We start from the raw sequence: 57,671 nt of genomic DNA on the forward strand, positions 1-57,671 counted from the left end.
GCCGCCGAATCCTCCGAATCCTCCGCGGCCACCGCCGGGCCCGCCCATTCCACCTTCGACGCTCGGTCCGGCCGAAACTATGGAACCGGTATGCGGAGTGTTGATCGTGTCGATCGCGTACGCAGTCGGACCCGCCAGACCGGTGAAGATCGCCGCGAGAATCACTGCCACAGCCAATCGACCTCGCGTCGCTGCCGGAATCAGCACTGCCACGGCTGTGACGATGCCGACGACCAGAATCGCCCAGCGAAGCCACGGTACGAACGAAGGCGAGCGTCCGAGCAGTACCCACGCCATCGCGACGGTTGCGGCCAACGACACTGCCAGAACGAGGCGAACCCAGAGGACGTCACGATGACGCCAAGCGAATACGGATCCTGAACCGATCAGTGCGGCGATCGCCGGCGCCAGCGCAACGGTGTAGTAAGCGTGGAAGATTCCCGCCATGAAACTGAAGGTCAGTCCGGTCACCAACAGCCACAGTCCCCAGACGATGAATGACGCGCGCTGTGTGTCAGCGCGGGGAGCCCTGCCTCGCAGCACGATTCCAGCCACCAGAAGTATCAGTGCAGCAGGAATCAACCAGGCAATCTGTCCGCCCTGGGCAGATTCGAACAGTCGGGTAATGCCGGTACTCCCCCACATACCGCCACCGGCGCCACCACCTGGTGCCATGCCTCCCGCTGCCATACCGCCTGCGGCCTCGCCCATTCCGGGGAAGCCTCCCGCAGCAGCACCGGCCGCAGCATCACCAGCACCGCGCATTCCGCCGCCGCCGACGCTTCCGGTCTCGTTGCCGCTCAAGCGTCCGAGCCCGTTGTAGCCGAGCGTCAGTTCGAGAATCGAATTGTTCTGCGAACCACCGATCCACGGACGTGAGTCGGCTGGCCACAGTTCGACGATTGCCAACCACCATCCGGCGGAGACGATCAGTCCGCCCAGTGCCGCGAACAGTTGGAGTACGCGCTTACCCAGTTTCGGCGGTCCGGCGATCAGATAGGTGAGCGCCAGCGGTGGAACTACCAACATGACCTGTAATTGCTTTGTCAGGAAACCGAATCCGCAGAAGATACCGACCAACACCAGCCAGCGGGTGCGACCGTCCTGCACGGCGCGCATCATCGCCCACACTGCTGCGATCATCAGGAGCACCAGCAGGGCATCCGGGTTGTTGAACCGGAACATCAGCGCCGCTACGGGTGTGAGCGCAAGTACCAAGCCGGCGAGGAGGCCGGCGGCCGCACCGAAAGCCCGTCGAACCGTTCCCCACAACAGCGCAACCGATCCGACCCCGAGGAGTGCCTGCGGCACCAACATCGCCCAGGAATTGAGTCCGAAGATGCGAACCGACAGCGACATCAACCACAGGGACATCGGTGGCTTGTCGACGGTGATCGAGTTGGCAGCATCCGAGGAACCGAAGAAGAAGGCCTTCCACGACACCGAACCTGCCTGGACCGCAGCAGCATAGAACGAGTTGGCCCATCCGGACGCGCCCAGGCCCCAGATGTAGGCGACTCCGGTGCCCACCAACAACACTCCGAGCGCCCACGGTTCCCAGCGCACCTGACGCTGCGGTTCCGGCGCCGGCAGCGGCGCGGCGAGTGTCTCTGCAGTGGCGGTCATCGATTGGCTCCTACGGATTGTGCAGTGCGAAAAACCCAGCGCAGCGCGACGAATCGGCTCACTGTGGCAACAAGATTGGCAATGACGAGTACGGCAAGCTCCACGTGCTTGGACGCGTCGGGCGCCATGACGTCGAGAACGAACAACGATCCGCTGGTGAGCAGTAGACCGAACCCGAACACGAGCAGGCCCTGCATCTGGTGACGGGCGGATCCTTCCGACCCGCGGATCCCGAAGGTGAAGGCTCGATTGGCGGCGGTGTTGAATACCGCGGTCACCAGCAATGCGACGGCGTTGGCCCACTGCGCACCCATCACCGAGTGCAGTGCGAGGTAGAGCAGTGCGTACGCGAGCGTCGAAATGACTCCCACCACGGCAAAGCGCGAGAGCTGCCCGACCATTCCTCGAGGAACTCCGGGAACCAGTGGTTCACGTCCGAAACTCGCTCTGAGCTCAGCCAAGGGAAGGGAACCGGTCGACAGTGCTCGCCCGACGCGGACCACACCTTTGAGGTCGGCAACTGCGGTGGCAATGATGTCCACCCGACTGTCCGGATCGTCCACCCAGTCGACGGGGACCTCGTGAATCCGCATGCCCGCTCGCTCGGCCAGCACGAGCAATTCGGTATCGAAGAACCACCCGGTGTCCTCCACCAGCGGAAGTAGTTGCCGCGCAACATCGACTCGCATGGCTTTGAATCCGCACTGAGCGTCGGAGAAGCGAGCATGCAGTGCGCTTCGGAGGATGAGGTTGTAGCTACGTGAGATGAACTCACGCTTGGGGCCACGTACCACGCGCGACGAACGTGCCAACCGGGAACCGATGGCGATGTCCGAGTGGCCGGAGAGCAGCGGAGCAATCAACGGCATCAGGGCATTGAGATCGGTGGAGAGGTCGACGTCCATGTACGCGACCACGTCGGCGTCGGAGTCGCTCCACACCTGCCGCAGTGCTCGACCACGGCCCTTCGCATCCAGGTGGACGACCCGGACGTCGTCGAATTCTTCGGCGAGGGAACGTGCGAGTGCCAACGTGCCGTCGACACTGGCGTTGTCCGCGATGGTAATTCGTGCAGAGAATGGCACCTGTGTGCGTAAATGCCGGCGCAGGCGCCGCACGCACGTCTCCAGGCCTGCCTCTTCGTTGTATACCGGGACGACCACGTCCAGCACTACAGTCGTCGCGGAAAGCTCCCCTGCGTCCGTGCTGCCCGCGGTCTGTATGGCTTCTGTCGTCATGCGTCCTAGATTTGTCGGGCCGGCTCCGACGAACCTGCGTCCAGCCTGGGAGTTTCCTGGCAACCGGACGCGGGCTAATCTCGGGGTATGCCTTCAGTCTTCAGCGCCATCATCAACGGAGATCTACCAGGACGTTTCGTGTGGGAGGACGACGACGTTGTCGCGTTCCTGACCATCGCGCCGGTAACGCAGGGCCACGTACTCGTGGTACCGCGAGCCGAGGTCGATCAGTGGCAGGACGTGGATCCTGAACTCTTTGCCAAGGTCACCGCGGTTGCCCGCACCCTGGGTCAGGCTGCGCGGAAGGCGTTCGACGCGCCTCGGGCGGGCCTCCTCGTCGCAGGTCTGGAAGTTCCGCATCTTCACGTTCATGTCTTCCCCGCATACGACATGGGGAACTTCGACATCAGTGGCGCCGATACTTCGCCGTCACCCGAATCTCTCGACGAGGCACAGACCAAACTCAAGTCGGCGCTACGCGACCTCGGCTTCGAGACAACTGTCTCGACTCGTTGATCGCGTACCTTCGACCGAATTTCGCTGGCCGATAGCTGGACTCCCCGCCGCAGCCTCCAACGGAGGTTGCGGCGGTCGCATCTGTCGCTCCTACCGACCGTGACCTGCGATTGCACACCGAACAGTCCGTTTCGCGCTGTCGCGCGAGCACGAGATTCGCTGCTACCGTGGGGCGCTGGTCCGGGACCTAGGGCCCTAAAACTGGTTCACGTGTTAACAGTCGGAGGACAAGGGAGCAATGCAGGAACGTGCCAAGATCAGTCGCCGACAGATTCTTCAAGGCGCTGCTGATCGGTTCGAAGTCACGGGGTACGGCAGCACGAGCATGAATGACATCGTGTCCGCGGCGCAGATGACCAAGGGCGCGGTCTATTTCCACTTCTCGTCCAAAGACGAATTGGCTCAGGCGGTCATTGAAGAACAGCACCAGATGTCGATCACTGCCTTCACCGCAGTTGCAGCCACAGGCGCGCCGGCACTGGAACAGCTCGTCATGGTGTGCCACGAGATGGGCCGCCAACTCGTCGCGGACCCGATTGTTCGTGCGGGAGTCCGACTTACCCTCGAATTGGCCTCTGCCGACGGTTCGCAAGGCCCGTACGTCGTGTGGATCCGCGAGCTTCGAAAACTGGCCGAGGCCGCGAAGCTCGAAGGCGACATCCGCGACGACGTGGAGCCGGAATCGGTGGGTCGCGTGGCGATCTCGGCATTCACCGGCGTTCAACTGGTTTCGAACGTGCTCACCAGACGAAGCGATTTGAACGACCGTATCGACGAATTGTTCACCATCCTGTTGGCAGGCGTGGTCTCGGACAAGCGTCGGACCGACGTCGCCGAACTGGTCGGACGTCGCCTCGAAACTTATGCGTCCTGACCCCCGGAACACCCCTGCCCCCGGAACACCCTGACAATCGGTTGATTCGGCGTATCAGCACCGAACCGTGCGCCAACCTTCGTCGATTCGTACAAGACCCCCCGTCGTCGACTCACTATCGTCAGATCCACGAATAACCCAGATATACGGATACCGACGAAAGGGCTTCTCGAATGACCGAAACCGCCACGTACGTTGAGAGCGCACAGCAGGAGATCGCTGTTGTACTCGCCGAAGCGAAGACCGATGCGTTCGTCCACGCACGCGACATCGATTCCGGCGAAGAGTTCGGCTACGGCGCTGACGAAGGTGTCATCCTCGCCTCCGTTTTCAAGATTCCTGTTGTACTGCAGTACGCCCGTGAAGTTGCGGCCGGCACCCTTGATCCGACCGAGCACGCCACGGTGACCGCCGAGTTCCGCTCCGGCGGCATCGGTATCGGCGGCTGCGCCGACGACGTCACCGCAAGCTGGCGAGATCTCGCTCTGCTCATGATGAGCTTCAGCGACAACGCCGCCACGGATTTCTTGTACGAACGCCTCGGACTCGACAACATCGTCGCAACGCTGCGCGGGCTCGGTTTGGAGAAGACCAACTTGGTCCGTGACTGCCGTGGTCTGTTCAAATCGGTCTACGACGACCTCGGTGTCGACAAGGGCACCTTGCTGGAAATGCCGCCCATCGAAATTCTTCGGACAATTTCCGTCATGGATCCGGCCCGCTCCAACTCCAGCACTCCTCGTGAGATCACAATGTTGCTGGCTGCAATCTGGAGGGACGAAGCCGGCCCCGCATCAGCCTGTGAAGAAGTCCGAACCATCATGAGCAAGCAGGTCTGGCCGCATCGCCTTTCGTCCGGTTTCCCCGACGAGGTCACTGTCGCCGCCAAGACCGGAACGCTGGGATTGGTACGAAACGAAGCCGGCGTCGTGGCGTACCCGGACGGCAAGCGTTACGCCGTCGGTGTCTTCACCAAGTCCCACGAGCTCACCCACCGCGCCCCGAAGATCGACGCCTCCATCGGAACCGTCGGCCGCATCGCTGTCGAAGCACTTCGCAACAACAGCTGATCTGAACCCACTGACAAAGAATGCGGGTCGCGCTGAGAAATCAGTGCGACCCGCATTTTTCGGCTTTCGAGCTAGCGTGGACCGCGCAGACGAAGATGCACCATCAACCGGAAGCGGACGTTGGGATCGTCCAGATCCAACGCGGCCATACCCTTCAACTTGCTGAGACGATACCGAAAGGTGTTGGGGTGTACGTGCAATGACGCCGCGGCGTCACCGACGTCACCGAAGGCGTTGAGCCACGCATCGAGCGTGTCGACGAACGAGGTCGCGTGCGCTGCGTCGTGGCTGGCGATCGCCTCGATGGGTCCGAGGTCCGAGAACCCTTCGGCTGCAGCTTCCGACGCGATCTCCAACAGGATGGCATCGACGTGGACGCTACTGAAGGTGGCGACGCTGCCCGACGCTCGTCCGGCCAACAACACTTCGAGGGCATGTTCGGCGTCGCGCTTCGATCGGCTCAGCTGCGCCGGTCTGGTCACGACCCGGCCGATCCCGATGATCGTGTCGCCGGACGCTCCGGTTCGGTCCAGGAAGTCCGAGGCCACACGGAACGCCTGTAGCTCGGCTTCTGCCGGGGAATGCCCTCGCACCGACAGCACCGCGTAGCCGGTTCCGTTGACCAGAGCCGCAGCCGACTGCGAATGGACCGCGCCCAGGTGCATGGCCAGAGCGTCGGTCAGCCGCACCACGTGGGCTGCGTCGTCCGGCTTCGACGATCCTTCGAAAGACCTGCGGCCCAATGCCATCACGAGTGCGGGACCGGTCCCGAGGCCGAGGCGATTCATCGCATCGACCGCACCGGACCCACCGTCGAGAAGGGTTGCGATCAGGTCTGCGCGCAGTCGACGCTCGGCGTCGGCGCCGCCGCGCAACCGCAACATCTGCAGTGCAATCAACCCGGCCGAATCGCGCAGTGCACGCATCCGGTCCTCGGACATCGGCTCACCGGTTGCCACCCACATGGAGCCGAGGAACTCGTCGCCGGCTCTGATGGACACCGCGATACGACCCATTTTCGTACCGAGGGTCTCGGCCGAAACCCACACCGGATCATCGCTGCGATAGAGCCGGTCGAAGACTCCCGCTTCTTCGAGCACTCGAATGTACTGGTCAGGAACTTGGCGCTCCAGAACGGTCGCGATACGTGGACCGTCACCTTCTTCCTGACGTCCGGAGAAGGCGATGACCCGTGAGCTTCGGTCCTCGATCGTGATCGGCGCATCCAGAAGTGCGCTGACGGCGTTGGCGAAAGCGAACAGATCGCCGGCCGGTCCACCTCCGCGCGAGTGGATGTGCCCGACTTCGTTCCGTGCCGAGAGCACCGAATGAAGCAGGCTTGTGAGCTGAACCCACGAAACTCCACGCGCCAAGGTCAATACGACAACGCCGGAGGCGATGATGGATTCACGGTCGGCATCGCTGACCTCGGTGGTCACTCGCGCGACCACCACGCGTACTCCGCGCTCGGCCAGGCCGGCCACGGACTCCGCGATACGTTCGCCTCCGGTGATGCCGACGAGCAGCACCATGGAGTCCGGTGTCGAGGGTGAGTCGTCGTCGGGGTCGTGAATGACCACCGAGGCGATCTCCTGGACCGCCTCCGGGTCGCCGACAACCGGGTTCAGCACCGTAGTTCCCACGTCTTCGAGAAGCCGCACCAAACTGATGCGAGGTCGTACGGTGCCCACGTCTATCACTCCTTCGTCCTGTGAACGAAGTGTGTCATAGTGATTCGTCAAAGCCGATCCATGCCGATCCATTCGACCGACGTGGTGATTGCTTCGAGCAGGTCAGGGATCGGTTCGACGCCGATGCCCGGCCCTTCCGGAACCTTCACGTAACCGTTGTCGAGTACGAACGGCTCGGTGATGTCTTCGGCGAAGTACCGGTCGGAAGCCGACGTATCGCCTGGTAGTACAAATCCGGGGAGCGCGGCAAGGGCGACGTTGGCAGCCCTGCCGATTCCGGTCTCGAGCATTCCGCCGCACCACACGGCAATTCCGTTGGCCTTGCAGACGTCGTGGATACGACGCGATTCCAGATAACCGCCCACACGTCCCGGTTTGATGTTCACCACGCTGCACGCACCGATTGCCAGCGCGTCGGCGGTGACCTTCGCGGAGGTGATCGACTCGTCGAGGCAGACCGGCGTCCGCATCATCTCGGCCAGCCTGGCGTGGCCACGCAGTTCCTCTTCGGGAAGCGGCTGCTCGATCAGCAGGAGGTCGAAGTCGTCGAGCCGCTGGAGATGGCGCGCGTCAGCCAGGGTGTACGCCGTGTTCGCGTCGACCTGGAGGAGTACGTCGTCGCCGAACCTCTCGCGGACTGCGCGAACCGGCTCGATGTCCCAGCCCGGTTCGATCTTCAGTTTGATGCGCAGGTATCCGGCGTCGAGGAACCCGGCTACCTCTTCGAGCAGTTCGTCGATCGAATTCTTGATACCCACCGAAACACCCGCGGGTACGCGATCGACTACTGCACCCAGGTACGAAGACATGCTCGTCCCGGCGGCCCGTAACTCGGCGTCGAGAAATGCGGTTTCCAGTGCCGCTTTGGCCATGGGGTGTCCGGCGAACTGTTCCATCGTCGCGCTCAGTGCGTGCACGTCGGGATCGGTGAGTTCGCCCAGAGACGGAATCAGGAACTTACGAAGGACTTCGGCGGCGCCGTCCGTGTATTCGGAGCAGTAGCGAGGCTCGGACATCGCAACGCACTCGCCCCAGCCCGCCGACTCCGAGGTGACGACCTTGACGAACAACACGTCCTTGGTGGTCTCCGTGCCGAACGAGGTTCGGAACGGCGCCTTCAACGGCATTGCTGCCCGGCGTAATTCAACTCCGTCGATCTTCACGATGTAACCTCCGCTGTTGTCCTGCCTGCCTGTGTTCCCGGCGCACGGTCCAGTACATATTTTCCGGTCCTGGTGACTGCGAGAACCACTCCGTTCTCGGCGAGCACACCCCCGAGAGTCTCGCGGACTGCCAGGCGCCAGTCGTTCGCTGCCGCCGGGTCCGACTTACGCAGTGTGTACACGTCATTCGGTGTAGCCACCGTGACGAATCGATTCTTGGTCGACTTCAACACGGGCAGACCGGCTTCGGAGATCGACAACAGTTCGCTCGCTCCCAACGACTCGGGAGTCGGGACCTCTCCCGAACCGGCGACGACGTCGGAAACCTTGCTGCTACCGATTTCCCAGTCGATCAGCAATCGGTCGCTGTCTGCGCCGCCGTTGAGACTGTCGTTCATCGGCGCGTAGAAACGCGGCAGATACTGGATCGGGAACGCACCGAGTTTCGAGACGTTGAAGTAGGCATTGCGAGCGACGAGCGGGTCGAAAGTCCACCGCACGTGGAGAATTCCTCGTTCCAGTGCCCACGCTCGCTGGAACAGTTTCAACGCGAGGCCGATGTGCCCGTTCTGCACGTTCGGCAGGATCCCCGTGATGTGTGAATGCAACGAACGATGTTGCGGTTCCTCGAAGAATGCAACCGAGCCGCCGATCAGATCTCCGCCACGAAAAGCGCCGGCGACGTAGTTACCGGAGTGCGCGAGCGCTTTCATCATGTCCCGATGGACGGGAGGGTTACCGCTCTCCGGCTGCCATACCTTCTCGAACAGACCGAATACCTGTTCCAACTCGGCATGCCCGGTGACGGTTTCGATAGTCACACATGCAAGCAGGGCGGCTTGCTCGGCCTGGCTGATTGCTTGCCGCATCCGTGAAGGCGATACACCTCCGAATGGTTGAACGGTCTTGCGTTGGACATTGTTCGGCGACGTCATCGTCACAGTCCTCCCTCCAGGATTCGAGTCACCAGACCGGCCAACAAGGTGGCGCGCGGGATCATCTGATCTATCTCTACGTGTTCTGTCGCTGCGTGGGCACCACCGCCGACGGCACCGAGGCCGTCCAACGTGGGAGTTCCGACTGCGGCAGTGAAATTTCCGTCCGACGCACCGCCGACTGCGCAGTCGCGAAGCATTCCCAACCCGCTCTCACTGCTGACCTGGTGAGCGAGAAAGTACAGCTTCTCCGAAGACACTGATTCCAGTGGTCCGCGGTTGGGTCCTCCGGACACCGAGATTCGGCTTTCGGCCAGCGCCGGTGTCAGCGCACGGATCGAACGGTCGATGCGTTCCTGTTCCTTCGCGGACCACATGCGAACGTCACACCACAGTTGCGCTTGCGCTGCAACGGTATTGGTCGTGGTTCCGCCACTGATCACGGACGGCACCACCGACGTTCCCGCCGCCGGGTCCGCGAGCTCCACCACGGCCTGAATCTGATGTGCGAGCTCAACTACAGCGTTCACACCTCGCTCCGGTTCCAGTCCGGCGTGTGCAGCGCGTCCCTCGATGTCGACGCAGTACAGCGACATACCCTTGCGCGCGGTCTTCACCGCGCCGTCGGCGGCGGCCTCGAGTACCAGCACAGCGTCGACCTGACGGGCTTGCTCCTCGATCAGTGCGCGTGAGGTCGGGGAGCCGATTTCCTCGTCGGAATTGAGGAGCACGACCACCCCGTCGAGCGACGGAAGCGATGCGAGCGCATGGAAGAGCTGGACGATGCCGGCCTTCATGTCGAAGACTCCGGGTCCGGTGGCGATGTTGTCGGTGACCGACCAGGGCAACTCCGCGAGCGTTCCGAGCGGCCAGACGGTGTCGAAATGGCCCAGGAGCATCACCTTCGGCTCCGCGCCGAACGACCAACGCAAGTGCTGGCGTCCGTCGATACGGATACGTTCGGGGGCGCTTCCGAGATGGCGTTCGCCGATGTCGGCCACCACGTCCGCACATGCATCGACTGCGCCGAGGTCGGAACTGGGCGACTCGGCGGTTACCAGCGCCGCCAGGTCCGCCACCATTGATTTCTTGTCCACTCCGACGCTCTCCTGTCACCGACTTGCAACTTCGCAGTCAAGCTTGGCCGAAGCGACCCTGTCGGATCTTGTCCAAGACTCCTGTCCTTCGGGCTCGGATTCGTCGTGCGTCACGAACAGCTGGGTGTGACAAGCAACTGTGTGTCATCAAGCAGGTGTGTCAGGTACCGATCTCTGTTCGGGCGGCAAACAGCTCAGGGAAGAAGCTCAACTCCAGCGCACGTTGCAGGAACCCGGCACCACCACTCGAACCGCCGGTCCCCTTCTTCATGCCGATCACCCGCAGCACCGTCCGAAGGTGCCGGAACCGCCACAGCTGAAAGCTCTCCTCGAGGTCGACCAACTCCTCGAATGCCTCGTAGGCCGTCCAGTGCTGTTCGACGTTCTCGTAGATTGCCTTGACCAGCGGAATCAGCTCGTCGTTGCGCACGTAGGGCGCGCTGACGTCTCGTTCGAGAGCCGACGCCGGAACGTCGTAACCCTGCCGAGACAGGTACCGCCAGAACTCGTCGTACAGCGTCGGCTCTCCGAGCAGGGTCTCCAACAATCGATGGGCGGACGGATCCGATTCGAACACCTTCAGCATGCCGGCGTTCTTGTTCCCGAGCACGAATTCCACGGCGCGGTACTGGTACGACTGGAACCCCGACGAGTTGCCGAGAACGCCCCTGAACTCCGCATACTCCGCCGGCGTCAGTGTCGCCAACACGGACCACTGTTCGGTCAGAGTGGCCTGGATGTGTTTGACGCGTGCGATCCGCTTGAATGCGACCCGAATGTCGTCGGCAGCGATCGCTGCTCTGGCCGCCCGTATCTCGTGGAGAAACAGCTTGAGCCACAACTCGCTGGTCTGGTGCTGAATGATGAACAAGAGTTCGTCGTGGTGTTCCGGCTCGCTCACCGGATGCTGCGAATCCAGGAGGGTATCGAGTCCGAGGTAGGCCCCGTAACTCATCTTCTCGGAAAAATCGGTGACGACGTCGTCTTCGATCTTCCGTGTGCCGTCCGTTGCCGACATCTTCAGTCTCCTTCTCAGAATTTCGCCGGGGTCTGCGGAACGATCATGGCCACCAATGCGGCAGCGCTCGTCGCTCCGACCAGGACTCCGAATGCAGCCATGTACGAGAACTGGTCCACCATCCATCCCATCACGAGCGGGGTGATGAAACCGGCGAACTGACCACAACCGTTGATCAAACCCATTCCGGAACCGAGGAATTCGGAAGGAAGTGCCCGCAACGGCATCGCGAAGATCGACATCGAACACAGACCGCTGATGCCTAGAGCCAACGTCTCGTAGAACGTGAACATCGCGACGGTGTCAGCGGTGGTCATCAGGAACAACAGGACTGCCGACGTGGCCATACACGGAACCAGAAGAATCCGAGCCCGGTCGTGGAAGTACTTGTCCACCAACCGCCCGCCCACAATCGTGGCCAGCGCCGTGACGATGAAAGGGATCGCGGCAAAGATTCCCGTGTCGATCAGCGAGAGTCCCTTGTCGTTGAGCAGATAACTCGGCACCCAGGTCATCAGACCGTACGCGGACATGTTGGCCAGGCAGAACAGAATTGCGAACTTCCACACCGACGCGGACTTAAACACCGCGGCGCGAGAGTGCTCGCTCGCCAGAGGTTGCAGCGCAGCCTCAGGATCTTCCGAGATGTCCGTGTCCAACGGTGCCGGCAGCACCAACCACACCACCGTGCCGATCACAGCGCCGACGATGGCCACCAGCCAGAACGCGTCACGCCACCCCACGGCCATGAGGACCGGCGCGATGATCAGCGGTGCGACGCCGGGGCCGAGGTTGTTGGCGCCGAGCATGAAACCCATCGCGGTCGCTCTGGTTTTCGGACGCGTCCGCTCAGCCAAAGCCTTGAACGACGCCGCCGGAAAGAGCCCCTGGCTGATACCGAACATCGCACGCATGACCATCAGCGAGATGAGACCCCACGCGAACCCGGTCAACGCGGTGAACACCGACCACAGGATCAACGCCACGATCAACAGTGGCCTGGGTCCGAAGCGGTCGGCCAACATTCCGCCGGGGACCTGCCCGAGCATGTAGAAGATCGCGAAGACCGAAACCACACCACCCAACTGCGTACTGCTGAGCGAGAATTCGTCGCCGATCATCGGAAGCGCAAGCCCGATCATGACGCGATCCACCATGTCGATCAACCAGATAGTACTGAGCAGCCCCACCGTAACGGTGGTTGTGCGACGAATCGACCTGTTGTCCAACATGTTTCGAACCGAACCGCCGGTCCCCCGCGATGATTCTTCCACTGTGACGCGTTCCGCCTTCATCAAGCCTCCCGAATTGTCTTGTGCCGCATGGACTAGAACATTGAAAAGACTGATGAAGTGTGACAGCGAACACGTCTACCGCATTGGTCCGTTTCACCAATACCTGAAGCAACGTTTGGTCGGTCGGAACATGTTCTGCCCCAGTAGATGACAAATGCCGCCGACGCACACGGCGTCGGCGGCATTTCGCGATAGAGTCGCTACTTCATCACGTGCGATTGGCGACTGCCACGATCGTCGAGACGCCTGCGGCTGCAAGCCGAGCATTGACAGTGATCAGGCCGAGAATGTCGTCGACGCTGCCGAGTGTGTGCGAAATCGTACGATCCGAAATCCGTCGTGAGCCGGGAACAGCCTCGGCGAGTTCAGCTCCCGTAGTGGTGGGGTGAACGATCTCGAGGGTCCATTCGTCACGCAGCTCGACCGGCTTCAGTGTGTCGGCCTTGCGCACTGCGCGCTCGGCGCCTGCTCGGATCTGCTCGCACGCCAGCGACGGCGGCAGCGAATTGGTTGCCGACCATCCGTGTGCCTTCTTGACCTCGACGGTCTCGGTTGTCGGCGAGGCCGCGTCCACCAAGCCACAGATGATGTCGTCACCCGTCACGAGACCGACGGGAACGCCCTGGGTGGCAGCGTAGAGGGTGTTGACGTCGGTCTCGGAGACGGACTTGCCGTCGAGGCGGACGTCGGCGAACAAACTCGAGAACGTGTGCGCCAGGACGCCGGGTCCACCAGCTGGTGCGTGATAGCCGACAAACAGGGCGACGTCGTGATCCGACGTCATTCCCTCGGCCATGCACTGCATCTTGGGTGATCCGAAGATCAGGCGCGCCCGTGGATCCAGATCGGCGTGAAGCAGGTTGTCCATCGTTCCGTGGCTGTCGTTGACCAGGACACTCGTCGCACCGGCGTCGAACGCACCGGCGATCGCAGCATTGGTCTCGGCGGTCATGAGCATCTGCGCACGGTGGTAGCCGCCACCGCCGCGGATCGTCTGATCGAGCGTCGCGATACCCGCGATACCCTCCATGTCCACCGAAATATAGACGTGCATTCCTGTCCTCCATCGATCTCAATCGGCTGAATTGATAACTTCGCTTTCACCTTCACACTCGACTGCATTCGTTTCTTGTCCGGTCGAACGGTGAGTCGGCCTCCATTTGGGACGTTCACACCAGAATCCGATACCCGAGCCGTGAAACCATCGGGACATTCGCCGGGCCAGGCGGTTCGACCAACGACAGGAGTGCAGCGCTGATGCAGGTCCACGACATCGTGTTCACCGGCGGCCGCGTCGTCGATCCCGCATCGGGGACCGACGAGGTTCGGGGCATCGCGATCACCGACGGCAAGGTCTCGGCGTGGGGTCACGACGCGATCGAGGCTCGGCAGACGATCGACGTGACCGGTCAGGTGATCTGCCCCGGATTCATCGACCTGCACAGCCACGGACAGGAAATCGCCGAGCAGCGACTTCAAGCGTTGGACGGAGTGACGACGGCCCTCGAACTGGAGGCAGGCGTCATTCCTGTTGCGAAGGCATATGCGCGTGCCGGTGCCGAGGGGCGCCCGATCAACTACGGCTACGCGACGTCGTGGGCGCACGCCCGCATGATCGAACTCTCGGGCGCCGATCCCGATGGCGACATCAGGACTCTCCTGCACCATGTCGGTTCCCCGAGCTGGCAGGGAGAACCGACCGCCTCCCAGCGTGCACACATTCTCGAACTCCTCGAAAACGATCTGGCTGCAGGCGCTCTCGGCATCGGCGTGGTGGTCGGATACGCCCCGAAATCCGATCCGGCCGAGTACCTGCAGGTGGCGGATCTCGCGGCCCGAGCCGGTGTTCCCACCTACACCCATGCGCGCCCACTCATTTCGGCCGACCCGTCGAGCCCGGTGGACGGCGCCGTCGAAATCGCCCGTGCAGCAGCCGAAACCGGCGCGCACATGCACTACTGCCACGTCAACAGCACCTCGGGAATGCACGTCGACCATGCACTGTCCGTGGTGGCTCAGGTCCAGGCAGCCGGATCTCGCGTCACGACAGAGGCGTATCCGTACGGGTCAGGGTCCACGGCCGTCGGAGCTGCGTTTCTCGATCCAGACAAGCTGCATCTGATGAATCTGACACCCCGATCGCTGACTTTCGTGCCCACCGGTGAACGTATCGCGGACCGCAAGCAGCTGGAACATCTTCGGGCAACGGACCCCGGCGGACTGGTACTGGTGGAGTTCCTCGACGAGAACGACACCGTGCAGCGCGAATTCCTCGAACGAGCGATGACTTTCGACCGCGCCGCCATCGCGAGCGACGCGATGCCACTGACCTGGCCAGGTCGTACCGCAGCGGACGCGTTGCAGTGGCCACTGCCGGAGAAGGCGCTCGGCCATCCCCGCGGCGCCGGCACCTATGCGCGAGCGATTCGTACGCTCTACCGCGAGCGTCAACTGCTGTCGCTGTCGGAGATCATCGCGCGCTGCTCGTTGATCCCCGCGCAGATTCTGGAGGAGTCGGTTCCCTCGATGGCGACGAAAGGTCGGATCAGCCCCGGTAGCGACGCGGACATCCTCGTTTTCGACCCCGAGCGAATCACCGACAACGCCACCTACATCGACGGCACCCGTCCCTCCACCGGAATCAGCCGCGTGCTGGTCGGCGGCGTACCCGTCGTCGAAGGCGGTGCCGTGGTCCAGGACGCGTTGCCCGGTCGCCCGGTACGCCGCTCGTAGCCGGATCTCGTTCTGACCTGCATAGTTCTGACAGAAAGTCACCACACATGAACACATCGTCTGCAATCAACGGCACAATCGATGCCATGACGGATTTCGCGAACCCCCCGATCGGTTGGCAGCACAAGGCATTCGGCACCGACCTCGAAGGTCGCGACGGCTCCGACCTGGAGCCACTGGGGATCTCTGCGCTCGACGGCAACCTCCTGCTACCCGTGATGACACTCGATCGTGCAGCGATCGCGCACAATGTCGACCTCATGGCGCAGTTCTGCTCCGATCACGATGTGGATCTGGCGCCACACGCGAAGACCACGATGAGCCCCGAATTGGTTCGTCGGCAACTCGACGCCGGGGCTTGGGCGATGACGGCGGCAACCGTTGCGCAGGCACGCATTCTGCGTGAATTCGGTGTGGACACGATCATCATCGCCAGTCAGGTGCTCGATCCCGCCGGCATTCGGTGGATCTGCGACGCCCAGGCCACCGACCCCGATTTCTTCGTCACCACCCTCGTGGACTCGGTCGAGAGCGTCCGCCTGATGGAGCAGTTGATCGCGAAAGTCTCACCGGCCAGCCGTATCCGGGTTCTCGTCGAACTCGGCTACGACAGCGGACGCGCGGGCGCTCGCACTGTCGAGCAGGCACTCGACGTCGCACGCGCAGCATCGCAGGCACCTTCGTTGATTCTCACCGGAGTCGAGGGGTTCGAGGGCATGATGCCCGGAGCCTCGGTAGCAGCCCGCCGTATCTCCGTCGATTCGTATCTCAAATCCGCGCGGGTTTTCACGGAAATCTGTGTTGCCGAGAACCTCTTCGAGAACAATTCTCCGAAGGCTCCCCGGCCACTGGTCACTTTCGGCGGCAGTGCGTTTCACGATCTCGTTGTACGCGAACTGGCCGGACGGTGGGCACTCGACAACGGTGTACGCGTCGTGCTGCGCAGCGGTTGCTACATCACCCACGATCACGGTCTCTATGCCGAGACTTCGCCATGGGCAGACGGACCACGAACCCTGCAGGGAGCCGCAGAGGTCTGGGGCGTAGTGCTCTCCATTCCTGAACCCGGCCGCGCGATCCTGGGCTTCGGCCGCCGCGACGTCGGTTCCGACGCAGGCTTTCCCATAGTCCTGTGGCGCCGACGCGACGGATCCAACCGATCAGCGCGAGAACTGACCATCACCGCGCTCAACGACCAGCACGCGTACGTCGACGTTCCGGCTGACTTCGACGTGAAGGTCGGCGATCTGCTCGGTTGCGGAATCTCGCATCCCTGCACCACGTTCGACAAGTGGTCACTGATTCCCGAGGTCGATTCGGATTACCGCGTCGTCGGCACGGTGCACACCTACTTCTGAGGGGCCGGTTGCGGTAATCCGGCGTCAGTCGTCCTTCGGGTCACGCGGCAATTCGACGCGGAACGTCGTCCCCTGCCCGAGGGAGGTCTCGACGCTGACGGTTCCGTCGTGCGCTGCAACCAAAGCCGAAACGATGGACAGGCCGAGACCGGCGCCCCCGGTCTCACGGGTGCGAGAGGTGTCGGCGCGGTAGAAACGCTCGAAGATCCGCGCGGCATCCTCGTCACTCAAACCCTGACCGGTATCCGAAACCTCGACCACCGCGGAGTTCTCGGTCGTACCGACACGAACGGTGACCTGCGCATCCGGCGGAGTGTGTTTGATCGCGTTGCCCACCAGATTGGCGACTACCTGACGCAGCCTGGCCTCGTCACCCTGCACTTCGGGCAGGCCCGGGCCGCCGGTCATCTGAAGTTCGACAGTTCGATCCGGTGCGATCGCTCGTGCCGCCTGTACCGAATCCGCCGCAACTGCAAGCAGATCCACCGGCTTGTTCTCGAGTGGACGCTGTTCGTCGAGTCTTGCCAGCATGAGCAGATCTTCGACCAGAAGTCCCATCCTCGACGCCTCGCCCTCGATCCGGTTCATCAGCGTTTCCGTATCCGTCATGGCGCCTTGGCGATACAACTCGGCGAACCCACGAATAGTCGTCAAGGGTGTGCGCAACTCGTGGCTCGCGTCGCCGACAAACCTACGCATCTTCTCCTCGGAACGCCGTGCTGATTCCTCCGAAGCCTCGGTCGCGGCAAATGCGTGTTGAATCTGCGCGAGCATTCCGTTGAGCGCCACCGACAGTCGGCCGACCTCGGTGCGGTCGTCACGCTCCGGGACCCGTCGATGAAGGTCGCCGGCGGCAATGGCAGCGGCAGTTTCCTCAACCTCGACCAGCGGACGAAGGCTCCGACGAACCACGAAATACGCTGCGCAGCCGAGGATCAGCAGGACAACCAGGCCGATGCCGAGTTGCAGGCCGACCAAGTCGTCGACGGTCTGTTCGATATCCGTCAGTCGCACACCGATAGTCGTGGTCGTGCCGTCGCGAACCGTCGTGAGAACTCGCCAGTTCACGTCCGAACCGTCGCTCGATCCGACGGTGATCGGGCCGTTGGTGGAATCTTTCGACAGGTCGGGTTCGGTTGTCGTCGACTTGTCGTTGAGAGTGAACACCTTCCCGTCCGGGGTCACCGTCCGAACGAAGAAGGGACTGGGCGGACGAGTTTGCGGACCGACATCGCTGGGTGGCTGCAAATCTCTGGTGTGCGGCTTTGCCCAGCCGTCGACCGCCTCGTACAGCGTTTTGTCGGTTCGCTGGGTCAGTGAATTCTCGAGAGCAGAAGTGACCGCGACGCCAGACGCCAACAGACCCAGTGCCGCCAACACCAGCAAGGCCGCAACCAGGGTGAAGCGCAGCGGCAGTGAATGGAGACGGAAACGACCCCGCTTCGGAAGCTGATCGTTTTCCGCGGCGGCGATCATTGCCGCGGTTCACGCATCACGTAGCCGACCCCACGCAATGTGTGAATCAGCGGTGTCTCCCCCGTATCCACCTTGCGCCGCAGGTAGGACACGTAGGACTCGACAACTCCGACCTCCCCGCCGAAGTCGTAGTTCCAGACGTGGTCGAGAATTCGAGGCTTACTGAGAACCGTCCCGGCGTTGACCATGAAGTATCGGAGCAGTGTGAACTCGGTGGGCGAGAGTGCAACCAACTCACCCTTCTTCCAGACCTCGCGGGTGTCGTCGTCGAGTTCGATGTCGGCGAACTTCACCCGCGGCGACTGCTCCGGTGCGACACCGCGGCCGGCGCGGCGCAGGATGACCCGCAACCTCGTCACGACCTCTTCGAGGCTGAACGGCTTGGTCACGTAGTCGTCCGCGCCGAGGGTCAGGCCGCTGATCTTGTCGTCGAGCGAATCCTTCGCCGTCAGAAACAGGACCGGTGCGTCCACACCGTCGGCACGGAGGCGTCGAAGCAGACCGAAGCCGTCCATCCCGGGCATCATGACGTCGAGAACAATCGCGTCGGGACGGAATGTCCGCGCGACGTCCAGACCTTGGGCTCCGCTCGAAGCAGTCGCCACCTCGAAACCCTGGAATCGGAGGCTCACGGAGAGCAACTCCACGATGGTGGGTTCGTCGTCGACGACGAGGATGCGGGCTTCGGGGGTCTTGTCGGTCACGAGAACCATCTTCTCCCCTGCCACTGGATTCTCGCTGTATGTTCCCTGGGAGCTTCCTGTGAACGGCTGAGTGCAGGCGAAAAGCTGGGGTACAGGCCCACGAACCGGAAGGATGCGGCATGTCACTTCCTCCACTGTGGAACATGGAATGCTTGACCTGGCGTATTCCTCTGTTCACCAACAACTCCGATCCCGGCGAGGATCCCGGCTTGGCGCCACCGGAGTCTTGGGCACAAGCCCTCGCGGCTGTAGCCCAAGATCTGCGTTGCCTGCGATTCGGAGCTGAAGTTGTTGTCGATCGTCTGATCTGGGAATTTTCGATCAACAGCGACTACAACGTCACGATCGGCTGGCAAGGCGCACGTGACATCGGCGGATTCAGCCACTTCAACGCACTGTCGATGGATACTGCATTCGCGGACGCTTCGGTGTGGGTCGCCGATATCGTTCAGACCAAATTGGCCGGCTACGACTTCGTTCAGTGGCCGAGCCGAGGGCGCCATCTGCTTGTTCCTCGACTTCGAGACGGGGAACCGGTGTGGATGGATCCGCACGGCGATGCGACGATCAGTCGTATCGGCGAGTTGTGCAAAAATTCGACGAATTATGCAGCAACGTAGCCCAGTTCAAGTCGCTCAGCTCTACGGTCCTGTGGCGTCTGCGGTGGTCGGCGGTGTGGTAGCCGCGTACGCAGTGGCCGAGTCCCGAGTTGACGACTTCTCGTTCTCCGACGACGGCCTCACCTCGGTGGTGATCACGCCGCAGTGGGCGGGAGCAACTGCCGCTGTGGTTGCGGTGGTCGGTGTTGCGCTACTACATCGCTGGGGACGTGGCGGACTCGCGAGTGTCTTCGCCGCAGTTGGCGCCCTCGTCATCGCGTTACCAGCATTCGTCCCTGTCTCCGCCTCGATATCGGTGACCCTGAACGCAATGGGAGCCGGCACTTTCCTCGCGGCGGCGGCATATCCGACGAAGAGTCACCGCGCAGCACAAATTGCTCTCGCACTCGGGGTGACCGCGACGACCCTGTACTTCGGCGCCGCAGACTTGTGGCGCGATCGCATCGCAAGGTGGTCGCTCACACTTCCGGGCGATACCTACCCCGTGCCGTCCACGGTTCCCGTCTGGATACTGCTCGCTGCAACCCTTCTGGTAGCCGGAGTCGCCTTGGTCGCACGATCAGGTCAAGAGACGGACGACGTCGACACACGCCTGGCGACTTTGGGAGTTGTTCTGCCCCTGGCATTCACGGCCCTGTATGCGTGGTTGGGCTCGACGTCGACATCGCCTGGGTCCTGGGTGACGGCGGTGGTGATCGCAGTTGCCATTACCGTCGCACTGGCTTGGCGTTTGCCGCAACACGACGGCCGCTTCATACTCGCCGGACTCGCAATCGGCGCGGTTTCGATCAGCTCGATTTCCTTTTCATCCGACTGGACTTGGGCGGTGCCCGCGGTGGGTGCTGCGCTGGCGCTGGGCGTCGCCGTCGGCTGGAAAAGACCAATGCCCCAACTCGGGCTGGGACTGCTTGCCGTGACCGCACTCTCGGGATTGCTGGATGCCGCCCTGACCACGGTCGCCGATGTCTTCGTCCTCCCGCTTGCGCTGGGACTGGCCGTCGCGTCATGCATGCCTGTTGCCGTCGGAGCGGTCGCGAGCGGGTCGGTACTTCCCTTCACTCTTACCTTGTTCTCGGTTTCAGCGACCTTCCTGGACCCTGTCTCGCAGGAATTCGGGTGGTCGACCGCTCCGCTCGAGGAACACGGTCCGGCCGCCGTGCCCACGCCGATTCCATTGACTGTTCTCGCTGCGACGGCGACGATCGTGGTGGCCATGTCGACCATCCATCTGAAGAGAGTTCGAACGGCTGTGGTGACCTAAATCGCCAGCTGATCGGGTCGGAACGCAGAATTCTGTTGCTATGGTTGGGTGGTCAACGACGACATCCGGACGAGCGCACCGTACCCGGCCAGCGAAAAGACGGTGCCTTGGGAGTTGTTCACCATGGCATGGATCGTGCTCGTCATTTCCGGACTTTTCGAAGCTGTCTGGGCTACCGCGCTGGGTAAGTCCGACGGATTCAGCAAGATGTCACCCACCGTTGTCTTCATCCTCGGCCTGATCGTCAGTATGGCCGGCCTCGCGTATGCAATGCGCACCCTTCCCATCGGAACTGCGTACGCGGTCTGGGTCGGCATCGGCGCCGCCCTGACCGTCGGATACGCGATGATCACCGGCGCGGAGTCCACGTCAGTCGTCAAGATTCTGCTGATCCTCGGCATCGTCGGTTGTGTGGTCGGTCTGAAGGTCCTTCACTGACCGGCGATCCTGATGAGTGTTTGTGTGTTACCGGTTACAGTTAACGCATGAAACTGCTGGAGATGCTCACGCTTCCCCTACGCGCGGGCATTGCAGCCGCAGAGATCAGTTTGGGTATCGCCGAGCTGACGGTGACTACCGTCCGTATCGCCGTCGGTAATACCGGTGCCGTGACGGCGGGTGCTGCAGGCCTGGCCAGCCCTCGCGGACCCATGCAGATGATCCAGCAGTTGTCATCGCTTACTGCAGACGATCGGCCCATCGGGCAGGCCTTGGCCCCCGGTGGGCCGCTCGATCGCCTTCTCTCACCCGGCGGCCCGGTCGACAAACTGACTGCACCCGACGGCACTCTCGAACGACTTCTCGCTCCCGGCGGACCACTCGAAAGACTTCTTGCTCCCGGCGGACCGCTGGATCGGGTGCTCGCCGAGAACGGCGCCTTGGAACGGTTGCTCGCCCCGGACGGTCTCCTCGACCGAATGATGGCGGAGGACGGTCCGCTGGAACGACTGACCGCACAGGACGGTGCCGTCGAACGCCTGACTGCCAAGGACGGTGTCATCGATCGCGCACTGGCCGAGAACGGCATCCTCGAAACGCTCTTGGCGGAGAACGGCGCCTTCGAACGGCTCATCGCCGAAGGCGGCCCGCTTGACCAGATCGTTGCACTGTCCGATACGTTGACTTCGCTCGCTCCCAACCTCGAGAGAATGAGCGCCAGCATCGAGGTACTGCAGGAAACAGTCGGAATCCTCAGTGCTGCAGTCGGTCCACTCGGAGAACTGGCCGGCAAGCTTCCCAATCGCTGGCTCAAGAGCAAGGGCGAACGCCCAGGGCCGGACCTTCCGATCGAATCGGCATAACAAACGGTTACTCGCCGATTACGTGGTCAGTTGTTGATCACGATGTTGAGATTGATGATGATTCCGCCGAAAGTCAGAATCGTGTTGGCCAAGCCAACGGTCATTCCACTGTTCAGAGCCGCGATCAGTCCGTTCATCGTCGTATCCCCTTCACTGTCTGCGGGTTACGCGTACAAGATTGTGCGCTGGCGCTGACAATAGGCCAAGTTCGCGACCTGCGCGCCATTGCGGAGAAAACTTGTACCGCGGTCGCAGTTTCCGCGTTAACTGTTGCAGGACAACGCAATTCCATACTCGGCGCACTACCCGCAAATGACTGAACCAAACATCACGATTAGGCATACGTATCCCACCCGCATAACCGTCTGCCCCACCAGACACTTGTCCACCCAAACAGAGTGCACAACAGTTAGTCCGGTGCAACAATAAGACGAATCGGACATGCCTGCGACGTGATGGGGAAGGGTGGTTGAGACAATGACGGCGCCGCGCATTGCCAGAGAACACCGCGGCCCTACCGGGGGCCGAAATTCTGCGTCGCAGGACAGCCTGGACGCCGCCTCGGACGCCCTGCAATCGCTGTACGCGCACCTCGATCCACATGCCCAGGCCGAGCAATTTCTCGAACAGGTCTGCAAACACGCCGTCGATCTCATCGCCGACGCCGACATGGCCGGAATTACCATCGGCGGTTCGGATTCGACATTCCGAACCGTAGCCGCCACCCATCAACTCGTTCGCACCGTCGACTCGATCCAATTCCGACTGGACTACGGACCGAGTGTGACGTCGTCACGCACGGGCACGGTTGTACGTGCGCATGCCAGCGAAGCCCACAGCCGGTGGCCTCAATTCGCAAGCGCGGCAAAAGCAGTCGGCGCCGTCAGCTTTCTGTCGATGCCATTGCCCGGTAGAGATCGCCCACTGGGAACCCTCAATCTCTACAGCCATGACCTCCGAGGCTTCACCGGCGCCGACGTGGCATTGCTCCAACTGTTCGCCGTCACCTCGTCCTACGCACTGCACAGCTCGCAGCGCCTCGACATCGCCAGAAAGCACGCGATGGACCTCGAGCGTGCACTCGAATCGAGAGGCGTCATCGAACAGGCCAAGGGCATCATCATGGGCACCCACCGCGTCGACGCCGACCGCGCCTTCCGCATCCTCATCCAGGACTCACAGCGCAGCAACGTCAAACTGCGAGTGATCGCCCAGCAGTACATCGACGGCGCGATCGATCCGCGCCAGGCCACGAACAAGCCTGAGACCAACTGAACCCGGCAAACACAGTGCTTCGGCAACCACAGCGCTTCGGCAAACACAGAGGCACCCACCAGAATCTTGGTGAGTGCCTCTACTTTCGGAGCCTCCTGTCGGGATTGAACCGACGACCTTTCGCTTACAAGGCGAGTGCTCTACCACTGAGCTAAGGAGGCGAAGACCGACGCGTTGCCGCGACTGACTTTGCGGAGCCATCATATCCAAGCCGTCACGGTGGCCGCGCCCGGGTCACGTTAGATAGCGTGGGCCCCATGCGCAACTCCCACTCCGCCCCCTGATGGCGAAATTCACCGAAGCACTCACACGCCTGACGGGAAACCGCCAAGCCACCGTCGACACGGTCACGTCGGCTCCCGCGCCGCTACAACCGATCGACCTCACAGACGACGCCGTCGTCGCAGAAGTTCTGGACCTGGCGGTTCGGGTCGGCGAAGTCCTCCTCGCCTCCGGGACCGCGGCCATGGACACGGCGGAGCAGGTGCAGTTCATCGCCGCCACCTACGGCCTTGCTCAGTGTGACGTCGACGTCACTTACAACTCGATTGTGCTCTCTGCCTATCGTGGCCCGACGCGACCGCCGGCGAGCACGATGCGCATCGTCCACTACCGCTCGATGGACTTCACGCGACTGGCGGCTGTAGACCGTCTGACGCGTCGTATCCGCCGTGAGGCGATCACACCGGACCAAGCGCACGACGCACTCACAGCCATCACGACGGCGCCGCACCCGTACAACCGATGGACCGCAACCATGGCCTGGGCAGCGATGGCGGCTTCGGTCTCCGTCCTGCTCGGCGGCGGGTTCCTTGTTGCCACAGTCGCGTTTCTGACGACGATGGTTATCGATCGGGTCAACCGCGTACTGAACCGGTTCGGGTTGCCGTTCTTCTTCCAGCAGGTAGTCGGTGGTCTCATCGCGGCTGCGCCCGCCGCGACGCTCTATACCTTTCAGGATCAGCTGGGGATCAGTATCCGGCCGTCGCTGGTGATCGCGGCCGGAGTGGTCGTCTTGCTGTCGGGGCTGTCTCTGGTGGGCTCGGTCCAGGACGCGATCATGGGTGCGCCGATCACGGCTGTAGCGCGATTCTTCGAAGTGGTGATGATGACGGGCGGCATCATCGCGGGTGTCGCGATCTCACTGCGAATGACCGGGATGTTGGGTTCGACGCTTCCACCGATCAACGTGGAAGTATCGACCATCACGCAGTTGCCGATCCTGATGCTCTCCGGCGCGTGTGCGTCGGTCTTCTACGCTCTTGCCTGCTACGCCGAGCGGCGTGCACTCACCGCGGCATTCCTGGGCGGCGCGGCCGGCAGCGGTGTGTCGATCTTCGTGCAAACACTCGACGTCGGCCCCGTGATCGCCGCAGCGATCGCGGCGACCGTCGTCGGTCTTGCCGGTGGTCTGATGGCTCGCCGCGCCCTGACGCCTCCGCTGGTCGTCGCGGTCGCAGGCATCACTCCCCTGCTCCCCGGTCTGTCGCTGTACCGAGGCCTGTACGCGCTGCTCAACGACCAGGTACTGATCGGTCTGACTGCCTTGCTCTCGGCATTCGGTATCGGCTGCGCCCTGGCTGCTGGCGTGACGCTCGGCGAATGGGGAGCGCGAACTCTGCGTCGTCCACGAATCCTGATGCGCGTGGACTCGCTACGCCGACCGATGGTCCGCAAGCGCAAACGCCGCGTTCCCGTCACCGAGAAGTAAGAGAGATTCAAGCAGAAAGAGCTGGGCACCTGACGGTGCCCAGCTCTTTCGGTTCACTCGGGGGTTTCCGAGCAGTGAGAGAATCAGCTCTCGACTGCGTGCTTTCCGCCGGCAGCCTGATCGGCTTCCATGGCCTCGCGCAGGCTCTTCGGACGCATGTCGGTCCAGTTCGCCTCGACGTATTCGAGGCACGCCTTGCGGCTGTCTTCACCGAACACCACGCGCCAGCCGGCGGGGACCTCGGAAAACGTGGGCCACAGCGAGTGCTGGTCCTCGTCGTTCACCAGCACGTAGAAGCGGCCGTCTTCGTCATCGAAAGGGTTAGTGCTCATCTCGCCTCACTCGTCACGTACGTGTCTTGTGCGCCCAGACTAGCAAGCGCACCAGTTCGGTTCTGGTGGCTCAGCACCGACGCCAGAATCTCCCCCGCCCGCACTGCCACGTTCGACAGCAGCGACGACGTCAATCCGTGAGTCTGTTCTGTCCCACCCTGCAGATAGATACCGCCTGTCACGTCCTCCGTTACAGCCAGTCGATAATCCCGACTGACGTTACGCGGAACGGACGAATCCGGCACGAGTTCACCCAACAAATTGTCCAGCGGTGCCGGGGTGAAACCCGTGGCCAGAATGAGTGCGTCGCACGACAGCGTGTCGGTCAAACCGTCGAGGTTGCTGCGGACGGCCAGTTCGATGCCGGATTCGGTCTCCACGGCACTCGTGATCTCCGAGGCCCGACGCATGAACAGTCGCCTCGGCCCGCGAACCATCTCCTGATATTCGGTGGCATAGAGCTTGTTGATCAGTTCGATGTCGACGACCGAGTAATTGGTACTGCGGTGCAGATCGAGAAGTCGACGTCGTTCCGCGGCGTCGGCGCCGTGCAGTTGATCGACGGCTTCGGGATCGAAGATGCGATTTGCGTACGGGCTGTCGTCTGCCGGGCTGTAGCCGTAGCGGGCAAAAACACTGTGGACTTCGGCGTTCGGGTAGTTCGCGTGCAGGTAGTCGACGATCTCCGCGGCACTCTGACCGGCGCCGAGAACAACGAACCTGTTGTGCACGGGCTCGGGCATTGCTTCGAGGTGGAAGAGGAACTGGTGATTGTGGAAGCACCGGGACGACGGCGTTGCCCACTCCGGGATCCGCTCTTTCAGTCCGGCTCCGACGACGATGTTGCGCGCGATCACCGTTTCACCGTCGGCTGTGCGGACCGCAAAGCGATCGACAACGCCGTCGGAGTTCTTGATGCCCTCGACCCCGTCGACGGTTGTACCGAACTGCACATCCGCGTCGACTCGTCGAGCTGCCCAGCACAGGTAGTCGTTGAACTCGTGGCGCGTGGGAAAGAAGGTCTGGTGGTTGACGAAGTCGACCAGCCGCCCCTGCTCGAACAGATACGAGAAGAAGCTGTATCCGCTCTGTGGGTTACGGAACGTCACCAGGTCCTTCGGAAACGCGATCTGCATCGTGGCACCGTCGAGCAGCATCCCGGGATGCCACGCGAACTGAGACTGCTTTTCGAAGAACCGCGCATTCACCCGATCAACGGCTGCACAATTTGCATTGTGTTCTTCGACAGCGATGGCCAACGCGAGGTTGGCCGGACCGAACCCGACGCCGACGATGTCGACCACGGCGGGTTCGGCGCTGGAGTCTCTCGGTGATTCACTCATTACAGGTAGTCCATCCCCGACGGGACGACCTGATAAGGTCGCCAATCGATGTCCCGAAGTAAGTAGCAAAGGCTACCCTTAATGAGGTGAGGGTATCAATACTGTGAGCCCCCGTATAGCGGTCGACCCCGCGGAGCGATGCGACGTATGTCATAGTTTCGCCCCTTCACTCACGTCATCCCCATCGGCGATGGCCGCAGCCTCGATCACGTCGACCAGCTGACCTGCCCATTCACGGACCGCGCCCGCATCGACGCGGTCGGCACGGAACCCGAGAGTTGCAAAAACAGACCCTTCGCCCACCGGCTCGTAAAAACTCAACGTCAAATCCGCATCGGGCACTCCCACCGGAATCGGTACGAGAGAACCGAAGTCGCCGAGCCCGTCCAAATCCGCCTGTTGGTGATGGATCACCATCACCTGAGGTCTCATGGACGCCGGATTACCCAGAGCCTGCTCGACATACACATACGAGACGTCCTGATTGCTCAGCGCTTCCAGGTTGCCTTCCCTCACCCGACCGAGCAATTCTGCAAACGTCGGACTACCGGACGTATCCGTGCGCAGGAGAACAACATTGAAGAAGGATCCGATCATCGGTTCGAGACGGGGATCCGACCTGCCCGCAACCAATGAACCGATCGGAAGATCGGCACCCGCCCCAGCCTTCGTGAGAACGGCGGCCAGCGCAGCCTGAAGGACCATGAACATGCTCGTCCCGGTGCGCGCAGCCAGCGCGTCGATTCTGGCGTGCAGATCCGCGTCGATGTCGACAGAGACCACGTCACCCCGAGGTTCCGAGTCATCTTCCGGCAACGGAAGATTCACACTGGTCGGTATTCCGTCGAGCGCATCCTGCCAGTACGCAAGTTGCTTCGACGCACGGCTGTCGACGTCCAGGGGGTCTCCCAACAGCTCGTCCGACCACACGGTGTAGTCGGCGTACGTCAACGCAAGCTCGTCCCAGATCGGTTGATCTCCCTGCGACCTGGCTGCATAAGCAGAGACCAGATCTCCCAGCAGCGGCACTACGGACCACTCGTCGACGGCGATGTAGTGCATGACGAGAAGCAGTGTCCGAGAGCCGTCTTCACCGAGCACCAGATGAACCCGCAACGGCGATTGCTCACGCAGATCCATCGGAAGTTGGGCCAGTTCGAACACCACTCGACCCACATCGCCGGCGCCGACATCGACCACATCGACAGTCGGCCGCACCGATTCTCTTGCCACGACGATGCCGTCGACCTCGACGAAGGTGGTCCGCAGGGGTTCGTGCCGCGACGTCACATCGTCCAAGGCGTGCCCGAGAATCTCCGGATCGATCTTCGATTTCAGGGTCAGTGCCAGAGCGTGGCTTGCTTGCGGGTGCTCGCCGGCTGCGCGGAACAACTCCCACTGACGACGTTGCGGCGCAGACAGACCCATAGTCTCCGGACGCCTCGCCGCCGGCGCCAGGACCGGGCGTCCACCCTCCGAACGCGCAACGACTGCCGCCAACTCCGCAACGCTCGGTGCGTCGAACACGTCTCGAATACTGACGTCCACGCCGAACGCTTCACGAATGCGACCGACTAGTTTCATCGAAGCCATCGAATGTCCACCTAGTTCGAAGAAACTGTCGTGAACTCCGACGCTCGGGAGTTGCAATATCTCCGCGAAGGCAGCTGCAACCGTGGACTCCACGGCAGTGCGAGGAGCAACATCACCCGCCAACTCCGACCAGTCCGGAGCGGGCAACGCCTTGCGGTCGAGCTTTCCGTTGGGCGTCAACGGGAGCGGACCATCGAGAGCGACAACCATGGTCGGGACCATGTAATCGGGCAACGACATTGCAGCGAGATTTCGCACTGCCGTCGTGTCCACCACAGCACCGGGTTCGGGTGACACGTAACCGACCAGGCGCGTGATTTCGCCCTGCCGATCCGCGACGACCGTTGCCTGCTTCACCGAAGGATGGGCACTGAGAGCTCCGATGATTTCACCCAATTCGATTCGGAAACCGCGAATCTTGACCTGATCGTCCACGCGGCCGAGGAAGTCGATGTTCCCGTCCGAGCGCCACCGCGCTCGGTCGCCGGTGCGATACATGCGATCGCCCGCGGTGAAGGGATCGGCGATGAATCTCTGTGCCGTCAGATCGAACCGGCCCAGGTAGCCTCTCGCCAGGCCGCGTCCCGCGATGTACAGCTCGCCGGATACTCCCGGCGGAACCGGACGCAGTTGATCGTCGAGCACGTACGCCTGTTCGTTGGGGTCGGGGACTCCGATGGGCACAGCACCGTTCCAACCGGGTTCCGCCTGCCACAGAGTGTTGTTCACCGTGGCTTCGGTGAGTCCGTACGCAGCAAGCAAATTCAGCCGCTCCGCCCATCGCCCGATCAGCTCGGGCGGAACCGTCTCGGTTCCGACCAACACCGTGCAACCCTGCGGTACTTCACATCCCGCCGGCAGGGCGGCCAGCAACGAGGGAGGGATGATTGCATGAGTCACGCGATTGCTCGTCATGAAATCGGTCAACGCCGGGCCGGCCACTCGTGCGCTCTGCGGCACGATCACCAGGGTGCTGCTCGTGCACAGAGCCATCGCCAATTCGAATACCGCAACGTCGAAGCCGACCGAAGCAAACTGCATCACCACCGAACCCGGTACCAGTCGCATCCGAACCTCAGCTGTCGCAACAAGACTCGGAATACCGTCATGAGAAAGGACGGCGCCCTTCGGCTTGCCGGTCGATCCCGAAGTGTAGATGACATAGGCCGCGTGGTTGACGCCAACTGGTGGCCTGGGAGTTTCGACGATCGCTGCCTCTTCCAGTTCCGCAAGGATTAGCGGATCGTCCAAAAGGATTCGCTCGACGCCGGCCACATCCTCGATCCGCGAGCTTTCCTCCGAGGTGGACAGTAGTACCGAGGTGCGAGAATCGGTGAGCATGTAGGCGATGCGCTCGCTCGGGTGGCTCAGATCCAGGGGTAGATACGCTGCCCCCAGCTTGAGCACGGCGAGGACCGACGCGACCATCTCCACCGAACGCGGGACGGCAAGTCCCACCACGTCTTCGACCGAGACCCCGCGCCGATACAGCACGCCGGCTATCCGATCACATTGCTCGGAGAGCTCGCGGTACGTGGCCTGCCCCGCCTCGTCGCGCACCGCAATCGCCTCGGGTGTAGCAGCGACCCCACGCGCGAAGGCGTCGTAGAACGTTTCCTCCGGCACGTCGACGGCGGTGTCGTTGAACGAGGTGACAACCTGTTCGAGTTCGCCGGGCAAGAAGATGTCGATGTCGCCGATCTCAATGTCGGCCGATTCCACGACTGCCGCGATCACCGATTCCAATCGGTTCGAAATTCGCTGTGCTGTTTCGCGATCGAAGAGGTCGCTGCCGTATTCGAGTCGGACGTCGATGCAGCCTTCGTCGCCGAGGTACTCGGTGAAATTGAACACCAGATCGAACTTGGCCGTGTACTCCTCGAGTTCGAACGGATCCCCGCCCATCTCCTCGCGGCTGTGATAGCCGACCATGACCTGGAAAAGCGGGTTGCGTGCCAAGGTGCGCGACGGATTGAGGCGTTCCACCACAGTTTCGAAGGGAACGTCGGCGTTGGCGAAGGCCTCGAGGTCTCTCTCACGAACGCGATCCACCAGCTCCCGGAACGTCGGGTTACCTGACGTATCCGTGCGCAGCACAATCGTATTGACGAAGAAGCCGACCAAGTCGTCGAGCCCCTGTTCACTACGTCCGGCTACGGGAGCGCCGAGGGGAAGGTCCTCACCCGCTCCGAGCGCAGTCAGCAACGCCGCCGACGCCGCGTGCAGGACCATGAACATCGAACTCTGGCTCTCGCGCGCCAGGTCTCGCAGTGCGGCAGTTGTGTCCACACCCAACCGCGTTACCACTGCGCCACCGGAGAAACTCGGTCTGGCCGGTCGGCTCCGGTCGGTGGGAAGCAGCAGTTCTTCGGGGGCTCCGTCCAAACTCTTCGCCCAGAAGTCCAACTGCGTGCTCAGGACACTCGACGGATCGTCGGCGCTGCCGAGTAATTCCCGTTGCCACAGGGTGTAGTCCGCGTACTGAACCGGTAGCGGTTCGAACGCTGGCTCCTCGCCCTGAATCCGAGAGGAGTAGGCAGACATCAGATCGCGCAGGAACGGCCGATCGGACCATTCGTCCGTTGTGATGTGATGCAGGACGATCACGACGATTACGGCACCGTCTACTCGGATCAGACGGGCGCGAATCGGAATCTCGTTCGAAAGGTCGAACGGACGGCCCACTGCCACTGCAACTTCGCCGGCGACACCGGATTCCCGTGAATGAACTGTCTCGACCGGAACCTTCGCCGATTCGAGAATTATCTGTTCCGGTGTTCCGTCCACCAACCGGAACACCGTACGCAAGGATTCGTGTCGTCCAACGACGTCACCCAGCGCCGCGGCGAAGACGTCCGCGTCCAATGCACTGTCCAAGCGGAGCACGATCGGGAAGTTGTAGGCCGCGGAGTTCTCTTCCATCTGTCCGATCAGCCACAAACGCTGTTGAGCGGCAGAAAGTGGAAGGTGGTCCGGCCGCGGCTTCGCTACCAGCATCGGTCGCGTCGATCCCTGCTCGACCACAATGCGTTCCGCGAGTTCCGCGACGGTCGGCGCTTCGAAGAGATCACGCATGGTCAGACTGTTCGGAATGGCGATCCGAGCTCGACTGATCAGTTTGGTGGCCAGAAGCGAGTGCCCACCGAGGTCGAAGAAGTTGTCGTCGACACCGATGTCGTCCACATCGAGTACGTCGGAGAAGAGCTCACAGAGAACCTCTTCCGTGTGGTTCCGCGGTGCAATCGACTCCCCACTCCGCTCCCCCAGCACCGAATCGGCCGTGGGCAGCGCCTTGACGTCGAGCTTGCCGTTGACGGTCATCGGTAGAGACTCCACCTCGATCACCACGGCCGGAACCATGTAGTCGGGTAGGAGAACTCGCGCCTGCGCGCGGTAGTCGTGCACGGCGCCGAGTTGCACTGGTGTCACGTAGCCGACGAGCCTCTTGACTCCGCCCGCCCCGACGTCGACCACGACCGCTGCTTGCCGCACGTGCTCGTCGGATTCGAGAACGGAGACGATTTCGCTCGGCTCGATGCGGTGACCTCTGATCTTCACCTGGTCGTCGGTGCGGCCCAGGAAGTCCAGGTTGCCGTCAGCGCGTCGCCGCACCAGATCCCCGGTGCGGTACATACGTTCTCCGGTCCCGGCCGGATCTGCGACGAAGCGCTCGGACGTGAGCGCAAAGCGTCCGAGGTAGCCGCGAGCCAAACCGGCTCCGGCAATGTACAGTTCGCCGGCAACTCCATCGGGGACCGGGCGTAGCCAGCCGTCGAGAATGTGCGCGGCGGTGTTCCAGATCGGCTTGCCGACCGTCGGGGTGTCACTGTCGGTCGTTCCGCCGCCGAGAGTGTTGATCGTGTATTCCGTCGGACCGTAGAGGTTGTAGCCCACGGTTCCTTCGGTGTCGCGCAGCCTGTTCCACACCGAATCCGGAACGGCTTCACCGCCGAGCAGGACCAGCGGCGGACGGTGTTGTCCCACACCGTCGTCGAGCAGCCCGCTGTCGATCAGGTGCGTCGCGTAGGTCGGTGTCACGTTGACGACGTCGATTTCCTGTGCGTCGCAGTACGCAACGAGCGCCTCGGCATCACGACGCAGATCCTCGTCACAGATGTGGACCTCGTGGCCTTCCACGAGCCACAGAAGTTCCTCCCACGACATGTCGAAGGCGAAGGACACGGTGTGCGCGATCCGCAGGCGCCGGCTCGTCGCGGCGATCACCGGTTCGAAGATCGCCTCGCGGTGGTTGAACTGCATGTTCGTCAAGCCGCGGTAACCGGTGACCACGCCCTTGGGCTTGCCGGTCGAACCGGAGGTGTAGATGACGTACGCGGGGTGGTCGAGCCGATGCGGTGCTCCCGGGGCGAATGCTCCGAGTTCCGCCGCGGAGAGTGCCCGCGCCGAGATCGTCAGTCGCCTTGCCGCAGTGTCCGGCTCGTCGAGCACGATGGTCCGAATGTCCGCGGTGCGGACGTCCGCGCCTTCGAATTTCGGTGCGGCGGCAACGGTTGTCAGCAACACGACCGGATCCGCGTCGTCGATCATCACGGCCAACCGTTCGGCCGGATGGTCGAGTTCGAGGGGTAAATAGGCAGCGCCCGTGCGTAATACGGCGAAGAGCGCGACGACCATGTCCACCGAGCGCGGCAGACCAAGAGCCACGATCCTTTCCGGCCCGGCGCCGTAGTTGATCAGCAACCGCGCCATCCGATTGATCTCGCCGTCGAGATCGGCGTAGGTCATCCGACGCTTCCCGAACACGAGTGCCGTGTCGTTCGGTTGCGTCGACGCCACCTCTTCGAACAGGTCGGCGATGGTACGCTCCGGCAAATCCCGGATCTGTGTCAGCCGCCCTACTGCGGGAGTCGGCGTCGCAACGACCGAACCTGTCATATCCTGCGACCAACTCTGGAGAAGGTCGACGAAGTGACCGAGCAGATCCTCGGCTCGGCGCGCGGTCACCAGGTGCGGATGGAACTCGAACTTGACGTTGACGGTGGCACCCGGGGTGACCACGACGGTCAGCGGATAGTGCGTGTGATCGATACTGTCGCTGCCGCTCACGTCGTGTGCGGCATTGAGTGCGTCGACTTGCTTCTCGTCCACGAAGTTCTGCAGGACCATCAGCACGTCGAACAGTTGACGATGCTCGGAAACACGCTGGATCGAGGCCAATCCGAGATAGTCGAACGGCATCAGCGAAAGACGATCCGCCTGAGTGCGACGAAGAAGTTCCTCGACGCTCTCGTTCGGATCCAGTTGCAGCCGAACGGGAACGGTGTTGAGGAACATGCCCACCACGGTGTCGATTCCCGGTACCTCCGGCGGCCTTCCGGCAACCGTGGAGCCGAAGACGACGTCCTGCCGACCGGTGGCCGACGCCAGCACCAGAGCCAGCGCTGCGTTCAGTACCGTATTGAACGTGACGCCGGATGCGGCAGCGCGCTCACGCAATGCACGCGAAAGCGATTCCGACAAAACCGCATCGCGGCGATCCGGAAGCTGAGGTTCGACGCCGGGCGCAGGCTCCGCAACAAGCGTCGGCTCCTCGAGTCCTGCGAGCGCTCCGCGCCACCCCGCGTCGGCGGCTGCACCGTCGCGGTCGGCCAACCAGGCGAGGTAGGCCTCGAACGACCCCTCGGGTTCGCCGAATGCGCTGTCGTCCCCGCCGGTGTCGTACAGCGCCAGAAGCTGGCTGACGACAAGGCCGTTGGACCAGCCGTCCCACAACAGGAACTGCCTGTTGATCACCAGTCGATCATGTCCGCCGGGCAGATGCAGCACGCTCATACGCCACAGCGGCGGCGCGGTCAGGTCGAATGGAGTCACTCTGTCTTGGGCGGCGACGGCCTCGGCGCGCTCACGAGCAGCCGAGTCGTCGAGTTGACGGAGATCGTGGACGGCGACGGGAACATCGAGTCCCGCACTGAAGAACTGCACGGGCTCGTTCAGTCCTTCGCTCACGAACCCCGCTCGCAACGTGGGATTTCGTCGTTGAAGTGTCCGGGCGGCCGCAGCCAACTTGTCGACATCGAGGGTGTGCCCGAAGTCCATCGAGAACTGTGCCGTGTAGATGTCTCCACCACTACTGCTGTCGCGGCTGCCTGCGTAGCCGGCTTGGAAGTACAGGCCTTCCTGCAACGGTGAGAGTGGGAGGATGCTGCTGACACCCGCCGGGCTCGCATCGGATATCGCGTCGATCTCGGCCTGACTCAGGTCGAGCAACGGCACATCGGACGGGGTCAGGATGGGAGGCCCGTCATGCTCCGCGGCCGCAGCCGCCAGATCGCCGAGCGCCGAAACCCAGCCGTCGGAGAGTGACTGCGCATCCTCCTCGGACAAATCTTCACTTGCCCAGGCGAAGTCGGCACGGAGTTCCGAATCCACGCTGACGACATTCACGATCAGCCGGTACGGACCTCCCATGTCTGCGTCGGGATCGGTGGACATGGCTTCGGATTCCGCTGCCAGGGACCATGCTGTCGATCCAGCTGTCGTCGTACGTCCGAGATAATTGAACAGGATCTGAGATTCGGAGCGCCCCGCCAATCTCGATGCCGTACGTGCATTCACGTACCGCAACATCCCGTAGCCGATACCGCCGTCCGGAGCCGCCCGCAGGCTCTCCTTCACTTCGCGCAGCGTGTCCACCGGGTCGGTTCCGCCGAGCAGTCGCATCGGGGCAATCGTGGTGAACCAGCCGACTGTTCGCGACAGATCGGTCCCGGGTACCAATTCCTCGCGGCCATGCCTTTCGAGATCGACCAGCAGTTCGCGCTCACTGCGACCGGTGGAACGACGCCAGCGATCGACCGACATCGCCAACGCAGCCAACAGAACATCCGTTCCCTCAGCACCCAGCATGGCCGGAACCGTTCCGAGTGCCGCCTCGGAGATTGCTCCGTCCACCGTGACCGTGCGCCTCGAGCCTCCGGATACAACGGCATAGCTCGCGGTACCGGGGATCAACTGCGCGCCCGGAGCGGTCACGGTCAGCCAGTGATCGAGTTCGGCAAATCGATGAGCACTGCTTGCGTGTTCGGCCACCGTGCGGGAGAAGGTACGCAGCGAAGTTCCGACGGCGTCCAATGCTGCGGGCTCTCCGGCCTCGACGGCCACCCAGGCCATCGCGAGATCCTCGAGCAGGGTTCCCCACGAAACCCCGTCCACGACCAGGTGGTGCGCGACTATCGCGAGTCGGCCCAGATTCTCAGCGCCGCAATCGAACCAGACCACCGAGACCATCCGTCCTGCAGACGGATCCAATCGACTGGTCGCCCACTCGGAACGTTCGGTGATGAGCGTCCGCAACTCGGCGTCATCCAGTCCCCGAGCATCAACGCGTTCGACAAGGTTCGCTGCCCGGATACTGCCGGGTTCCTCGATCCGCGCCGACCACATTCCGCGGTCATGCCGGATCAAGGTTTGGCGAAGTCCGTCGTGGTGATCGAGCACGGCCTGCAATGCACCGGTGATCGAATCGAGAGATGTTGCCGGAGAGTGGATCAGAACTGCCTGGTTGAAGCGATCGGTACCACCCGTCCATTCGGACAAGCGGTGCACCACCGGCAGCGGAACCAGCTCACCCACGCCGATGTCGGCTGTGACGGTGGCAAGCGACGTGGCGACATCACCCACCGCTGCGGCGATCGCAGCGGGAGTGCGCAATTCGAAGATCTGACGCGGGGTCAGTACTACCGAATCACGACGAGCCAGGTTGACCAGTCGGATCGCCAGGATACTGTCGCCGCCGAGAGTGAAGAAGTCGTCGCGTGCCCCGACGCGTGGCAGGCCGAGAACTGTCGCGAAATGCCTGGCGAGGAGGTCGGCAACGCCCGAGGAAACTACTCCCGTCGTTTCGCCCACCTGTGCCGCGAAATCCGGTGCCGGTAGGGCTTTTCGGTCGAGCTTGCCACTCGGGCTCAGCGGCAGCGACTCGAGCCGCACGAACGCGCTCGGCACCATGAACTCCGGCAGCACCGACAACAACTGCCCTCGAACCGCAGCGTCATCAGCATCTCCGACCAGATAGGCGACCACCTGTGCGCGGTTACTCGGACCGTCGGTTCGGACGGTCACGGCACTTGCCGAGACTCCGGGGCACAATGCCAACTGCGCTTCGATTTCACCGAGCTCGATGCGGAATCCACGAACCTTCACCTGCTCGTCGACACGGCCGAGGTACTCGAGAACGCCGTCGGCATTCCACCGCACGATGTCACCGGTCCGGTACATCCGCGATCCGCCGTCGCTGTACGGATTCGCCACAAATCGTTCGGAGGTCAATCCCCCACGTCCGTGGTAACCACGCGCCAGTTGTGGTCCAGCCAGATACAGCTCACCGGTGGCACCGGCCGGAACGTTCTGCAGATACGTATCGAGAACGAACAGGCCGGTATTGACGGCGGGTGCGCCGATCGGGACACTGACGGCGTCTGCCGGAGTGTCCTGCACCGACGGCTGCCAACTGACGTCGACGGCAGCCTCGGTGGGGCCGTAGAGGTTGTCCACCAGAATGTTCGGCAGGATCTCGGCAACCTTGCGCGCAACGTGAACGGGCAGTGCCTCACCGCTGCAGTTGACGATCTCGAGGGAAGAGCACAGTGCTGCTTTCGGCTCCGCAAGAAACACTTCGAGCATCGACGGAACAAAATGCACTCGGGTCACGGAATGTTCGACGATGACGTCGGCCAGATAGCCCGGATCCTTGTGCCCGTCCGGCTCGGCCATCACCAGAGTTGCCCCCACCAGGAACGGCCAGAAGAATTCGGGGACGGAGACGTCAAAACTCGACGGGGTCTTCTGCAGCATCCGGTCGGAGAAGTCCAGCGGACGTATCTGCTGTGCCCAGAGCAATCGGTTGACCACACCCTCGTTGGTGACCACAACGCCTTTGGGACGACCGGTCGAACCCGAGGTGTAGATCATGTACGCGGCATCGGCGGGCGATCCTGGGACACTCAGCGGTTCGGCTGGGAACTGCGCGGACTCCGATACCGTCACCCGCGGAACCGAACCCGAATCGAGTGAAGAATCTTCCGACACCACGACGCACACCGGATCGGCGTCGTCCAGCATGTACGTCAGCCGCTCCGCCGGGTAACCGGTGTCGAGCGGAACGTATGCTCCCCCGGCCTTCCCGATGCCTAGTATCGCAACCATCAGATCGACCGAGCGCGGCAAGGCAACCGCCACCAATGATTCGCGTCCGACGCCACGTTCGTGCAGCAGATGCGCAAAACGATCAGCGCGAGAGTGAAGTTCGGCGTAGGTCAACGACTCTTCACGGAAGATCACTGCGGTGGCTTCGGGCGCACGCCCGGCTTGATCCTGCAGCAGCTCGGTCAGCGTTGCGCGCGGCCGATCCAATGCCGTGCCGATGCTACCCGGCTGTGCGGGTGCCAGCGCGATCCGGCCGATGACCTGGTCGAGATCGCGAGAGAGCTCGGTGAGTACGACTGCGAGAGCTTCCGCCAGCGACGCAGCGGCATCGCCGTCCACCTGAGCAGTGTCGTACTTGAGCTCCAACGCCAATTGATCGCCGGGGACGACGATCAGGGTCAGCGGGTAGGCCGGTCGCTCGTCGAATCGAATTCCCGTCAGTCTCACCGAGTTCGTCGGATCAGCGATTGCCGTGTCACCGAGTGGATAGTTCTCGAACACGACCAGTGATTCGAAGTTCTGCTCCAGTCCGCCGGTCCGCCGCAGTTCCGGTAGCCCCGGGTACTGATGGTCGAGTAGTTCCGATTGTTCCCTCTGCCAACGAGAAAGTGCTTGCGCGGCTGTCTCTGCCGGATCGAACCGCAACCGAGCCGGCACAGTGTTGATGAACAAGCCCACCATGGACTCGATGCCGGGCAGGTCTCCACCGCGTCCCGATACGGTTGATCCGAACAGCACGTCTGTTCGGCCGGTCATTCGGCCGAGCACCAGTCCCCAGGCGCCGTGCACGAGCGTGCTCAGCGTCAAACCGTAGGAGCGTCCGGTGGTCGACAGCGCGCGAGTATCACTGTCGGACAGCCCGACTCGGGTAGCATGGACACCGCTGCTGCCCGCGCTCGGCGCGGGAAGTTCGACCGCGGGCCCGGGAGAGTTCAGTGCTTTTCTCCACACCGCTGCCGAAGCCTCGTGATCGTGGCCGGCCAACCATTCGAGGTAGCTGCGGTACGGCGCCGGACTCGGGAGCACCACGCCGGAATCGCCAACGCTGTACGACGCCATCAGCTCCCGCAGCATCACCGGGACCGACCATCCGTCTGCAACCGCATGGTGAATCGACTGCAGCAGAAGGTACTTCTCCGAAGAGGCACGGAGCAGTGTGTAACGGACGAGCGGCGGCTGCGCGAGGTCGAACCCGCGCGCGCGGTCGGCGGAAAGCAGTTCATCCACGTCGGCGCCGGCATCCGTGACTACTGCCATCTCCACGACGACGCTCGGGTGCACCACCTGCACGACCCGGCCGTCGCCCAGGACCGAGAATCCGGTGCGCAGCGCCTCGTGTCGATCCACGACGGATTGCAGCGCACGGCGCAGAGCCGCGCTGTCCACGGCGCCGGTCAGCTCCACGACCTGTTGCACGACATACTGATCAGCCCCCGGATCGGCAAAAGCCGAATGGAAGTAGATCCCTTCCTGCAACGGAGTGAGCGGGAGAATCTCTTCTGCCTTCGGCAACCCGTCCACATCGGCCTGAGTGAGCGCCACCAGAGGGTAGTCGGACGGTGTCGCGCCGCCGAAGGCTGCGAGCCCGGCCACGGCCTTGAGCGAGTCCAGCCACAACCGCGCAAACCTGTCGATATCGCTACGCAGGAAGATATTCGACGCCCAGGTCAGAGTGGCCCTCAGTCGTGGCCCACCGGCCGCTTCCTCGGCTACGACGTCGACAGACAACGCGTGACCCAACGGCATGGACGGATCGGCAGCGCCGTCCATCGACACCGGGAACCAGTCCCCCTCTGCAACTGCAGTGCGCCCCAGATAGTTGAGCACCACCTCGGGTGCTGCGACGCTGCGCAACTGATCCGAGCTGCCGAGGTATCGCAATGCGCCGTACCCGAAGCCTGCGTTCGGGACGCGTCGAAGTTGCTCCTTGACGCTCTTGAGAACCACCGCCAACTCACCGCTCGCTTCGAGATCCGGAGCGGCTGTATCGATTTCGAGTGCAACCGGGAATACCGTGGTGAACCATCCGACGGTCCGTGTCAGGTCGACGTGCGCAGCGCCGTCACCGCGAACGATGTCTTCGTCGCGTCCGTGCCCTTCCAAGTCGATCGTCACCGATGAGGCACCGCTCCACTTGGTCAGCGCAACGGCCAATGCGGTGATCAGCACTTCGCTCACGTCGGCCCCGAATGCCCGTGGGACACTGCCCAACAACCGATCGGCGAATTCCGGAGGCAGGGTGATCGATCGCGCCGCGGCGGTGCGCGCGAGGTCAACTGCCGGGTCGAGTGCCCGACGGCCGAGAGGTGACTGTTGTGCGGAAGTCACCGAGTCCCAGAACTCGATCTCCGAGTCCAGTCGCCCGGCTCCGACCGCCTCCGAAACGAGTTCGGCGTACCTTCTCACCGACGTGCCGACCGGAGCGAGTGAGGGTTCGTCGCCTTGTATCGCTGCGATACCCGCGCGTGCAAGGTCTTCGAGGATGATGCGCCAGGAGACACCGTCGACGACCGCGTGGTGGATGACAAGCAACAGTCTTCCGGGACCGGTCGCAGTGGTGAAAAGAACAGCACTGACCATCGTGCCGTCTGCCGGGTTCAGACGCCTGACGGCTCGCTCGGTCTCGGCGACGATCAGCGGTCCGCATTCTTCGAGCGGCACCGGTAGTGCACGGGTCTCGAAGACCACAGCCAATTCGTTGGTGGCCGGAACAAGCAGCGATCCTTCGGAAGTCAACTTCGCACGAAGTCCATCGTGGCGTGCCACCAGGGCATCGAGCGCCGCCTCGACATGCTCGGACGTCAAGGCTGACGGAGTCTGAATCAGCGCTCGCTGATGGAAGGTTCGTGCTACGTCCGGCGTCCCGAGGGCCCTGGCAGCGATGGGCGTCGTGGCTACGTGGCCGATCGGTTCGTCCGAATGATCGACGATCTCAGCCGTTCGGCCGGATTGGGCGCGCGCCATCGCCTCGGCGGTGCGCAGCTGAAACACCTCGCGTGGACTGATCGACAAACCGGCTGCACGAGCCGCGGTCACGAGCGAGATCGCGACGATGCTGTCACCGCCCAGTGCAAAGAAATCGTCGGTCACGCCAACCGATTCGAGACCTACCGCCGACGCGATCAAGTTGCAGAATTGTTGTTCGACTTCGTTTCTCGCGGCGACGTGTGCACTCAGTTCGGCGAGATCGGGCTCAGGAAGGGCTCGACGGTCGAGTTTGCCGTTGGCCGTGAGCGGAAACTCGTCGAGGACAGTGACGGTGGTCGGGACCATGTAGTCGGGCAGCTTGCTCGCCGCCCACTCGCGAATGTCCTGTGAGTCGACCGCAAGGTTCGTCCCCGACGCTGCACTCACGTACGCGGCGAGATACTTTGCACCTGTGGGTGCTTGACGCACCAGAACTGCCACGTGGCGCACTCCGGGGTGTGAGATCACGGCGGCTTCGACGTCTTCGAGTTCTAGGCGCATGCCACGAATCTTCACCTGATTGTCCGTGCGCCCCAGGAAGTCGAGGGTGCCGTCGGCGGTCCATCGAGCCAAGTCACCGGTGCGATACATCCGGGATCCGGCCAAATCACCGGAAACAAAGGGATCTGCGAGAAAACGAGACGCGGTCAACGCCGACGCGCCCACATATCCGCGCCCCAGTAAGAAGCCCGCTGCGTAGAGTTCGCCGCCGGTGCCGACCGGAACCGGCTGCAGGTCGCCGTCCAACACGTACAGGCGAGTGTTGGGGTTCGGGCGCCCGATGGATGTGGCAATTCGTTCCGCGTCCTCGCGGTAGATCACATGGGAGACACCGATAGTCGCTTCCGCCGGCCCGTAGCCGTGATACAGCGTCGTGGACAGTTGGGCACGGAACCGATCGAAGAGTTCAGGCGTGAGAACCTCACCGCCGCACCACACGTGCTTCAACGAATCGAGCTGATCGGTCTCGTTCGCCAGGTCCAGAAGGATGTCGAGCATGGACGAGACCAGGTAGACGAAGGTGACCGATTCTCCGGCGATCAGGTCGAGCAGGTATTGCGGGTCGCGTTCCCCCTCTGGCTTCGCGATCACCAATCGACCGCCGGAGACGAGCGGGAGCAGGATCTCGTTGATCGAGATGTCGAACGAGAGTGGGGCTTTGAACAGAGAGGCATCGCCGGACCCGAACCCGAGAATCCGCTCCCGCTGCCACAGCAACCTTGCGCAGATTGCCTCGTGGCGGATCATGGCGCCCTTCGGACGTCCGGTCGAACCGGACGTGAAAATGACATATGCGAGTTGGGCACCGTGAATACGAATGCCGGAGGTCATTATCTCGGACAGGTCCGAAGGCCCGTCCTCGTACGCCCACGCGGAGAGATCGACCAATACGGAGTCGTCTACGCCGTCCGAGGTGAGCACCAATGTGGCACCGGCATCGGTGAGTACCGATTCGCGGCGCTCTGCGGGCCAGGACGGATCCAGTGGCACGAAGGCGCCGCCGGCGCACATGACGGCCAACAACCCCACCACCATCTCGGCGGATCTCGGAAGGCCGATCGCCACAACGGTTTCGGGTGCGACACCGCGAGAGATCAAGTGCGCGGCGAGCTGCGATACCCGACTTTCGAGCTCGCCGTAGGTCAGCCGAACGTTGCCGTCGACCACGGCGACAGCGCCCCGATCGGCCGAGAAGCTGCTGCGCAACAAATCCGGCACCGTCGTCACGGGCTGCGGTTCTGCGGTGTCGTTCCACCCATGGAGAACGAGTTCACGCTCCGCGGGCGACATGGGGTCGAGTGCCGAGATCGGAAGCTGCGGCTCGGCCACGAATCGATCGAGGAACTGTTCGATTCTGGCGGTGTGATCGGCCAACTCCCTGTCGAATCCGGCCGGGGCGCGGACGTCGATCTCGATCGGTTCCCCGTCCTGACCACCGCGCACACTCAGATCCAGGTCACTGACTCGACCGGTCACCGAATTACGCACGCGCACCGGGCAGCCGCCGAAGGTGAGTGTGTGTTCGAACATCATCGAGTTGATGCCGGGACCGAAGACCTGGCGGTCGGGATCGATTGCTCGCACGTCGCGTGCGAGATCCTCTCCCCGGTACCGCCCGTGCTTGAGTATCGAGATCAAGGCGGTGTCGAGACGAGTTGCCAACTGGCCGATGGTTTCCGAGCGTTCGACCCGAATACCGAGCGGCAGAATCGTCGACGCCATCGAGGGAGTGCGCCGCATGTCGCGACCCACCCGAGCGGCCATCGGCACCGAGACGACAACGTCGTGCTGTCCGGTGGTTCGTGCAATGTACGCGATCAGCGCAGCCATGGGCAGGCGAGTTCGCCGAATCCCGGCGTCGGCGGCATAGCGATAGAGCTGCGCTGCACGATCGACGTCGAGCGTGAGCATCGCCGCGATCGGCGGCAGCGAATCATCCACCTGCCCATGCAAAATCCGCGTCGCTTCCGGTCCTGATTCAACTCGTTCGACCCAGTACTGACGGTCGAGCAGGAACCGCGGAGAGTTCCGGTATTCCAGATCGGCCGCCACCACCGCATCGAGCGACCACACCGGCGCCGCAGTCTCGAGGTCCGGATCGTCGTACCGCTCGGCGACGTCGGCGACGATGAGCGAGATGCCGTACCCGTCGACCACGCTGTGGTGATAGCGCTGATACCAGATGACTCGGTCGTCAGCAGTTCGCAGAAGCACCTGGCGGAACAGCAGATCGTCCGCACCGAAGACCCGAGCCATGTCGGTGTCCATCCACGACTGCGCAGTCGAATCGGGATCCGCCTCGGCGCGAAGGTCGAGAATTTCCACATCCCAGCGCGCATCCGGAATCGGCACCTGGATCAGCTGGTTGTCAGCATTCGCCCGAAAGTGCACGAACAGCGCTTCGACGCGCCCGACTGTGGCCTTGATCGCCGCTGCCGCGCGCTCGACGTCGATCGTCCCGTCGACCTCGACGACAAGTCCGATGTTGTACACCGGACTGCTCGGATCGACGTTCTGAGCAACCCACACCTCACGCTGAGCGGCCGTCGCCGGGAGCGTTGCGTCCAGATCGCCACCGCCCGATACAGACGGGTGAGCTACCTGAGAGTGGTCAGACATCGAGAAATCCGATCATCGTCGTTCATGCTCATCGAACGACGAACACCCTCGCAAGTTTAGGGTAGGCTACCCAGGAACGTGAAGGTGCGCTCCCGCCCTGGTCAGACCTGTTCCCACGGACCGAATTCGAGCAAAACGTCGATTGCCGTCTTACCGTCCTGCGGCCGGACGACATGTTCGAGGGCGTAGACCCTCGATCCCTCCGCGGCGCGAGCGAGATCGGAAATACCGGGCAGAATGGTCGGTTCGGGTGGTCCGCCCACACCACGGTGGAAGTTCTCGATCGAATGCCCCAAATAGAGGACGCGCCCGCCTGGCGTCAGCCACTCCCCGACGCGTTTGAGCGTGTCGGCCAACTCGTCGACCTCGAGGTGAAGAAAGCTGACCAACACCAGGTCAACTACCCCTTCCGGTTGCCACGTGGTCGCGTCGCCGACCTGCCAGTCGACAGCCTTGTCCAAGTCACTCGCCCGTGCCAGATCGATCGCCACCGACGAGTAGTCGACGGCAGTCACCGACCACCCTTGCCCGGCCATCCACCGCGCGTGACGGCCGTCGCCGCAGGCCAGATCGATCGCAGTGCCCGGCTGCAGGTCGGCAATTCGTGTTGCGACGGTTCCCGCCGGGTCGATTCCCCACGGCTCCGTCACCGCTCGGTATCGCTCGTCCCAGTCGTGTGCGTCCATGATCACTGCTCCTCGTGGTTCGTTTCACCGCGGTTCGTTCCACTGTCTCCGATCAGACGGTGCAACGAGCAGCATAGAGAACCCTCAAACGTGACAGATACATACCCCTGGGGGTATACAGGTGACGGTCAGGAATACCCCCACCCGTATCAGGAGCGAAGATGTCAGCGACCAGAACAGTCACCGCGGACCCACCCGCCCAATCCGACGGCATACTCGCGCGCCTCGGTCGATCGATGGGGGCGCACACCCGCCTCGTCATCGGCGTCTGGTTGATCGCGTTGGTCGCACTCGGCGCCGCAGCACCCAGCGTCTTCACCTCCCTGGCCGGCGCAGGTTGGCAGGCAAACGGATCCGAATCAGTGCAGGTTCGCGAGTTGGCCGAGCAGCATTTCGGTGGAAACTCCTCCGCTGCAGTGCAGGTGGTCGTTCACTCGGATTCTGTGCCCATCACCGATCCGTCGATGCAGCAAACGCTGGCGGCGGCAACGGAAATCTTTTTCGCGGACCCTCGTTTCGGCGAAGTGGTCGCCCCGCAGACCGGCATGACCATCAGCCCGGACGGACATACCGGCATCATGATCGCGGGCGCCAACGCAAGTACCGACGAGATGGTCAGTGCGGTAGACGAACTCGGCAAGGAACTCACTGCATTGTCCACGGACACCATCGAGGTGTACCCCACCGGCGCGTCGGCTTTGTGGAGCGATTTCAACAAGGCCAATCACGAAGCGATGATCAAGGCCGAAATGATGTCGTGGCCCGTCACTCTCGCGATCATGGTGTTGGCCTTCGGCTCCCTGGTTGCCGCAGGACTCCCACTGCTTCTGACACTCGCAGGTCTGGTCGCCTCGGCGGGCGGGCTTGTGATCCTCAACGAGATCACGCCGATTTCCGTGTGGGCCATGAACTTCGCGATGATGTTCGCTCTCGCACTCGGCATCGACTACGCACTCTTCCTCGTCGCCAGGTTCCGGGAAGCACTGCGAACCGATCCGGATCCGCGGGCCGCCGTGGCTCAAACGATGGACACCGCCGGCAAAGCTGTTGTCCTCTCCGGCCTCACAGTTCTGGTCAGTTTGTCTGCGGTGCTCATCGTTCCAGCCCCAGCCGTACGCACGATGGCTGTCGGAATCATGCTCGCTGTGATCTTCGTTCTCGCCGCAACACTCACCCTGCTACCTGCCGTGCTCGGCCGGATCGGCGCCAAGGTCAACGGCGGTTCACTACCGTATGCAAAGCGCCAGCAGCACCGCTCCCCGATGTTCGCAGCTTGGGCATCACTGCTGCACAAGCACCCGTGGCCTTTCGGCATCGGCGCCGTGATCGTCCTTATCGCCCTCGTCGTTCCGGTCTTCGGACTGAAGGTTGCAATGCCCTCCATCGCCGTGGTTCCCGAGGACGCCCCGGTTCGACAGGGATACGAATTGGTGCAGCAGCAGTTCGGTGACGGGGCACCCGGAATGCTGCAGATCGTCACGTCCGCCGACGATGCAGCCGACACCTCGCGTCTTGCCATGAGCGTGGATGGCGTCGCAATGATCACCCCGACGCAACAAGCGGCCGACGGATCCGATCTGGTTATGCTGCAAGCAGTTCCCACCGTCGACCCGTCAGATCCTGCGATGGAAACCATCCTTGCCGACCTTCGGTCGCAACTGCCGGAATCGGCGCTCGTCGGCGGCGCTCCGGCTGAAAATCTCGACCTTCAGAAGGCGCTCGACGACTACCTTCCCTTCGTGGTGGTCGTGATTCTGACGCTCGGATTCCTGTTGCTGCTGATCGCCCTCCAGGCACCTTTGATCGCCTTGATCGGCACGCTGGTCAGCCTGCTGTCCACTGGGGCCGCATTCGGAATCGCGAAGTTGATTTTCCAGGACGGCCACGGAGCAGGCCTGCTCGGCTTCGATCCCCAGGGGTTTCTCAACGGGTGGGGTCCGGTCTTCTTCTTCGCCATGATCTTTGCCATCGCGATGGACTACACCGTGTTCCTGCTCTCGAGCGCCAAGGAGCACTACGAACGCACAGGTGACCCCGAGACCGCACACATCGACGGCCTCGCACATTCGGGTCGGGTCATTGCGGCGGCAGCAGCAGTGATGGTTGCGGTCTTCTTCACTTTTGCGCTCGCAGATCCCTTGCCACCCAAGGAAATGGGCATCATTCTCGGTGTAGCTGTCCTCCTGGACGCGGTGCTCGTCCGCTTGGTGCTGCTGCCCGTTCTCCTGCGCCTCAGCGGCCGGGCAGCCTGGTGGGCGCCGGCATGGTTACGACGCGTCCTGCCGAACATCAGCTTCTCGCATGGCTGACCGTGTACCCGACATCACTGTCTTCTTGATACCCCCAGGGGTATGATGGAGACAAGAGAAATCGAAGCCAACGACACCGAAGCCAACGACATCGCAGCCGACGACAAGGAGCGGGCAATGACAACACCCACAGAACCGATAGCGATCGCAACCAAGGTCACCGGAACTTTCGACGACGTCGTCACCCGAACTCGTGCTGCTCTCGCCGAGCAGGGCTTCGGCATCCTGACCGAGATCGACATGCAGGCAACACTCAAGGCGAAGCTGGACGAGGACATGGAAAAGTACCTGATCCTGGGTGCCTGTAACCCGCCGTTGGCCCATCGGGCAGTTTCGGTGGATCGTCAGATCGGCCTCCTGCTGCCGTGCAACGTTGTCGTCCGCGAAGATACGACTACCGAGAATTCGTTCTTCGTCGAAGCGATGAATCCCGCTCTCATGGTTCAGGTTTCCGGCGAACCAGGCCTGGAGTCCGTGGCGGCCGACGCCGCCGTCAAGTTGCGGGCAGCCGTCGACTCGTTGATCTGACACCGCAGCCGGATCAAACACTGGATCAAGCAGTGACATGCCCCCAGGGGTACCCTCGGTCGCAGCACGAACACTCGAGAAGGGGCCACCATGACCGGCGACGAAGAGAGCATTGCGCTCGTACTGAACAGACTGCGGCGTGCTCACGGCCAACTTGCCGGGGTCATCTCGATGATCGAGAACGGCCGCGACTGCAAGGACGTCGTGACGCAGCTCGCAGCCGTGTCGAAGGCGCTGGACCGAGCAGGGTTCAAGATCGTCGCTTCCGGGCTGCGTGAATGCCTGAGCGGTGACAGCGCGGAAGGTCAGGAACCGATGACCGAGGCCGAACTCGAGAAGCTGTTCCTGGCACTGGCCTGAAATATGAGAAGGGCCTGACCTGCAGTCAGCAGGTCAGGCCCTTTCTCGCATGCGGAAAACTACTTCGCCAGGAAGTCGATCAGCACCTTGTTCACGGCCTCCGGACGCTCGAGGTACCCGTAGTGTCCGGCGTCGGGAATCTCTTCGAACGATGCCGTCGCGATGCAGTCCGCCACCTCGCGGGAGAGGTAGGGCGGGATCATGCGGTCGTCGGCGAAAGCGACGGACAGGCACGGGCGCATGATCGACTTGTACGCACCCCGTCGATCGAAGGCGCGGTCCATACCGAGCTGTGCGCGAACACCCGGTGACGTTGCGCCGCCGGTGAACTCGAAGATATCCATCCAGTCGCGCGCGGAGTGATCGTCTGCCAGCGTGGCCGGCGAAAGGTTCATCACCGCGGTCACTGCGGCACGGTATTTGGCCGGCAGAGCGACGCCACTGTCGAACAACTGGCGCTCACCCTCGGTCAGGACCTGCTGGAAATGATCCATCCGGGCGTGGCCGGCGAGGAACACTGCTTTGCGAACCAGATCGGGCCTGGCGAGCGTCAGTTCCTGCGCCACCCGGGCGCCCATCGAGGTTCCGATGACATGGGCGGGGCCGCCACCGAGGTGCTCGATCAGTCCGGCGGTGTCCGCAACCATGTCGGGCATCGTGATGCCGCCGAGGCTCTCGCCGGACGGTGCGATTCCGCGGTTGTCGAAGGTGCAGACTCGGTAGCCGGCGGCCACCAGCGCCGGGGTCTGGTGCAGATCCCAGACGCGGCCGGGGCTGCCGGTCCCCATGATGAGCACCACCAGATCTCCATCACCCTTGACCTGGTAATTGATGGGGATTCCGTTGATTGTGGCGACCGTCATGTCAGCCTTCCTCCTCGTACGTGTGATCAACAATTTTGGTTGGATAGCCTAAGCTGATGGGCGGTCGTGTGACCGCAACCCCAGCCCATGCTCGTCCAGGAGGACCCCCGTTGAGAGTCGCTACGCTCGGATACCAAACCTGGGGCCACCGTACCCTGCAGGCCTTGATCGACTCCGACCACGAGGTCGTGCTGGCAATCACACACCCGAAGAGTGAGCACGTCTACGAACAGATGTGGGCGGACTCGGTTGCAGATCTGGCGGCCGAGAACGGTGTACCCGTTCACGTGGCGAACAAGCCTGACGACGCCTTCAAAGCCGCGCTGGCCGAAGCAGCTCCCGACATCATCGTCGCCAACAACTGGCGTACCTGGCTGCCTGCGGAGGTCTTCGACGCACCCAAGTACGGCACCCTCAACATCCACGATTCGCTGCTGCCCAAGTACACGGGATTCTCCCCGCTCATCTGGGCTCTGATCAACGGCGAAGAAGAAGTCGGCCTCACGGCGCACCTGATGGACGAGGAACTCGATGCGGGCGACATCGTGCTGCAGCGATCGACAACGGTCGGCCCGACCGACACCGTCACCGATCTGTTCCACCGCACGATCGACATGATCGGCCCCATCACACTCGACGCCCTGGATCTGATCGCGTCCGGGCGGACCGACTGGACGCCGCAGGACCGATCGCAGGCCACGTTCTTCCACAAGCGTGCACCACAGGACAGCCACGTCGACTGGTCCTGGCCGGCGGAGGTCATCGAGCGTTTCGTCCGGGCACAGTCCGATCCGTACCCCAACGCTTTCGCGGAGTTCAAGGGCCAGCGCATCCGCATCCTGAAGGCGTCCGTCTCACGCGGGCACTACGGAGGAACCCCCGGCCGAGTGTTCATTCAAGAAGATGACGGCATGGTGATCGTCGCGGGCCCCGACGCATGGTCGGGCAAGAACAAGGGACTGCGGATCGAGCGCGTCCGACTCGACGACGGCAGCGAGTACACCGCCGCCCAGTTCTTCCCCCACGGCGGCGGGTACCTCACCTGATCGTCTGATCAGACCCCCTCAGTACAAACCCCAGTACAAACCCCTCAGTCGCGACCTTCCCAGGCCGCCCACAGTTGTGCGTAACGCCCGCCCGCGGACACCAGTTCGCGGTGCGGGCCTTCTTCTACGATCTGTCCGTGTTCGAGCACGATCACTCGGTCGGCGCCCGCGGCCTGTGTAAGCCGGTGTGCAACAACCAGAGTGGTGCGGCCCTCCGTAGCGGCTTCGGCAGTCGCTTCCAGTTCCCGTGCTCCGGCGCTGCCCGCCTCCGCTGTTGCTTCGTCCAGTACCGCGACGGCCGGGTCGGCCAATACCAGTCGCGCCAAAGCCAACTGCTGCGCCTGTGCCGCCGTCATCTCGTGCCCGCCTTCGCCCACGACGGTCAGCATTCCCTCGTCGAGAGCCTCCACCCACTCGTACGCGCCGACCGTCCGCAGTGCCGCGGCTACGTCCTCGTCCGAGGATTCGGGAGCGGCCAATCTCAGATCCTCGATCAAGGGTCCGGCAAAGACATGGACCTCCTGACTCACGATCGCGATGTGGCGTCGTAGGTCGTCGAGGTCGGCAAGCGGGACACCACCGATCGACACCCGCCCCGACGTCGGGGTGATCGAACCGGCAGCGATCGCCGCAAGCGTCGTTTTTCCGGCTCCGGTCGAACCGACGAGCGCCACGCGCTCCCCCGCTCGCAAGGTGAGAGTCACTCCGTGGAGAACCTCATGGCCACCGTCGTAGCTGTGCCGAATGTCGTCCAGACGCAGCGAACCGTCGGCCGGAACGGAACCTGCATCCGTCGAAGGCTCCGTTTCCTCGATCTCGACGACGCCGACCAGTCGCGCGAGGCTGGCGCCGGCCGACTGCACTTCGTCGAATGTGTAAAGCAGCGAGCCGATCGGGTTGAACAGGCGATGGAACAGCAGAGCAGCAGTCGTCGTCTGGCCGACTGTCACGACGTCCTCACGGACCAGCAGGAATCCGACGACGAGAATCATGGACAAGCCCACGAATTCGGCGCGGTTACCGCGACCGGCGAACCTCGTGAACAGGCCGAACACGCCGACGGCCAGATCACGCGCTTTTGCCGACGACGCATCTATCTGACCGAGGTGTTCCTTCTCGAGGCTGTACGCGCGGACCGTCTTGGCACCCTGGAGGCTGCTGATGAGCGCTTGTGAACGAGCGCCCATCGCTACCCGCTCGGCAGCGTAAATGGGAGCCGATCGCGGCAGGTACCACTTGAGCGCCAGCGCGTACATCGGCAGCGCGACCATTCCGGCGAGGCCGAGGCGCCAGTCGAGTCCCAGCATGGTCACCATGCTCAGAGCCACGAGCAGAACTGCTGCGATCATGCCGGGAACCACGTCGGACACGGCCTTGGCGATCACCGACACGTCGTCGCCGACTCGTGAGAGCAGATCGCCCTTACCGACCTTCTCGACGGTCTGGATCGGCAGGCGCAGTGCCCGGTCCACGGTTCGCTCGCGCAGGTCCGCCAGAATCGTCTCGCCGAGTCGCTTGATCAGATAGGCGGCCACACCGGTGAACACACCGCCCACGATTGCGGCGGCGGCGATGATCACGACCACCCCGACGATCGTCGACGTGGGCGCGTTGTCCCGGACCCGGTCGACCAGGACACCGAATACGTAAATCGGCACCAAGGCCATCGCCGACGCCGAAGCCGCGACGATCAGGACCAACAGGCTCTGCATCCGGTGTTCGGCCAGCGCTGCCCGCAACCACTTCCAGGTCTGTCGACCACCCGCGATCGGCAACAGCTCGCGCTCGGTCACCTTCGCGTTCTCCCCGGCCGGCATATCGGTTGTCATGTCCGTGGCCGTCACCGCAGCACCGCTCCTCGGTAGTTCGCGTCGCCGCGAGAGAGTTCGGAATGTGTGCCGATCGAGGCAATCACTCCGTCGTTCAAGACGATCACTCGATCCGTCACAGCCAACAAAGCGGGGCTGCTGGTGATCAATACCGTCGTGTGGATGCCACCGGCACCCTCGTGCCGCAGTTCTGCGATTCCTTCGGCGATAGACGCCTCGGTCACCGCGTCCACTGCCGTAGTCGGATCGTGCAGGACCATCACGGGTGCCTGTGCCACCAAGGCGCGCGCGAGGGCGACGCGTTGTCGCTGACCTCCCGACAAACTGGCGCCTCTATCGGTCACTTCGAGGTCGAGACCGTCCGGATGTGCGTCGACGACATCCGCCGCTGCCGACGCCGCCAGAGCGCTCTGGATGTCGAGAGCAGCGCCGTCACCGGCGCCCGCAGTGACGTTCGAGGCGAGGGACCCGGAGAACAGATCGGTGATGTGCGGCTCCACCAACACCGTCCGACGCGCCAATCGCAAGTCCATGTCGGACAGGCTGATTCCGCCAACCCTCACCACTCCGCGATACGCGTCCTGCGCCAGCTGACCGGACAGGACCGCGACAAGAGCGTCGGCGTCCTGCGGCTGGTAAGCCACGACGCCCAGCAGTTCTCCGGCAGGCAGGTGCAGGTCGATGCCCTTGAGCGACTTGTACTCGACGCCGTCGAGGGTCAGGTCGGTGCCTTCGAGTTCGGTCTGCGACCCCGCGCCCCGCAGTGGCTCTGCGTCCAAGACCAATGCGAGTCGATCCGACGACGCCCGCGCCACCGCGAAGTATCCGGGAATGGACGCAAGCAATCCGAGCGGTTCGATGATGAACTGCGCAAGCCCCACCACGGTGATCAGTTCACCGACCGTGATCCGGCCCTGCAAAGCGAAGTATCCGGCGAAGCCCGCAACACCGACTGCGAGCAACGCACTGACGGTCGCAGCAACGCCGGTGTAGATACCGGTCGCCTTGGCCGTGCCGATCGTCGACGCAAGCGCCTGACGGCTGACTGTGCGATAGCGAGCCGACGCGGTCTTCTCACCACCGATACCGCGCAGTGGACGCAATCCGCTGACCAGATCCGTAGCCATCGCCGACGCCCGCGCGATCGACGCCTGCTGACCGGTGGCCCTCGACGTGATGAGCGGCGCCGCCAATTGCAGCAGACCGAGAATGACCGGCGTTCCGATCAGAACGGCCAATCCCAGCCAGAGGTCGATCCACACCAACGCCACGGCCGACGCGACCGCAGCCGTCAGGGCCGCAGCCGCGCGCGGGACGATGTCCGCGATCCACGAAGTCTGCTCGGCGTCCGATGTCGAAACAGTCAGCAGTTCACCTGAACGCAGATCGGTTCGCACCCCACGCGGATCGAGGACGCGGTGCGCCACCTCGAGCCGGAGGCGGTGAGCCTCCTGCTGCATCGCGGTGACGATGAAGCGTGCACCGAAGCGCCACGCGGCCGTCAGAACGAGAAACAGAGCCGCGAGACCGACGATGGAGACGATCAGGGCCGTGGTGTCCGAAGTCTCCACGGCACGGTCGATGATCACACCGATGGAGATCGGCACCGCCGTCTCGGTCAGTTGGTGCAGACAGACCAGAACCGTGCCGATAGCGAGCGGGCGACGGTTGCGGACGAGGACGCGTCGCAAAATCGCAGCACCACTGTGATTGCCACTATCGGGCTCGTCCGAGTCGACGGTCACACTCGAGGGGGTCGAACTCATGGAACTCCAAGCATCGATGGAAGCGATAAAGTTGAGTACAGAGATAAGTAAGTCGACCCTAATACATGAGCAACTAGCGTCGACACGCCCAGTTCTCATAGAGTCGCGAGTAAGAAACATTGCTTGCGCCGTGCAGGCAAGCACGAGAGGAACATGATGGCTGAGAACACGACCGCCGAAACCGAGATCGCGGACGAGGAAATCGAGACCGTCGCCGAGGAAACAGCGCGCATGGCGCAGCACGTTGTCGCTGCATACGCGGAGGATGCCGACGAGTGCAGGATGCTGCTCTCGATGCTCGGTATCTCTCCCGCCGCCAAGCTCGACTGAATCTTTCCCTCACCGACCGAGAAGGAACCACGTGCCTGTCAGTCCGGATTCGAACAGTTCAACCCTTTCTGACAGCGCACTTGCTTCTTCGACCGGTGACACCGTGTCCGGGCAGGCTGAGTTCGTCGTCGTAGCGAACCGCCTGCCCGTCGACTTGGAACGGCTTCCCGACGGCACCACCCGCTGGAAGCGGAGCCCCGGTGGACTGGTCACCGCTCTCGAGCCGATCCTGCGCAGCAATCAGGGCGCGTGGGTGGGCTGGGCGGGCGTGCCCGACGCCGATCTCGACCCCATCGTCGAAGACGGACTCGAGCTCTACCCCGTGCCGCTGAGCGCCGAGGAGATCAACGAGTACTACGAGGGGTTCTCCAACGCCACCCTCTGGCCGCTCTATCACGACGTCATCGTCAAACCCGAGTACCACCGCGAATGGTGGAACGCCTACGTCGAGGTGAATCGGCGGTTCGCCGAAGCCACTTCCAAGGCAGCGGCTCAGGGCGCAACCGTCTGGATCCAGGACTACCAGCTGCAGTTGGTACCGAAGATGCTGCGGATGCTGCGCCCCGACCTCACCATCGGATTCTTCCTGCACATTCCGTTTCCCCCGGTCGAGCTGTTCATGCAGATGCCGTGGCGCACCGAGATCGTCGAAGGCCTCCTCGGCGCCGACCTCATCGGCTTCCACCTTCCGGGTGGCGCACAGAACTTCCTCTATCTGGCCAGACGCCTTGCCGGACAGCAGACTTCACGCGGAACCGTCGGCGTCCGCTCCAAACTCGGTGTGGTGCAAGTAGGTTTCCGTAGCGTCCGCGTCGGTGCATTCCCCATCTCCATCGACTCCGGCAAGCTCGACGAACTCTCGCGCACCAAGGCAATTCGAGACCGCGCCAAGCAGATTCGCAAAGAACTCGGAAACCCGAAGCACATCATGCTGGGCGTCGACCGCCTCGACTACACCAAGGGCATCGACGTCAGGCTCGCCGCACTCCACGAACTTCTCATGGAGAAGCGCATCGATCCCGCCGACACGGTCATGGTGCAGTTGGCGACCCCGAGCCGCGAACGCGTCGAAAGCTACGTACAGATGCGCGGAGACATCGAGCAGAAGGTCTCCCGGATCAACGGCGAGTTCAGCGAAGTCGGTCGCCCCGTCGTCCACTACATCCATCGGCCGATCCCCCGCGACGAACTGGTCGCGTTCTTCGTCGCTGCCGACCTCATGCTGGTCACACCGCTGCGTGACGGTATGAACCTGGTCGCCAAGGAGTACGTCGCCTGCCGCAGTGATCTGGGCGGCGCATTGCTGCTCAGCGAATTCACCGGCGCTGCAGCAGAACTCCGCCAGGCTTTCCTGTGCAATCCCCACGACCTCGACGACGTCAAGGATTCGATGGAGAAGGCCCTCAATCAACCGCGAGAGGACGGCCGACGCCACATGCGTGCGCTACGTCGTCAGGTCCTGACCCACGACGTCGACCGCTGGGCACGCTCGTTCCTCGACGCGCTCGCGCACGGCGGTGCCGCAGGTCCGGCGCTGATCGCCCCGGCCGAGGCACAAGACCACTGAGGACAGTGCACAAAAGGCTGGGGCCGCGGAGAGTGAATCTCCGCGGCCCCAGCCTGTTTCAGGTGATCGACCCCAGCCTGTTTCAGGTGATCGACCCCAGCCTGTTTCAGGTGATCGATCAGAAGGGTTGGACGTTGTTCACGAGCCAACGCCCGTCCTGCTTCTCCAGACTCATCTTGACGCGACTACCACTGGCGACGGCTTCGGGTGATTCCGAAGACGTGGTGATCTGATTGAGGAACAGCATCGTCGTCGCGCTGTCCGCCTCCGCGTCGAGAACCGCGGCGCCCTGGACGACTACCTGAACGGTCAGCGACTTTTCCTTGGCTCCCGGAATGATCACCGATTCGATCAGGTTGGTGAACGTGCCCTGGAAATCGCCCGTCAAACCGTCTGTGGCCGCGTGCAACTGCTGGTCGACGTTGTTGTAGTCGTACTGGAACATCGCAACCGCCTGATCGGAAGAGGCCTGTGCCACTTCGTCTCTGGTCTGATCGATCGCCGCAATGTCACGCGTTCCACCCGGACCGAAGTAGAGATAGGCCGACACTGCCGCCAACGCGATGGCCACTGCACTGATGACGCACAGAACGATGGCGAGCGGTGAGACGCGCTTGGGCTTGGACGTCTCGGGGATTACTTCTGGGGTCATGGCACAAACTCCACATTCGAGGCAAGCAACTGCCCGTCGACGTCGCACATGGTGATTCGGAGTCGGTAGTTGCGTTCAGCGGGCGCTTCGTCGCCGTTCTTCTGCATCGCACGCACGGCGACCAATGAAGTCCCGCAATCGCCGTCGGACTTCTCGAACCCGGCTTCGAGTACCTCGCCGTCGGTCTGAACTCCGGCCTGCCCGAGGACGTTGACAAACGAATCCTTGCGTCCGTCGAACTGCGACTTGAACTCGTCGGTGGTGCCGGCGAGGAACTTGTCGAGGTCGGCAGCCGCTGTATCCGCGTGCAGTGTCGTCAGATTCAGTGCGGTGGTCCGGGCACCGGCCACGTAGCGGGCTCGGTCCTCGTCGGCATTGGACGCCTTGTTCCGGTCGACGAGAAGAAACACCGTCAAGGCCGCAAGAGCAACAGCGATCACCGAAGCAACGGCGATCCCGACTACCAACCCGGCCTTGGGCTTCGAACGAACAGGGGTGTCCACAGCAGTTTCTGCGGGGGTTTCGGCGGTGCCAGTCGGCTCAGCCTTGGTCGCGACCTGATCGCCGCTGACGACCTTCTCAGGTGGAGTATCGGGCTTGCCCAAAGCAACTGGCGCCGCCACCTTCTGCTCGGCCGCCGTCTGCTCAGCCGACTTCTGCTCAGCCGACTTCTGTTCGGCCGACTTCTTTTCGGTGGGCACTACTACCGCGGCAGCGTCTGCATCCGCACCCGTGGGTCCGGCGCTGCGGGACGCGCGACGGCGCACCCGCTGCCCGGCCTGTGGATCTTCGTCTGTCATCAACCCTGCTGACCCTTCATGAACTGTTCGAGACTGACGTCGCCGCCACCGAGGTTCGGTTGCGAGTACGTCCTTCCGTCCGGCCCGATGTACGTGCCTGTAATCGGATCGTACCGACGAGCCGAGACCGAAGGCGTCGACGTGTACGAGCTCGGGGTCGCGGTAATCGGTTCCGGAGGCCCGGATTGCGGGTTCGTGCCCATCGGTACGTAGCCGGAACGGCACTGTTCGACCGTCGGCGCACGACGTCCCGGATACTCCTCGCAGGGAAGGTTTCTCGCGCCGCGCACGGCGATCGGCGAATCCTGGGCAACCTGGCAGAAGAGATCCGACGGCGTCTCGATCGGTGATTCGTCCTTCGGACTGCGCCACTGCTCTGCGGGCAGGAATCCTGTAGTGCACGGCGGCGGGTCGTTGACCTCCATGTGGAAGTCCACCAGTGCACCATCCGCAGCCGGGCCGGAGCCTGCCACCGTGACCAGCGCTGCGGCCAGCGGCGGGTAGATGACCAGAATCTGCTCGATCGCGTTGTTGTAGATCACGCCGACCTGTCCGACGGACACGAGGTTCGCCAGAAGAATCGGCAATGTCGGCTGCATGTCTTGCAGAAGAGCATTCGCCTCCGCCGCTGCGGCCGGACCCTTCTGGATGACGGCACGCAGATCAGGGTCGCTGGCTCGGAGCTGGTCGGTGAACGTCACCAGATTGCTTGTCCAGGAACGGATGGCGTCGCTGCTGACCACCTGAGTGTCCAGGAGTGGACCGGCCTGCTCGATCAGCGTCTTGGTCGCGTCGGAGTTGTTGTTCGCCTCCTCGACGAACAGCCGAGCCGAGTCGATCAGCTTCTGCAGATCCGGGCCGGCACCGTTGAACGCCTTGAAGGATTCGTCGATGACGGTCTTGAGCTTGGTGTCGGAAATGCTCTGCAGCAACAGATCTGCCTGATCGAGCATCGCGCCGACATCCTGCGGAATGCTGGTTCGGTCTTCGGGAATCACCGATCCGTTTTCCAGATGCCCGTCGACCACGATCGCTCCGGAGCTGTCGGTGTGCGGAATCAGGTCGACGAACTGCTCGCCGATCGCCGACACACTCTTGACCGCAGCATCGACGTCCGACGGAACCTTGACGCCACTCTCGAGAGACAGTCGCGCATTCACACCCGTCTCCGAGAGCTCCACCGCGTTCACGACACCGATGGTCTGACCGCGGTAGGTGACGTTCGAGTTCTTGTACAGCCCACCGGTGGCGGGCAATTCGACAGTGACGTCGTAACGGCCGATACCGACCATCGCCGGAACACGCACGTACTGAGTCGCCATCACGATCAAACCGACGACCGTCAAGACGGCGAAGATGATGAGCTGGATACGGACGAACTTTGTGAGCATCATGGTGCCGGTGCCCCCTGAGGAAGTCCTGGAATGTTGATCGGCGGAAGTCCCGGAATCTG

Annotated in this window: 39 protein-coding genes, 1 tRNA gene and 1 riboswitch (2 of these 41 running past the window's edge); of the genes, 17 read left to right on the forward strand and 23 right to left on the reverse strand. The window is 62.8% G+C overall.

Annotated elements, in window-relative coordinates:
• A protein-coding gene (locus tag AC2ETI_RS11065; protein WP_483633905.1) for an ArnT family glycosyltransferase crosses the window boundary here: on the reverse strand, positions 1 to 1,626 show its 5' portion. 525 nt of this gene lie to the left of the window's left edge; only the first 1,626 of its 2,151 coding nucleotides appear in the window; its start codon is at positions 1,624 to 1,626; its stop codon lies beyond the left edge, outside the window.
• Positions 1,623 to 2,864, reverse strand: coding sequence for a bifunctional glycosyltransferase family 2/GtrA family protein (locus AC2ETI_RS11070; RefSeq protein WP_197941723.1), 1,242 nt, complete (start codon positions 2,862 to 2,864; stop codon positions 1,623 to 1,625). The genes AC2ETI_RS11065 and AC2ETI_RS11070 overlap by 4 nt, the downstream gene beginning before the upstream one ends.
• Before the next feature lie 87 nt (positions 2,865 to 2,951).
• On the opposite strand from AC2ETI_RS11070, the gene AC2ETI_RS11075 reads away from it, so the two are divergent.
• The 3 genes from AC2ETI_RS11075 to AC2ETI_RS11085 all read left to right on the forward strand — a co-directional run bounded on the left by AC2ETI_RS11075 (position 2,952) and on the right by AC2ETI_RS11085 (position 5,324).
• Positions 2,952 to 3,380, forward strand: coding sequence for an HIT family protein (locus AC2ETI_RS11075; protein ID WP_197941724.1), 429 nt, complete (start codon positions 2,952 to 2,954; stop codon positions 3,378 to 3,380).
• A gap of 238 nt (positions 3,381 to 3,618) precedes the next feature.
• Positions 3,619 to 4,254, forward strand: a complete 636-nt coding sequence (locus tag AC2ETI_RS11080; protein WP_019747034.1) for a ScbR family autoregulator-binding transcription factor — start codon at positions 3,619 to 3,621, stop codon at positions 4,252 to 4,254.
• Between the two features lie 173 nt (positions 4,255 to 4,427).
• Entirely contained in the window at positions 4,428 to 5,324 is an 897-nt protein-coding gene (locus AC2ETI_RS11085; protein WP_477846317.1) for a serine hydrolase, read from the forward strand.
• 71 nt (positions 5,325 to 5,395) lie between these two features.
• Here the strand turns inward: AC2ETI_RS11085 and AC2ETI_RS11090 are convergent, their stop codons facing one another.
• The 7 genes from AC2ETI_RS11090 to AC2ETI_RS11120 all read right to left on the reverse strand — a co-directional run bounded on the left by AC2ETI_RS11090 (position 5,396) and on the right by AC2ETI_RS11120 (position 13,577).
• The gene (locus tag AC2ETI_RS11090) at positions 5,396 to 7,015 is read right to left on the reverse strand and encodes a PucR family transcriptional regulator (RefSeq protein WP_477846318.1); all 1,620 of its coding nucleotides are present in this window, start codon (positions 7,013 to 7,015) and stop codon (positions 5,396 to 5,398) included.
• Between the two features lie 47 nt (positions 7,016 to 7,062).
• On the reverse strand, positions 7,063 to 8,178 hold the full coding sequence (menC, locus tag AC2ETI_RS11095; RefSeq protein ID WP_042950884.1) for an o-succinylbenzoate synthase: 1,116 nt from the start codon (positions 8,176 to 8,178) through the stop codon (positions 7,063 to 7,065).
• Positions 8,175 to 9,113, reverse strand: coding sequence for a GNAT family N-acetyltransferase (locus tag AC2ETI_RS11100; protein ID WP_003945514.1), 939 nt, complete (start codon positions 9,111 to 9,113; stop codon positions 8,175 to 8,177). The genes menC and AC2ETI_RS11100 overlap by 4 nt, the downstream gene beginning before the upstream one ends.
• Before the next feature lie 2 nt (positions 9,114 to 9,115).
• Positions 9,116 to 10,210: a M20 family metallopeptidase gene (locus tag AC2ETI_RS11105; RefSeq protein ID WP_020968524.1), complete on the reverse strand. Its 1,095-nt coding sequence runs from the start codon at positions 10,208 to 10,210 to the stop codon at positions 9,116 to 9,118.
• Between the two features lie 160 nt (positions 10,211 to 10,370).
• Positions 10,371 to 11,228, reverse strand: a complete 858-nt coding sequence (locus tag AC2ETI_RS11110; RefSeq protein WP_019747028.1) for a tryptophan 2,3-dioxygenase — start codon at positions 11,226 to 11,228, stop codon at positions 10,371 to 10,373.
• A gap of 14 nt (positions 11,229 to 11,242) precedes the next feature.
• On the reverse strand, positions 11,243 to 12,523 hold the full coding sequence (locus tag AC2ETI_RS11115; RefSeq protein WP_021342959.1) for an MFS transporter: 1,281 nt from the start codon (positions 12,521 to 12,523) through the stop codon (positions 11,243 to 11,245).
• Positions 12,524 to 12,731: 208 nt separating this feature from the next.
• Entirely contained in the window at positions 12,732 to 13,577 is an 846-nt protein-coding gene (locus AC2ETI_RS11120) for a M55 family metallopeptidase (RefSeq protein WP_019747026.1), read from the reverse strand.
• 203 nt (positions 13,578 to 13,780) lie between these two features.
• Here AC2ETI_RS11120 and AC2ETI_RS11125 point away from each other — a divergent pair, with 203 nt between their 5' ends.
• Together AC2ETI_RS11125 and AC2ETI_RS11130 are read left to right on the forward strand one after the other, a co-directional pair.
• Positions 13,781 to 15,256 (forward strand): amidohydrolase family protein, encoded by a 1,476-nt coding sequence (locus AC2ETI_RS11125; RefSeq protein WP_020906335.1) that lies wholly within the window; start codon positions 13,781 to 13,783, stop codon positions 15,254 to 15,256.
• Positions 15,257 to 15,303: 47 nt separating this feature from the next.
• A complete protein-coding gene (locus AC2ETI_RS11130; RefSeq protein WP_483633906.1) occupies positions 15,304 to 16,614 on the forward strand; it encodes an alanine racemase in 1,311 nt (436 codons plus the stop codon).
• Positions 16,615 to 16,638: 24 nt separating this feature from the next.
• Here the strand turns inward: AC2ETI_RS11130 and AC2ETI_RS11135 are convergent, their stop codons facing one another.
• Both AC2ETI_RS11135 and AC2ETI_RS11140 read right to left on the reverse strand, forming a co-directional pair.
• Entirely contained in the window at positions 16,639 to 18,090 is a 1,452-nt protein-coding gene (locus AC2ETI_RS11135) for a sensor histidine kinase (protein WP_256063759.1), read from the reverse strand.
• Positions 18,087 to 18,803, reverse strand: coding sequence for a response regulator transcription factor (locus AC2ETI_RS11140; RefSeq protein WP_007734368.1), 717 nt, complete (start codon positions 18,801 to 18,803; stop codon positions 18,087 to 18,089). Before AC2ETI_RS11140 ends, AC2ETI_RS11135 begins: the two co-directional genes overlap by 4 nt.
• 110 nt (positions 18,804 to 18,913) lie before the next feature.
• On the opposite strand from AC2ETI_RS11140, the gene AC2ETI_RS11145 reads away from it, so the two are divergent.
• The 5 genes from AC2ETI_RS11145 to AC2ETI_RS11165 all read left to right on the forward strand — a co-directional run bounded on the left by AC2ETI_RS11145 (position 18,914) and on the right by AC2ETI_RS11165 (position 23,251).
• Positions 18,914 to 19,414, forward strand: coding sequence for a hypothetical protein (locus AC2ETI_RS11145; RefSeq protein ID WP_483633907.1), 501 nt, complete (start codon positions 18,914 to 18,916; stop codon positions 19,412 to 19,414).
• On the forward strand, positions 19,401 to 20,675 hold the full coding sequence (locus AC2ETI_RS11150) for a hypothetical protein (RefSeq protein WP_483633908.1): 1,275 nt from the start codon (positions 19,401 to 19,403) through the stop codon (positions 20,673 to 20,675). The genes AC2ETI_RS11145 and AC2ETI_RS11150 overlap by 14 nt, the downstream gene beginning before the upstream one ends.
• A 43-nt stretch (positions 20,676 to 20,718) precedes the next feature.
• Positions 20,719 to 20,784: riboswitch (guanidine-III (ykkC-III) riboswitch) on the forward strand.
• A 14-nt stretch (positions 20,785 to 20,798) separates the two neighbouring features.
• Positions 20,799 to 21,113, forward strand: a complete 315-nt coding sequence (locus AC2ETI_RS11155; RefSeq protein WP_020906330.1) for a DMT family transporter — start codon at positions 20,799 to 20,801, stop codon at positions 21,111 to 21,113.
• Between the two features lie 47 nt (positions 21,114 to 21,160).
• Positions 21,161 to 21,976 (forward strand): hypothetical protein, encoded by an 816-nt coding sequence (locus AC2ETI_RS11160; protein ID WP_019747018.1) that lies wholly within the window; start codon positions 21,161 to 21,163, stop codon positions 21,974 to 21,976.
• A gap of 477 nt (positions 21,977 to 22,453) precedes the next feature.
• Positions 22,454 to 23,251 carry a GAF and ANTAR domain-containing protein gene (locus tag AC2ETI_RS11165; RefSeq protein ID WP_020968516.1) on the forward strand — a complete coding sequence of 266 codons (798 nt, stop codon included), beginning with the start codon at positions 22,454 to 22,456 and terminating at the stop codon, positions 23,249 to 23,251.
• 89 nt (positions 23,252 to 23,340) lie between these two features.
• Here AC2ETI_RS11165 and AC2ETI_RS11170 read toward each other — a convergent pair.
• A tRNA-Thr gene (locus AC2ETI_RS11170) sits at positions 23,341 to 23,412 on the reverse strand.
• A 122-nt stretch (positions 23,413 to 23,534) separates the two neighbouring features.
• Between AC2ETI_RS11170 and AC2ETI_RS11175 the strand changes: the two genes are divergently transcribed.
• Positions 23,535 to 24,962: a threonine/serine exporter family protein gene (locus tag AC2ETI_RS11175; protein ID WP_019747016.1), complete on the forward strand. Its 1,428-nt coding sequence runs from the start codon at positions 23,535 to 23,537 to the stop codon at positions 24,960 to 24,962.
• A gap of 83 nt (positions 24,963 to 25,045) precedes the next feature.
• On the opposite strand, the gene AC2ETI_RS11180 is transcribed toward AC2ETI_RS11175, so the two are convergent.
• The 4 genes from AC2ETI_RS11180 to AC2ETI_RS11195 form a co-directional block, all read right to left on the reverse strand.
• Positions 25,046 to 25,294 (reverse strand): MbtH family protein, encoded by a 249-nt coding sequence (locus AC2ETI_RS11180; RefSeq protein WP_003945538.1) that lies wholly within the window; start codon positions 25,292 to 25,294, stop codon positions 25,046 to 25,048.
• Positions 25,291 to 26,637 carry a lysine N(6)-hydroxylase/L-ornithine N(5)-oxygenase family protein gene (locus tag AC2ETI_RS11185; RefSeq protein WP_019747015.1) on the reverse strand — a complete coding sequence of 449 codons (1,347 nt, stop codon included), beginning with the start codon at positions 26,635 to 26,637 and terminating at the stop codon, positions 25,291 to 25,293. The genes AC2ETI_RS11180 and AC2ETI_RS11185 overlap by 4 nt, the downstream gene beginning before the upstream one ends.
• A 150-nt stretch (positions 26,638 to 26,787) precedes the next feature.
• Positions 26,788 to 43,482 carry an amino acid adenylation domain-containing protein gene (locus tag AC2ETI_RS11190; protein ID WP_483633909.1) on the reverse strand — a complete coding sequence of 5,565 codons (16,695 nt, stop codon included), beginning with the start codon at positions 43,480 to 43,482 and terminating at the stop codon, positions 26,788 to 26,790.
• A gap of 101 nt (positions 43,483 to 43,583) precedes the next feature.
• Positions 43,584 to 44,168, reverse strand: a complete 585-nt coding sequence (locus AC2ETI_RS11195; protein ID WP_060938453.1) for a class I SAM-dependent methyltransferase — start codon at positions 44,166 to 44,168, stop codon at positions 43,584 to 43,586.
• Positions 44,169 to 44,329: 161 nt separating this feature from the next.
• On the opposite strand from AC2ETI_RS11195, the gene AC2ETI_RS11200 reads away from it, so the two are divergent.
• The 3 genes from AC2ETI_RS11200 to AC2ETI_RS11210 all read left to right on the forward strand — a co-directional run bounded on the left by AC2ETI_RS11200 (position 44,330) and on the right by AC2ETI_RS11210 (position 47,365).
• Positions 44,330 to 46,477, forward strand: coding sequence for an MMPL family transporter (locus AC2ETI_RS11200; RefSeq protein WP_081098326.1), 2,148 nt, complete (start codon positions 44,330 to 44,332; stop codon positions 46,475 to 46,477).
• Between the two features lie 117 nt (positions 46,478 to 46,594).
• Positions 46,595 to 47,005 (forward strand): DUF302 domain-containing protein, encoded by a 411-nt coding sequence (locus tag AC2ETI_RS11205; RefSeq protein WP_020968512.1) that lies wholly within the window; start codon positions 46,595 to 46,597, stop codon positions 47,003 to 47,005.
• A 90-nt stretch (positions 47,006 to 47,095) separates the two neighbouring features.
• Complete coding sequence (locus AC2ETI_RS11210; RefSeq protein ID WP_007734349.1) at positions 47,096 to 47,365, forward strand: metal-sensitive transcriptional regulator; 270 nt, start codon at positions 47,096 to 47,098, stop codon at positions 47,363 to 47,365.
• 59 nt (positions 47,366 to 47,424) lie between these two features.
• On the opposite strand, the gene AC2ETI_RS11215 is transcribed toward AC2ETI_RS11210, so the two are convergent.
• Positions 47,425 to 48,228, reverse strand: a complete 804-nt coding sequence (locus AC2ETI_RS11215) for an alpha/beta fold hydrolase (protein WP_020906324.1) — start codon at positions 48,226 to 48,228, stop codon at positions 47,425 to 47,427.
• Between the two features lie 110 nt (positions 48,229 to 48,338).
• On the opposite strand from AC2ETI_RS11215, the gene AC2ETI_RS11220 reads away from it, so the two are divergent.
• On the forward strand, positions 48,339 to 49,274 hold the full coding sequence (locus AC2ETI_RS11220; RefSeq protein ID WP_483633910.1) for a methionyl-tRNA formyltransferase: 936 nt from the start codon (positions 48,339 to 48,341) through the stop codon (positions 49,272 to 49,274).
• Between the two features lie 44 nt (positions 49,275 to 49,318).
• Here the strand turns inward: AC2ETI_RS11220 and AC2ETI_RS11225 are convergent, their stop codons facing one another.
• Together AC2ETI_RS11225 and AC2ETI_RS11230 are read right to left on the reverse strand one after the other, a co-directional pair.
• The gene (locus tag AC2ETI_RS11225) at positions 49,319 to 51,091 is read right to left on the reverse strand and encodes an ABC transporter ATP-binding protein (protein ID WP_483634005.1); all 1,773 of its coding nucleotides are present in this window, start codon (positions 51,089 to 51,091) and stop codon (positions 49,319 to 49,321) included.
• A gap of 23 nt (positions 51,092 to 51,114) precedes the next feature.
• On the reverse strand, positions 51,115 to 52,869 hold the full coding sequence (locus AC2ETI_RS11230; RefSeq protein ID WP_483633911.1) for an ABC transporter ATP-binding protein: 1,755 nt from the start codon (positions 52,867 to 52,869) through the stop codon (positions 51,115 to 51,117).
• A 156-nt stretch (positions 52,870 to 53,025) separates the two neighbouring features.
• Between AC2ETI_RS11230 and AC2ETI_RS11235 the strand changes: the two genes are divergently transcribed.
• Both AC2ETI_RS11235 and AC2ETI_RS11240 read left to right on the forward strand, forming a co-directional pair.
• Positions 53,026 to 53,199, forward strand: a complete 174-nt coding sequence (locus AC2ETI_RS11235) for a hypothetical protein (RefSeq protein ID WP_483633912.1) — start codon at positions 53,026 to 53,028, stop codon at positions 53,197 to 53,199.
• 103 nt (positions 53,200 to 53,302) lie between these two features.
• Positions 53,303 to 54,766, forward strand: a complete 1,464-nt coding sequence (locus AC2ETI_RS11240) for an alpha,alpha-trehalose-phosphate synthase (UDP-forming) (protein ID WP_020906320.1) — start codon at positions 53,303 to 53,305, stop codon at positions 54,764 to 54,766.
• Between the two features lie 118 nt (positions 54,767 to 54,884).
• On the opposite strand, the gene AC2ETI_RS11245 is transcribed toward AC2ETI_RS11240, so the two are convergent.
• The 4 genes in view from AC2ETI_RS11245 to AC2ETI_RS11260 are tightly spaced (each overlapping or abutting the next) and all read right to left on the reverse strand, a layout consistent with a single transcriptional unit that may run on beyond the window.
• A complete protein-coding gene (locus tag AC2ETI_RS11245; protein ID WP_019747004.1) occupies positions 54,885 to 55,418 on the reverse strand; it encodes a twin-arginine translocation pathway signal in 534 nt (177 codons plus the stop codon).
• Positions 55,415 to 56,218, reverse strand: a complete 804-nt coding sequence (locus AC2ETI_RS11250; protein ID WP_483633913.1) for a hypothetical protein — start codon at positions 56,216 to 56,218, stop codon at positions 55,415 to 55,417. The genes AC2ETI_RS11245 and AC2ETI_RS11250 overlap by 4 nt, the downstream gene beginning before the upstream one ends.
• Positions 56,218 to 57,612 (reverse strand): MCE family protein, encoded by a 1,395-nt coding sequence (locus AC2ETI_RS11255; RefSeq protein ID WP_020906318.1) that lies wholly within the window; start codon positions 57,610 to 57,612, stop codon positions 56,218 to 56,220. The genes AC2ETI_RS11250 and AC2ETI_RS11255 overlap by 1 nt, the downstream gene beginning before the upstream one ends.
• Positions 57,609 to 57,671: the final stretch of an MCE family protein gene (locus tag AC2ETI_RS11260; RefSeq protein WP_020968506.1), read on the reverse strand. Its footprint extends 1,185 nt past the window's final position; the window shows 63 of its 1,248 coding nt (coding positions 1,186-1,248); its start codon lies off the right edge, out of view; it ends in the stop codon at positions 57,609 to 57,611. The genes AC2ETI_RS11255 and AC2ETI_RS11260 overlap by 4 nt, the downstream gene beginning before the upstream one ends.

The organism is Rhodococcus sp. MurmanLake-1 (assembly GCF_056945715.1).

Bases quoted from the DNA above. Each gene is read 5' to 3' on its own strand.
- AC2ETI_RS11215 (WP_020906324.1), bottom strand. From the start codon at position 48,228: ATGACGGTCGCCACAATCAACGGAATCCCCATCAATTACCAGGTCAAG.
- AC2ETI_RS11100 (WP_003945514.1), bottom strand. From the start codon at position 9,113: ATGACGTCGCCGAACAATGTCCAACGCAAGACCGTTCAACCATTCGGA.
- AC2ETI_RS11200 (WP_081098326.1), top strand. From the start codon at position 44,330: ATGTCAGCGACCAGAACAGTCACCGCGGACCCACCCGCCCAATCCGAC.
- AC2ETI_RS11210 (WP_007734349.1), top strand. From the start codon at position 47,096: ATGACCGGCGACGAAGAGAGCATTGCGCTCGTACTGAACAGACTGCGG.
- AC2ETI_RS11255 (WP_020906318.1), bottom strand. From the start codon at position 57,612: ATGATGCTCACAAAGTTCGTCCGTATCCAGCTCATCATCTTCGCCGTC.
- AC2ETI_RS11135 (WP_256063759.1), bottom strand. From the start codon at position 18,090: ATGATCGCCGCCGCGGAAAACGATCAGCTTCCGAAGCGGGGTCGTTTC.
- AC2ETI_RS11115 (WP_021342959.1), bottom strand. From the start codon at position 12,523: ATGAAGGCGGAACGCGTCACAGTGGAAGAATCATCGCGGGGGACCGGC.
- AC2ETI_RS11160 (WP_019747018.1), top strand. From the start codon at position 21,161: ATGAAACTGCTGGAGATGCTCACGCTTCCCCTACGCGCGGGCATTGCA.
- AC2ETI_RS11125 (WP_020906335.1), top strand. From the start codon at position 13,781: ATGCAGGTCCACGACATCGTGTTCACCGGCGGCCGCGTCGTCGATCCC.
- AC2ETI_RS11195 (WP_060938453.1), bottom strand. From the start codon at position 44,168: ATGGACGCACACGACTGGGACGAGCGATACCGAGCGGTGACGGAGCCG.
- AC2ETI_RS11070 (WP_197941723.1), bottom strand. From the start codon at position 2,864: ATGACGACAGAAGCCATACAGACCGCGGGCAGCACGGACGCAGGGGAG.
- AC2ETI_RS11250 (WP_483633913.1), bottom strand. From the start codon at position 56,218: ATGACAGACGAAGATCCACAGGCCGGGCAGCGGGTGCGCCGTCGCGCG.
- AC2ETI_RS11150 (WP_483633908.1), top strand. From the start codon at position 19,401: ATGCAGCAACGTAGCCCAGTTCAAGTCGCTCAGCTCTACGGTCCTGTG.
- AC2ETI_RS11180 (WP_003945538.1), bottom strand. From the start codon at position 25,294: ATGAGCACTAACCCTTTCGATGACGAAGACGGCCGCTTCTACGTGCTG.
- AC2ETI_RS11230 (WP_483633911.1), bottom strand. From the start codon at position 52,869: ATGAGTTCGACCCCCTCGAGTGTGACCGTCGACTCGGACGAGCCCGAT.
- AC2ETI_RS11145 (WP_483633907.1), top strand. From the start codon at position 18,914: ATGTCACTTCCTCCACTGTGGAACATGGAATGCTTGACCTGGCGTATT.
- AC2ETI_RS11205 (WP_020968512.1), top strand. From the start codon at position 46,595: ATGACAACACCCACAGAACCGATAGCGATCGCAACCAAGGTCACCGGA.
- AC2ETI_RS11085 (WP_477846317.1), top strand. From the start codon at position 4,428: ATGACCGAAACCGCCACGTACGTTGAGAGCGCACAGCAGGAGATCGCT.
- AC2ETI_RS11155 (WP_020906330.1), top strand. From the start codon at position 20,799: ATGGCATGGATCGTGCTCGTCATTTCCGGACTTTTCGAAGCTGTCTGG.
- AC2ETI_RS11140 (WP_007734368.1), bottom strand. From the start codon at position 18,803: ATGGTTCTCGTGACCGACAAGACCCCCGAAGCCCGCATCCTCGTCGTC.
- AC2ETI_RS11185 (WP_019747015.1), bottom strand. From the start codon at position 26,637: ATGAGTGAATCACCGAGAGACTCCAGCGCCGAACCCGCCGTGGTCGAC.
- AC2ETI_RS11165 (WP_020968516.1), top strand. From the start codon at position 22,454: ATGACGGCGCCGCGCATTGCCAGAGAACACCGCGGCCCTACCGGGGGC.
- AC2ETI_RS11130 (WP_483633906.1), top strand. From the start codon at position 15,304: ATGAACACATCGTCTGCAATCAACGGCACAATCGATGCCATGACGGAT.
- AC2ETI_RS11080 (WP_019747034.1), top strand. From the start codon at position 3,619: ATGCAGGAACGTGCCAAGATCAGTCGCCGACAGATTCTTCAAGGCGCT.
- AC2ETI_RS11225 (WP_483634005.1), bottom strand. From the start codon at position 51,091: ATGCCGGCCGGGGAGAACGCGAAGGTGACCGAGCGCGAGCTGTTGCCG.
- AC2ETI_RS11235 (WP_483633912.1), top strand. From the start codon at position 53,026: ATGGCTGAGAACACGACCGCCGAAACCGAGATCGCGGACGAGGAAATC.
- AC2ETI_RS11110 (WP_019747028.1), bottom strand. From the start codon at position 11,228: ATGTCGGCAACGGACGGCACACGGAAGATCGAAGACGACGTCGTCACC.
- AC2ETI_RS11245 (WP_019747004.1), bottom strand. From the start codon at position 55,418: ATGACCCCAGAAGTAATCCCCGAGACGTCCAAGCCCAAGCGCGTCTCA.
- AC2ETI_RS11190 (WP_483633909.1), bottom strand. From the start codon at position 43,482: ATGTCTGACCACTCTCAGGTAGCTCACCCGTCTGTATCGGGCGGTGGC.
- AC2ETI_RS11175 (WP_019747016.1), top strand. From the start codon at position 23,535: ATGGCGAAATTCACCGAAGCACTCACACGCCTGACGGGAAACCGCCAA.
- AC2ETI_RS11075 (WP_197941724.1), top strand. From the start codon at position 2,952: ATGCCTTCAGTCTTCAGCGCCATCATCAACGGAGATCTACCAGGACGT.
- AC2ETI_RS11120 (WP_019747026.1), bottom strand. From the start codon at position 13,577: ATGCACGTCTATATTTCGGTGGACATGGAGGGTATCGCGGGTATCGCG.